General features: G+C 48.4%; 46 protein-coding genes and 1 riboswitch (2 of these 47 running past the window's edge). Of the genes, 25 read left to right on the forward strand and 21 right to left on the reverse strand.

Features of this window, described 5'->3' with window-relative positions; genetic code table 11:
* Together UNH61_RS09950 and UNH61_RS09955 are read left to right on the forward strand one after the other, a co-directional pair.
* Nucleotides 1–1,742: the 3' portion of a TonB-dependent receptor gene (locus UNH61_RS09950; RefSeq protein WP_326991945.1), read on the forward strand. The gene continues 1,057 nt to the left of window position 1, outside the view; the window shows 1,742 of its 2,799 coding nt (coding positions 1,058–2,799); the start codon falls outside the window, past its left edge; it ends in the stop codon at nucleotides 1,740–1,742.
* A gap of 17 nt (nucleotides 1,743–1,759) precedes the next feature.
* Entirely contained in the window at nucleotides 1,760–2,962 is a 1,203-nt protein-coding gene (locus tag UNH61_RS09955; protein ID WP_326991946.1) for a Ca2+-dependent phosphoinositide-specific phospholipase C, read from the forward strand.
* 59 nt (nucleotides 2,963–3,021) lie between these two features.
* On the opposite strand, the gene UNH61_RS09960 is transcribed toward UNH61_RS09955, so the two are convergent.
* The 8 genes from UNH61_RS09960 to UNH61_RS09995 all read right to left on the reverse strand — a co-directional run bounded on the left by UNH61_RS09960 (nucleotide 3,022) and on the right by UNH61_RS09995 (nucleotide 15,116).
* Nucleotides 3,022–4,944, reverse strand: coding sequence for a hypothetical protein (locus UNH61_RS09960; protein ID WP_326991947.1), 1,923 nt, complete (start codon nucleotides 4,942–4,944; stop codon nucleotides 3,022–3,024).
* A gap of 158 nt (nucleotides 4,945–5,102) precedes the next feature.
* A complete protein-coding gene (locus UNH61_RS09965) occupies nucleotides 5,103–6,266 on the reverse strand; it encodes an iron-containing alcohol dehydrogenase (RefSeq protein ID WP_326991948.1) in 1,164 nt (387 codons plus the stop codon).
* 129 nt (nucleotides 6,267–6,395) lie between these two features.
* Entirely contained in the window at nucleotides 6,396–9,269 is a 2,874-nt protein-coding gene (locus UNH61_RS09970; protein ID WP_326991949.1) for a DUF5107 domain-containing protein, read from the reverse strand.
* A 44-nt stretch (nucleotides 9,270–9,313) separates the two neighbouring features.
* Nucleotides 9,314–10,105 carry an AraC family transcriptional regulator gene (locus UNH61_RS09975; RefSeq protein ID WP_326991950.1) on the reverse strand — a complete coding sequence of 264 codons (792 nt, stop codon included), beginning with the start codon at nucleotides 10,103–10,105 and terminating at the stop codon, nucleotides 9,314–9,316.
* A 64-nt stretch (nucleotides 10,106–10,169) separates the two neighbouring features.
* Nucleotides 10,170–11,759 carry a hypothetical protein gene (locus UNH61_RS09980; protein WP_326991951.1) on the reverse strand — a complete coding sequence of 530 codons (1,590 nt, stop codon included), beginning with the start codon at nucleotides 11,757–11,759 and terminating at the stop codon, nucleotides 10,170–10,172.
* Nucleotides 11,752–12,825 (reverse strand): HlyD family secretion protein, encoded by a 1,074-nt coding sequence (locus UNH61_RS09985; RefSeq protein WP_326991952.1) that lies wholly within the window; start codon nucleotides 12,823–12,825, stop codon nucleotides 11,752–11,754. The genes UNH61_RS09980 and UNH61_RS09985 overlap by 8 nt, the downstream gene beginning before the upstream one ends.
* A 2-nt stretch (nucleotides 12,826–12,827) precedes the next feature.
* Complete coding sequence (locus tag UNH61_RS09990) at nucleotides 12,828–14,159, reverse strand: TolC family protein (RefSeq protein ID WP_326991953.1); 1,332 nt, start codon at nucleotides 14,157–14,159, stop codon at nucleotides 12,828–12,830.
* A 204-nt stretch (nucleotides 14,160–14,363) separates the two neighbouring features.
* Nucleotides 14,364–15,116 (reverse strand): SDR family oxidoreductase, encoded by a 753-nt coding sequence (locus tag UNH61_RS09995; RefSeq protein ID WP_326991954.1) that lies wholly within the window; start codon nucleotides 15,114–15,116, stop codon nucleotides 14,364–14,366.
* 124 nt (nucleotides 15,117–15,240) lie between these two features.
* Between UNH61_RS09995 and UNH61_RS10000 the strand changes: the two genes are divergently transcribed.
* The 6 genes from UNH61_RS10000 to UNH61_RS10025 all read left to right on the forward strand — a co-directional run bounded on the left by UNH61_RS10000 (nucleotide 15,241) and on the right by UNH61_RS10025 (nucleotide 23,559).
* Complete coding sequence (locus UNH61_RS10000; RefSeq protein WP_326991955.1) at nucleotides 15,241–15,531, forward strand: helix-hairpin-helix domain-containing protein; 291 nt, start codon at nucleotides 15,241–15,243, stop codon at nucleotides 15,529–15,531.
* Nucleotides 15,532–15,669: 138 nt separating this feature from the next.
* Nucleotides 15,670–15,942 (forward strand): DUF4242 domain-containing protein, encoded by a 273-nt coding sequence (locus UNH61_RS10005; protein ID WP_326991956.1) that lies wholly within the window; start codon nucleotides 15,670–15,672, stop codon nucleotides 15,940–15,942.
* 476 nt (nucleotides 15,943–16,418) lie between these two features.
* A complete protein-coding gene (locus UNH61_RS10010) occupies nucleotides 16,419–17,030 on the forward strand; it encodes a sigma-70 family RNA polymerase sigma factor (protein WP_326991957.1) in 612 nt (203 codons plus the stop codon).
* A 66-nt stretch (nucleotides 17,031–17,096) separates the two neighbouring features.
* Nucleotides 17,097–18,125 (forward strand): FecR domain-containing protein, encoded by a 1,029-nt coding sequence (locus UNH61_RS10015; protein ID WP_326991958.1) that lies wholly within the window; start codon nucleotides 17,097–17,099, stop codon nucleotides 18,123–18,125.
* 49 nt (nucleotides 18,126–18,174) lie between these two features.
* Nucleotides 18,175–21,723, forward strand: coding sequence for a TonB-dependent receptor (locus tag UNH61_RS10020; RefSeq protein ID WP_326991959.1), 3,549 nt, complete (start codon nucleotides 18,175–18,177; stop codon nucleotides 21,721–21,723).
* Nucleotides 21,724–21,750: 27 nt separating this feature from the next.
* Nucleotides 21,751–23,559, forward strand: coding sequence for a RagB/SusD family nutrient uptake outer membrane protein (locus UNH61_RS10025; protein WP_326991960.1), 1,809 nt, complete (start codon nucleotides 21,751–21,753; stop codon nucleotides 23,557–23,559).
* Here the strand turns inward: UNH61_RS10025 and UNH61_RS10030 are convergent.
* From UNH61_RS10030 to UNH61_RS10045, 4 genes are all read right to left on the reverse strand, one after another.
* Nucleotides 23,556–24,263: a phytanoyl-CoA dioxygenase family protein gene (locus UNH61_RS10030; RefSeq protein WP_326991961.1), complete on the reverse strand. Its 708-nt coding sequence runs from the start codon at nucleotides 24,261–24,263 to the stop codon at nucleotides 23,556–23,558. The genes UNH61_RS10025 and UNH61_RS10030 overlap by 4 nt on opposite strands.
* Nucleotides 24,264–24,267: 4 nt before the next feature.
* Complete coding sequence (locus UNH61_RS10035; protein WP_326991962.1) at nucleotides 24,268–25,530, reverse strand: hypothetical protein; 1,263 nt, start codon at nucleotides 25,528–25,530, stop codon at nucleotides 24,268–24,270.
* A gap of 23 nt (nucleotides 25,531–25,553) precedes the next feature.
* Entirely contained in the window at nucleotides 25,554–26,849 is a 1,296-nt protein-coding gene (locus UNH61_RS10040) for a hypothetical protein (RefSeq protein ID WP_326991963.1), read from the reverse strand.
* Nucleotides 26,850–26,934: 85 nt separating this feature from the next.
* Nucleotides 26,935–31,815 carry a PKD domain-containing protein gene (locus UNH61_RS10045; RefSeq protein WP_326991964.1) on the reverse strand — a complete coding sequence of 1,627 codons (4,881 nt, stop codon included), beginning with the start codon at nucleotides 31,813–31,815 and terminating at the stop codon, nucleotides 26,935–26,937.
* A 120-nt stretch (nucleotides 31,816–31,935) separates the two neighbouring features.
* Here UNH61_RS10045 and UNH61_RS10050 point away from each other — a divergent pair, with 120 nt between their 5' ends.
* Nucleotides 31,936–33,012: an NADH:flavin oxidoreductase/NADH oxidase gene (locus UNH61_RS10050; RefSeq protein WP_326991965.1), complete on the forward strand. Its 1,077-nt coding sequence runs from the start codon at nucleotides 31,936–31,938 to the stop codon at nucleotides 33,010–33,012.
* Between the two features lie 108 nt (nucleotides 33,013–33,120).
* On the opposite strand, the gene mgrA is transcribed toward UNH61_RS10050, so the two are convergent.
* Nucleotides 33,121–34,113 carry an L-glyceraldehyde 3-phosphate reductase gene (gene mgrA, locus UNH61_RS10055; protein ID WP_326991966.1) on the reverse strand — a complete coding sequence of 331 codons (993 nt, stop codon included), beginning with the start codon at nucleotides 34,111–34,113 and terminating at the stop codon, nucleotides 33,121–33,123.
* Nucleotides 34,114–34,272: 159 nt separating this feature from the next.
* Entirely contained in the window at nucleotides 34,273–35,193 is a 921-nt protein-coding gene (locus tag UNH61_RS10060; protein ID WP_326991967.1) for an acyl-CoA desaturase, read from the reverse strand.
* 189 nt (nucleotides 35,194–35,382) lie between these two features.
* On the opposite strand from UNH61_RS10060, the gene UNH61_RS10065 reads away from it, so the two are divergent.
* From UNH61_RS10065 to UNH61_RS10100, 8 genes are all read left to right on the forward strand, one after another.
* The gene (locus tag UNH61_RS10065; protein ID WP_326991968.1) at nucleotides 35,383–35,946 is read left to right on the forward strand and encodes a DUF308 domain-containing protein; all 564 of its coding nucleotides are present in this window, start codon (nucleotides 35,383–35,385) and stop codon (nucleotides 35,944–35,946) included.
* Nucleotides 35,947–35,999: 53 nt separating this feature from the next.
* On the forward strand, nucleotides 36,000–38,606 hold the full coding sequence (locus tag UNH61_RS10070) for a M1 family aminopeptidase (RefSeq protein ID WP_326991970.1): 2,607 nt from the start codon (nucleotides 36,000–36,002) through the stop codon (nucleotides 38,604–38,606).
* Between the two features lie 149 nt (nucleotides 38,607–38,755).
* Nucleotides 38,756–40,225 (forward strand): cobyric acid synthase, encoded by a 1,470-nt coding sequence (locus UNH61_RS10075; protein WP_326991971.1) that lies wholly within the window; start codon nucleotides 38,756–38,758, stop codon nucleotides 40,223–40,225.
* 12 nt (nucleotides 40,226–40,237) lie between these two features.
* Nucleotides 40,238–41,260 carry an aminotransferase class I/II-fold pyridoxal phosphate-dependent enzyme gene (locus tag UNH61_RS10080; protein ID WP_326991972.1) on the forward strand — a complete coding sequence of 341 codons (1,023 nt, stop codon included), beginning with the start codon at nucleotides 40,238–40,240 and terminating at the stop codon, nucleotides 41,258–41,260.
* Complete coding sequence (gene cbiB, locus UNH61_RS10085; protein WP_326991973.1) at nucleotides 41,245–42,195, forward strand: adenosylcobinamide-phosphate synthase CbiB; 951 nt, start codon at nucleotides 41,245–41,247, stop codon at nucleotides 42,193–42,195. Before UNH61_RS10080 ends, cbiB begins: the two co-directional genes overlap by 16 nt.
* A complete protein-coding gene (locus UNH61_RS10090; RefSeq protein WP_326991974.1) occupies nucleotides 42,177–43,001 on the forward strand; it encodes an SDR family NAD(P)-dependent oxidoreductase in 825 nt (274 codons plus the stop codon). The genes cbiB and UNH61_RS10090 overlap by 19 nt, the downstream gene beginning before the upstream one ends.
* Before the next feature lie 130 nt (nucleotides 43,002–43,131).
* Nucleotides 43,132–43,437 (forward strand): hypothetical protein, encoded by a 306-nt coding sequence (locus UNH61_RS10095; RefSeq protein ID WP_326991975.1) that lies wholly within the window; start codon nucleotides 43,132–43,134, stop codon nucleotides 43,435–43,437.
* 3 nt (nucleotides 43,438–43,440) lie between these two features.
* Entirely contained in the window at nucleotides 43,441–43,725 is a 285-nt protein-coding gene (locus UNH61_RS10100) for a hypothetical protein (protein WP_326991976.1), read from the forward strand.
* 18 nt (nucleotides 43,726–43,743) lie between these two features.
* Here the strand turns inward: UNH61_RS10100 and UNH61_RS10105 are convergent, their stop codons facing one another.
* Both UNH61_RS10105 and UNH61_RS10110 read right to left on the reverse strand, forming a co-directional pair.
* The gene (locus UNH61_RS10105; protein WP_326991977.1) at nucleotides 43,744–44,442 is read right to left on the reverse strand and encodes a uracil-DNA glycosylase family protein; all 699 of its coding nucleotides are present in this window, start codon (nucleotides 44,440–44,442) and stop codon (nucleotides 43,744–43,746) included.
* 8 nt (nucleotides 44,443–44,450) lie between these two features.
* Complete coding sequence (locus UNH61_RS10110; RefSeq protein WP_326991978.1) at nucleotides 44,451–46,574, reverse strand: ATP-binding protein; 2,124 nt, start codon at nucleotides 46,572–46,574, stop codon at nucleotides 44,451–44,453.
* 320 nt (nucleotides 46,575–46,894) lie between these two features.
* Here UNH61_RS10110 and UNH61_RS10115 point away from each other — a divergent pair, with 320 nt between their 5' ends.
* From UNH61_RS10115 to UNH61_RS10125, 3 genes are all read left to right on the forward strand, one after another.
* Nucleotides 46,895–48,139 (forward strand): YdcF family protein, encoded by a 1,245-nt coding sequence (locus UNH61_RS10115; RefSeq protein WP_326991979.1) that lies wholly within the window; start codon nucleotides 46,895–46,897, stop codon nucleotides 48,137–48,139.
* Between the two features lie 49 nt (nucleotides 48,140–48,188).
* Complete coding sequence (locus UNH61_RS10120) at nucleotides 48,189–49,121, forward strand: NAD-dependent epimerase/dehydratase family protein (protein ID WP_326991981.1); 933 nt, start codon at nucleotides 48,189–48,191, stop codon at nucleotides 49,119–49,121.
* Nucleotides 49,122–49,192: 71 nt separating this feature from the next.
* Nucleotides 49,193–49,306: riboswitch (SAM riboswitch) on the forward strand.
* 154 nt (nucleotides 49,307–49,460) lie between these two features.
* On the forward strand, nucleotides 49,461–50,639 hold the full coding sequence (locus UNH61_RS10125) for a PLP-dependent aspartate aminotransferase family protein (RefSeq protein ID WP_326991982.1): 1,179 nt from the start codon (nucleotides 49,461–49,463) through the stop codon (nucleotides 50,637–50,639).
* Here the strand turns inward: UNH61_RS10125 and UNH61_RS10130 are convergent.
* Nucleotides 50,590–51,801: a dicarboxylate/amino acid:cation symporter gene (locus tag UNH61_RS10130; protein WP_326991983.1), complete on the reverse strand. Its 1,212-nt coding sequence runs from the start codon at nucleotides 51,799–51,801 to the stop codon at nucleotides 50,590–50,592. The genes UNH61_RS10125 and UNH61_RS10130 overlap by 50 nt on opposite strands.
* 96 nt (nucleotides 51,802–51,897) lie before the next feature.
* Between UNH61_RS10130 and UNH61_RS10135 the strand changes: the two genes are divergently transcribed.
* The gene (locus UNH61_RS10135; RefSeq protein WP_326991984.1) at nucleotides 51,898–52,224 is read left to right on the forward strand and encodes a NirD/YgiW/YdeI family stress tolerance protein; all 327 of its coding nucleotides are present in this window, start codon (nucleotides 51,898–51,900) and stop codon (nucleotides 52,222–52,224) included.
* A 9-nt stretch (nucleotides 52,225–52,233) separates the two neighbouring features.
* Here the strand turns inward: UNH61_RS10135 and UNH61_RS10140 are convergent, their stop codons facing one another.
* Nucleotides 52,234–53,214 (reverse strand): sulfite exporter TauE/SafE family protein, encoded by a 981-nt coding sequence (locus UNH61_RS10140; protein WP_326991985.1) that lies wholly within the window; start codon nucleotides 53,212–53,214, stop codon nucleotides 52,234–52,236.
* 165 nt (nucleotides 53,215–53,379) lie between these two features.
* Between UNH61_RS10140 and UNH61_RS10145 the strand changes: the two genes are divergently transcribed.
* Nucleotides 53,380–54,666, forward strand: a complete 1,287-nt coding sequence (locus tag UNH61_RS10145; protein ID WP_326991986.1) for a hemolysin family protein — start codon at nucleotides 53,380–53,382, stop codon at nucleotides 54,664–54,666.
* 11 nt (nucleotides 54,667–54,677) lie between these two features.
* Nucleotides 54,678–55,544 carry a pirin family protein gene (locus UNH61_RS10150; protein ID WP_326991987.1) on the forward strand — a complete coding sequence of 289 codons (867 nt, stop codon included), beginning with the start codon at nucleotides 54,678–54,680 and terminating at the stop codon, nucleotides 55,542–55,544.
* 29 nt (nucleotides 55,545–55,573) lie between these two features.
* Here UNH61_RS10150 and UNH61_RS10155 read toward each other — a convergent pair whose 3' ends face one another.
* Together UNH61_RS10155 and UNH61_RS10160 are read right to left on the reverse strand one after the other, a co-directional pair.
* Entirely contained in the window at nucleotides 55,574–55,810 is a 237-nt protein-coding gene (locus UNH61_RS10155) for a hypothetical protein (RefSeq protein WP_326991988.1), read from the reverse strand.
* A gap of 146 nt (nucleotides 55,811–55,956) precedes the next feature.
* Entirely contained in the window at nucleotides 55,957–56,220 is a 264-nt protein-coding gene (locus UNH61_RS10160; RefSeq protein ID WP_326991990.1) for a hypothetical protein, read from the reverse strand.
* Between the two features lie 314 nt (nucleotides 56,221–56,534).
* On the opposite strand from UNH61_RS10160, the gene UNH61_RS10165 reads away from it, so the two are divergent.
* Entirely contained in the window at nucleotides 56,535–56,795 is a 261-nt protein-coding gene (locus tag UNH61_RS10165; protein WP_326991991.1) for a hypothetical protein, read from the forward strand.
* Nucleotides 56,796–56,944: 149 nt separating this feature from the next.
* Nucleotides 56,945–57,574: a hypothetical protein gene (locus UNH61_RS10170; protein WP_326991992.1), complete on the forward strand. Its 630-nt coding sequence runs from the start codon at nucleotides 56,945–56,947 to the stop codon at nucleotides 57,572–57,574.
* A gap of 24 nt (nucleotides 57,575–57,598) precedes the next feature.
* Here the strand turns inward: UNH61_RS10170 and UNH61_RS10175 are convergent, their stop codons facing one another.
* Nucleotides 57,599–57,671, reverse strand: the final stretch of a protein-coding gene (locus UNH61_RS10175; RefSeq protein WP_326991993.1) for a beta-N-acetylhexosaminidase. The gene runs 1,526 nt beyond the window's last position; 73 of the gene's 1,599 nt are visible here — the last part of the coding sequence; its start codon lies beyond the right edge, outside the window — the gene reads right to left on this strand; its stop codon occupies nucleotides 57,599–57,601.

Consider the following 57,671-nt stretch of genomic DNA (forward strand, 5'->3'; position numbering starts at 1 on the left):
TACGGGAAACCTATTTTTACTTCAACGCTAAAAATGCCACTATCACGTCCCGGGCTTCCAACTACCACACCAGCCTGTATTCCGGTGAACTGAGTGGACAGTCGGAATTGTCGTCCAGGCTGCACCTCGACTGGGCCGCCAGCATTGATAAGTCGAAGTTCCGCTTCAAAGATCCCGGCTACTATCCAATGGCTACTTTCCAGCAGGCGGCTACCTATGAAGGATTGGCATCTGATGGAAAGAAATACCTGGCGATGGATGCGCCGGATGGGAAAGGAGATGCGATAGATGCCGTATTGCCGCATTTGTCGCCCTCAACACCCATCAGTGCCGATGCCATGAAGCTTTCCCAGGTGATCATGCTGCGCAGTACGAATTGGGAAGAAAACAAACGCTTTGGTGTCAACCTGAAATATAATCCCAACAACAAACTGTCGCTGAAATTTGGTGGCAAGTTTATTCACAAGGATAAAGTTGTGCAATCGCCCTACAGCGTGTATGTTGGCGGTGTAACCGGTCCGGCGCCTACACTGGCCGGTTTGGGTACAGAGCCGTTTCCCTATAACGGCGGCTTCCTTACAGAAATCGGCTCGCCTTATAACAACGTGATCATCGATCAGATGCCGTTAAACCAGGTGAAAACGCTGCTAACGCCGGAAGGAATCAGCAAGAACCACTTGTATCCTTACCAGGTCGATTCGGCTACCAATGCCTCCGGCGCCACCAAATATTTTACAGGCGTTGAAAACGTGTATGCGTTGTATGCAATGGGCGAATACAAAGTATCCGATAAGCTGACATTAACGGGCGGCATCCGCAACGAATATAACCGCATCACTTTTAACGGGAGCAAGGTAACCACCGGGCCTGCAGGGAAACAAATAACCGCGCTTACGCAAGACAACAGCTATAACGCGTTTCTGCCCATGCTGCATGCAAAATACAATGTAACCCCCAACGATGTGATACGCGTCGCTTACACCCGCAGCTTTGCCCGCGCGGATTTTAATAACCTGAACCCCGGCACCACACAGGACGATGTGAACAAGGTGATCAGCAGAGGCAACGCCAATCTGAAACCCACTTTTGCCAATAATTTCGATCTGATGGCGGAACATTATTTCGGTGGTATCGGTCTTGTTAATGTGGGGGCATTCTATAAAAAGCTGACAGATCTGATCTACACCAATCAATGGTCCGAAAATATTGGCGGCGTACAATACGCCATGAGCGAGCCCGATAACCTGCAGGGCGCCTGGCTGGCGGGCATCGAAGCTGGTTTTGCAAAACGCTTTACCGGTTTACCCGGCTTCTGGAAAGGATTCGGTATCGATGCTAATTACACGTTCACGGATTCCCGGGTGAATATTCCCCGCTTTACGGATGGTCACGAAACGCTGGATAAAAGCGTTATCCCGAAGCAGGCCAAACACATCTTCAACGCGTCGCTGATGTACGAATACGGAAAATTCATGGCCCGGATTGCGGGTAACTACAAAGGCAAGTACCTGGATGTAATCCGCCAGGCTGCCGGCCCTGACCACTATCGCTGGTATGCACAGAACTTTACCGTCGATTTTTCTGCGTCGTATGCGATCACACCAAAGATCAGAACCTTCCTGGAACTGAATAATATCACCAACGCGCCGGTACGCTACTATCACGGCACTTTCGACCGTGTAGAGCAGGCGGAATGGTATTCGATCCGCGGCCAGATAGGCATCAGTGCTAAAATCTTCTAACTAAAAAACAATCAACAATGCAAACAATGATGAACAAGGCGTTCGCCACACTGTTGCTGGCAGGTACAACCGGCATTTGCTGCGCGCAATCCCCGGCCACTAAGCTGGATGATCTTAAAATTAATCAGGTACAGGTACTCGGTACACACAACAGCTACGCCCGTCCGGCGGATTCCACTGTGCTGGCCTATATAGATCCCATCTTCGACAATCTGGCGGGCAGCTACATAAAAGCGATGAAACCTGAACAGCTGGCGGCCTTTCAGGAATATCACCCCAATAAAATGAAAATGAGCGAAGGGCTCAAATACAATCACCCTCCCTTCAATGTGCAGCTGGATTCAGGTTTGCGTAGCCTGGAAATAGATGTATATAACGATCCTACCGGCAACCGTTTCAACGACCCTGCTGTGTACCGGGAGCTGCGGAAGAAAGGATATAATAACCTCACGCCATTTGACACCAAAGATCTCGACAAACCCGGCTTCAAAGTGTTGCACATGGCCGATATAGATTTTCGCACTCACTACACTACCTTCCGGGATGCCCTGCTGGCGCTGCGCACCTGGTCTGATGCACATCCCGATCATTTCCCGATTTTTATCATGATAGAAGCAAAAGATCAGGGGCTGCCTATCTTTCCAAATTCCGCGAAAGTACTGCCCTTCGATGAAAAAGCCTTCAATGACCTGGACCAGGACGTGGTGCAGTTGTTGGGCAGAAACAAACTGATCACACCCGATGATGTACGCGGCCGGTTTCCAACCCTGCGGGAAGCTGTATTGGCGCAACAATGGCCAACAGTGAAGGCTGCCAGGGGCAAATTCATTTTCCTGCTACTGCCTTCTACTGCCGGTATGAACCTCGTATCGGACTATGCGAAGAACAGGCCTAATCTTGAAGGCCGGGTAATGTTTATGCAATCGACACCGAAAGACAGCTACGCTGCATTTTTCCTGATGGACAATGCCATTGTTCGTCAGCGTGAAATACAGCAATTGGTGAAACAGGGTTTCCTGGTCAGAGCCCGCACGGATATTGAAACCTATGAAGCTAAAGTGAATGATCTTACCCGCGCCAAAGCAGCTTTTTCAAGCGGTGCACAAATCATTTCAACAGATTTCTTCCGCGAAGGAAACGGCTATGGTACCAGCTATGTGGTGAAATTACCGGGAGGAGGAGAGGCCAGATCCAATCCTGTTAACGGTAAAGAGAAATAAATTCAAAGGCGCCGGGTGAATCCCGGCGCCTTTGAATTTATCTGCTATTATTGAAGCGATCAGGGCTGATACCGCTCTGCAAAGTCGATCGCTGCCTCCAGGTTAATGCCGCTTTCCCAGGGCCTGCAACGCGTTCCCATAGGCTGATTATTTTCATAGTATTCCACCCACGCCCCGGTTTCATCTGGTACTTCCATCATTTGTTTGTAGATCTCCGCTTTCAGCGGATGATTGATGCGTGTGAGTGAATAAAGAAAAAGGCCGTAATCATATCCTACAATACGATCTTTCTGTACCGGACTGGATGGAAAATATCCTGTAGCCTGATACGTGGCTGCCACATCTTTTACAAACGCCGCCATCTGTTGCTGTGACAGGCTTTTCACGTTTATATAAAAAGGTACAAGGCTAACTGAAGGGATATAAAATTTTTCCGGCTTTGCAGGCGGCAGGCTTCTGGTAGCAAAGCAATGAGCACACAGGTACCTGTTGGCCGAAGTCCGCTGCGTCCAGCCGAAGTACTCGCATCCCGGTCCGCCGATTCCTTCACAAACACCATGACGGAAAGGCGGATAGGTTTCATTATTCATGCGAAGCGGGTTGTTGGTCAGTAGTTTCCCGTTGTCCAGGAAATTGGCGGCATAATGTGCTTTTGTTTCCTGTAAAATTTTATTGCCGGCAGCAATGGTGGCAGCGGGCCAGAGATGCTGCTGGTGTACCCAGTCTAACAACAACTCACCACCTGTAATAAACAGCAACGTAGCTTCGGCCGAACCATCCATCAGCGTAGTCCGGGGCAGGATGCCACCAGCTACATAGGTTTCATCTCCGTTGAACGGCAGCATATGCTTCACCAGGTTTTTTGTCTGGCACTGCCAGGCCCATTCCAGCATGGGCAGGATCTTCCGGAGGAAGGACGCATCCCTGGTTTTGTTGTAATAATCGAAAGCCTGGATGATAAGATATCCGGTTATTTCTACTTCGTCGTTCTCATGTATATGAAACGCATCCATGCCGATGCCCTGCGCATTATGCAGCACGCCCTTTTGCTGCCATATCCTGAAATAAAAATCAAGAATGGCTTTGGCTTCTTTGTAATAACCCAGCTTCAGCAAACACCTGGATACGCCATACTGATCACGTATGTAGCCCAGGTGGTAGTTATGCCCGGCCAATACCGCGCCTTCAACACTTTGCTGCGTTTTGATGATGATAGCCACATCATCAATTTCCTCTAAAAGCTTCTCCCGCAAGGGAACGTTAGCCGGGAACCTGTCGTTGAAAGGGATCCGGCCGGAACTAAAGTTCTGCCAGTACTTCCGGGATGCTTCCAGTAACGTGGCGGTTTCCTGTCTTAATACAGCTTTAGTATTATTGACACACTCCGGGTAAGAGGGGCCTCCGCAGATCATGAACGTAGTTTCTCCGGGTGTGCATTCCAATGAACTGTCGCTCAGCCTGGCATGCCCTTTTACCAGTAGCTGGTGACAGCTTTCCAGTATCATGGGGTATTTGCCATATACAAAGGTGCCCGGAGGTGTTTTTAGTAAGATGGCACTACCCGTCATATCATCTTTATAAGTATTACTATTCACAAAAGCGGGTGTGGCCACCGGCCTGCCGATACGGAAGCTCACCGGTTCCGTGCATTGTATCTTCCTGATAAAACAAGGCAGGCTGTCGGCAACAAAATCGGTGAGGGTAGCGATCTTTTTACCATCGCGGTACAATTCATGTTGCCAGATAGCCGTGCCTTTTTCCCGACGGGAAGTGACCGCCAGATGGCCATTCAGCTGCATGTCCAGCACAGATGGAGCACTGTACGGCGGACCAAAGGCCTGTATGATATCGGCCTTGTTTTCGTATATCGCCAGCCGGCCGTTGCCAATACAGGCAATGGGCTGGGATTGTGCTATTACATGAGTGGTTTGTAGGATGCCTGCTATCGCCAGCAGGCTCAGAAAACGATACGGTAGCTTCATGCTTGCAGAGTGTTAACCATCCTCTGTTTACGGTGCCACAACTTTCGGGATCAGGCACAGCAGGCTGGTGTAGGTGTGATGTGGAATTTAGTTGTAACCAAAATACAGTTTGGTATGGTTAAATGCAAGCTGTTTTATTTATATCTCCGTAAAAACTATCAGTTATAGCTTAACTCTACTATCTCTTTTACTTTATCCGGTGTTACGATACCGTTTTCTCCCAGTTTGGTCCAGCCTCTTTGCTGGAAGCGGTCTACAATAATAGCGGCTGTTTTGGCAAAGTCGGGTGTGTAGGAAGAAAGCTTCCTGTTCATGCCCATCTGATCGAGGAATGCTTCCGTTTTCCGGATGGCTTCCCGTGCTATGGTATCTGTATCGCTGCCACTGATGTTCCAGACACGGCGGCCGTATTGTACCAGCTTATCTTTCTTGGCATCAAACAACACCTTGTACAGATTAGGACCAATGATGGCCAGGGTGCGCGCATGGTCAATGCCATAGAGGGCTGTCAGCTCATGACCGATCATATGGGTAGCCCAATCGGTGGGTACGCCTTTTTGTATCAGGCCATTCAGGGCCATGGTACAGCTCCACATGAAATTGGATGCCAGTGCATAATCGTCCGGATGTTCCACCACTTCAGGGCCTACTTCAATCAGTGTTTGCAGGATACTTTCCGCAAACCTGTCCTGCAGGTAAGCAGCTGTCGGATAAGTAAGGTACTGCTCCATGACATGCGTAAAAGCGTCTACCACACCGTTTTCCAGCTGACGCTTAGGCAGAGAAGTGATCACCGTAGGATCACATATCGAGAAAGCCGGGAACAGGGCAGGGCCTCCGAAGGCCAGTTTCTCCTGCGTAGCGGCTATGGTCACCACAGCGCCCGAATTCATTTCGCTGCCGGTAGCAGGAATGGTTAGTACTGTACCAAAAGGCACTGCATTTTCCCTGATCGACATCCTTTTAAGCAGGATCTCTTTAGGATCGCCCTCGAATTTTACAGCTGCCGAGATGAACTTGGCGCCGTCAATTACAGAACCACCACCAACAGCCAGGATAAAATCCAGTTGCTGTTGCCGTATTATGTCCACCGCTTTCATCAGTGTTTCGTAATGGGGATTGGGCTCAATCCCACCAAACTCAACAATATTAAATCCTTCCAGTGCTGCTTTCACCTGGTCGTAAACACCGTTTTTAAATATACTGCCACCGCCATAAACCAGTATGATCCGGGCTGTGCGGGGAACCAGCTCTTTTAGCCGGGCCATCTGTCCTTTACCAAACACCAGCCTCGTAGGGTTATATAAATCAAAGTTTACCATATATACAAAGATAATTAAGAATAGGGAATGTGGAATGAAGAATGAAAGCGGAGATAGTAAACGCGGAGATCAAATTTGCGTTTACTATCTCCGCTTTCATTCTTCATTCCACATTCCCTATTCTTAATTCTAACGCAAGTTTTCTACCTGCTGTCTCAGCTCCTGCAACGATCCGTTTTCTTTAGCGTCGGCATACCGCTGCAATGCGTCTTCCAGTTGTTCCTGTTCCTTTGCATTATAGGGTGCTCCGGCGCCCAGATTTAAAGGCCACTGCCGGGCTTCGTTTATTTTCTGCAAAGCAGGAGCGTAGCGCTTTTTGTCCAAAGCGTCCAGTGCCAGCAGTAGTTTTACTTTCCTGTAAAGATGATGCCCTTCCTGGGCGCCTTCGTACGGAAGTACATTAACATCGGCCAGTACTTTCTCTGCTGCTGTGTTGCGTTTGTTCAGTACGAGGCAGCGGGCATAGAGCATGGTGGTGATGTAACGTTTCGGTGATCGCTGGTGGTAAGGAGTAATTGTTTTCAACGCATCGGCATAGGCGTTTTCTGTTATCAGCTGCTCCGTGAGCATTTTGCCATAACGCCATTCCCCGGGAGCCAGTGTAGCGCTGCGGGCAATGTCAGCATGACGTTTAGCCGTTTCATTATTTTCGTATAAGCGTGAACGTAAGGCATAGAGCGGCGCGAAGCTAACTGATTCCGGAATGCCCTGTAGTAGTTCCCGGGCTTGTGTACTGTCGTTCCGGAAGAGGTATATCAACGCCAGGTAATAGCGGGGTTTCCAGTTGTTGCCGGCCTCCATTGCCCATTTCATCACAGGAGCGCTCTCTTCGCGGAAAGGAAATACCAGTGCCGGATTGCTGCTGTCCGCAGCCGTTAGCAAGGCGCTGTTGCCTGCCTCCCGACGGTGCAGGTAGGCTTTCCAGTAGGCGATTTCGGATTGTGCCGGCGCCAGATCCAGCAATGTCTGCGCTTCTTTCAGCAAGCCTGTATTGTAGTACCAGATCGCCATTTCGAGGTAGGTTTCCTGGGGCAGTTCGTTCCGGATTTGCGACTGAAATGCTTTGCGGTGGCTATCATCCGGCTGCAGCAGGTATTGCTCGAAACGGGCGAAGTGATTGAGCGGGTCCAGTGCCAGGATGCTGTCGTACGCAGCAGCAGCTTCCTGGCGCCGGCCCTGCTGTCGCCCTGCTATGCCCTGAATCAGCAGCCCGTTGATATTACCACGATTGTTGGCGCAGCTTTTCACGGCGTAGTAACCCGCTTTTGCAGGATCGTTCTTCAGCAGGTACAGCCGTGCCAGTTCTGTATTGGCGGCATCCCGGAACGGTGTGGTAAGGGTGGCCACTTCCAGCCCGTCCAGCGCATCGTAGTACCTGCCGAGCCTGGCGGCTGCCAGGCCGTAGTAATAGTTGGCCCCGGCATCGTAGGTGTCAATGGAGAGGGCGTGCTTTGCACAGGCGAAAGCCGAATCATACGCCATCTTACGGTAATGTATAAACGCCATTTCAACAAGGGCGGGTACGAAATGCGGATCAATGGCCAATGCTGCGCGCAGCCTCGCTTCCCCCGCGGCATAATTCCTGAACCGGAGCAGGTCGCGTCCCATCATGTAATGTCCGTATGCGCTGTGCTGATCAAATTCCTCAGGCCCTGTCAGCGGCCGGGAGAGATGTTTTTCCGTATCGGCGGTATCGAGAGCGGTGGTGGCGCCTGCCAGCACTACGGTAGCTGCCTGGGCGCCTTCCGGCAGAGGTACGGTGTAATGTGCAGCCTGTAACGGTAACAGCCGTACGTTGTTGCCGTATAAAAGACGCCCGCTGGCATCATATACCTTTAAACTATCGTTTAGCCGTTCCAGTGGGGAAACGGCTATATTGAGCTGCCGGCCTTCCTGGCGGGCGTATACCACGCCATGCAAACTAACATCTGTAAAACCGCCTGTTTCGCGAAAGGGGAACCAGTATTCTTCCCAGGTGTCGCTGGCATATGGCTGAAAGCCAACCTGACGGAAAGGAGTGAGGCTGCTGTTTTCCATGTTCTGATTAAACAGGCGCCCACTCTGGATTTCACAATACTGGCCGGCTTTATCGGTCAGCAGCCGTTCCCATATTTTGCCCTGATCCGATAAGGCCCAGAGAAATACTTTTTTCCCGAGCTTGTCTTCCCGGTTGGCATAATGTACCATACCAAAATCTTCGCCACGCCAGTAGGCGCCAAAGTAGTTACTGTGCGTGCCCAGTACATGATAGGATTTATCGGCGCCAAAATTGTTTGCTGCGTATACGGAAAGGTTCCGGTCGTGCTCCCGGGGCCATGTTCCCGGCTTGCCATCATGACCGATATAATTAGTACCGGGATACAGCAACTCCAGATCCGGCCCGGTTTTGATACCGAGGTTCGCCCAGGAATAATAAGGCTGTACCAGCGGCGTACCGTTATGCCAGAAGGAACGGGTAAGGAAATAGCCTTTGTCGGCCGGCAAACGGATCTCCACAGTCCATTTGGTTCTTGTCAGCAAATCCAGCGTGCTGATGAAACAACTCACGCTGTTGTCGGCATTCCTGCGCGTCAGGTAATCCACCGGTGTAGCGCAGTTGGGCGTGTGCCCTATAATACCGTAGTTCGATTCAATACCGCCGCTGGTCCATGGGCCACGCATCGCGATATCCCTGAATTTCACCACATCGTTATCATAAAGAAAGGGCTTGCCAGTCTTCTTATCAATGGCGGTCCATATTTTACCTCCTATCTCCGGTAATATCAGCACTTTGATATAATCATTTTCCAGTTCCACTACCTTCCATTCCCGCTGCTCCGGCTGATCCGTGAAGCCGTCGAAACGGAAATAGGGATAGATGCGCTGTGCCGGTACAGGATCCGGATCAGAAAAAGGATAGGTCTTGTAGTTTTTCTGATATTCCCTGACAGACGCTGCGTGCTGCGCGGCTGATAGCAACGGAAGCAGCAGCAGGCATAATAGGCGGTACATGGCTTTTTTCATGCTTAGGAAGATACGCTAAAGAGATCATTAATCCATGCGCCGGCCTAATGCGCCTGCCGGTATTTGAAATCCGAAGGCCTGAAATTAGTGAACTGATAAAAAGCATTACTGAAGGCGGAAATACTCTGGTAGCCAACAAAGTAGGCGATTTCACTCATGGAATAACGGCTTTCCAGCATCATTTCAAAGGCCTTTACCATTCGCAGCAGTTTGAGGTATTGGAGAAATGAAATACCTAAGGTCGACTGAAACAGTCGTGAGAGTGAACGTTCGCTCAGGCCGAACCGGCTGCTTACGCTTTGCAGGGAATGGCCTTCTGAAATATTAACATCTATATATTTCATAATCTCCCGCATACGCTTATTCTCTGTGGAGGGTAAAGCCGTTGGAAGTACCCGCTGACTGATTTCAGGAAGAAGGTTTTTGATATTGGAAAGAAAGGCGTAACCACTGTCTTGATAAGTAATATGTCGTTCCCATTTTTCCGAATATTTAATCATCTGTAATAACAGATCGGAGATGGGATAAATGCCCAATTGTTGATAGAAAGGGTCTTTATCATCGTCGTAGGTATAGAAAAAAATAGATCTTAATACCGTACCCGAATGCCCTACCGTCAGCACATGTTCCAACCCGGCAGGCACCCAGAAATAATGACGCGCGGGAATCACGTACGTTTTGCTCTTTACTTTGAGATAGGCAAGCCCTCCTTCCACATAAGATAACTGTCCTTTCTTATGCCGGTGAACAGGGATGTGCTTCTCCGATTTTTCATGCATTACATATACTGAACGGGGCTTCCGGTCGATGTCCGGCAGCGAAGCTATTAAACTCATATATGGCCTGAATGATCAAATTTTATGCAATTTAACAACAACTGCCAAGCTGGCCAAAATCCATTCAGAATGGGGCAGGCAGGCCTTTTTTCAGGTATAACACTGTTTTATTGAGATAGGGGAACAGGAAGATCAGTAATAACGTTAAAACCAGCATGGCACTGATCATTTCAAAGTAATCCATCGCAAACCGTATCTGGTCCTGCGCGTTCACCGATTTCAGCAGCAGCCGGCTGGAGATTTTAGCTGCTTTATCAGGTTGGGCGCCATGACTCAGTAAAACATGCGTCTGCTGCAGGATGCGGGCTTTGGCGGCGGGGTTCAGCCTGGTGAGCGACTCCTGAAAGGTAGCATAGTGGCTGCTTTTGCTAAACAGTTCAAAATAATTGATCAGCGCAATACTCGAACAGAAGCCTGTGAAGCGCACCAGCAGGCATATGCCGGCAGCGGAACTGCTGATCTGTGGCTGCACGGAAGCCACCACAAACACAATAGTCGGCGTCATCAACATGCCGATACCCAGTCCGTGTAACAGTAACGGGAGTACGAAAACATTTTCGTTGGCTGCATTGCTGAATAACGTATACATCCAGATATGATAGATGAGCAGCATACCGAAGCCGATGGCCCAGATCCGGCGCATGGGATGTTTCTGCAATACCATGGCGCAGGAAATGATGATACTGCATACCATCCCGGCTATATTGAACAGCATGAGATGGGAAATATGAATAGGGTCTAAACCAAGTACAGTAGAGAAGTAAGCATTCGCGATGTTGGAAGTAAACCTGCATATATACAGAATGAAAAGCAGTAACAGGCCCACTTTGAAGTTCCTGGATACAAATACACGCAACTGAAAGTAAGGCCGTTTCATGCTGAATTGCCTGACAATAAAAATGATCAGCAGCAGACCCGCTATCAGAACGGCATAAAGCAAGCGAGTATCTTCCAGCCAATAATATTGCTGCCCGTATACCATCATAAAACCAAAGAGGCAAAGTATCACCGCATAGATCACAAAGCTGGCCCAATCCAGCTGGTAGAGCGGGAATTTAGCATTGAGCCGGATGTTGTTCATCATCACTCCCAACAGCACCAGACTGGGAATATAAGAGAACATGGCGCATTTGTACAGGGTATTGAAGTTAAAGTTGTCGATCACATCTGCCGTAACAAAATTATTAAAAGGGATAATGCAGATCAGCATTCCGAAAAAAACAGCATAGCCGATTTCCCTTGCCCGCTCGCTTCTCAGCCGGTTGAATATCAGCGCCAGGGAGAGGTTTACGGTGCACGTAAAAGCCATTCCCTGAATGAATCTGCAAATCAGTAACACTAATAAATGCGTCGTCGTAAAACAAATAAAAGAAGTAATCAGCTGTATGAACGTAATCAGGAAGAAATATTCCTTCGTGGCCAGGTAACGGAAGAAACGCTGTTCCAGCGAGAAGAAACTAACATAGCCGGCATAAAAGATCACTACGGAAAACTGAACATCGGCCGGTTCAATACCACTGTAACCCGCTGCTGCTGCTATGTTGGCGAGTGGTAAGAAAAACAGCACCAGGCTGGGTAACAGCACAATGAACAGCACCAGTTTTATCAGCCACTCCGGTACCCAGGGCTTGAATAAAGGAATGAGCTTACCCATGCGGATATTGATTTTTGCGGATGCTGACATTCACGTTCATACCTGCTTTCAGCGGTGCAGTGATCGCTTTGGCGTCAGTAAGCCTGATGCGTACAGGAATACGCTGTACTATTTTTACGTAGTTGCCGGTGGTGTTATCCGGAGGCAGGAGGGAAAAACTGGAGCCGGTGGCCGGCGATAATGAAATGATACAACCTTTAAAGCGGGTGCCGGGATAGGCATCTGCTTCAATGTCGGCCGTGTCGCCTACTTTCATATTGCGTACCTGCGTTTCTTTATAATTCGCTACTACCCATTTATCCGTTTCGCTGTTAACGATGTAAGCAAGTGTTTCGCCAGCGTTGATCATTTGCCCTGTTTCTATAGTCCTGCGCCCCATCCGGCCGTTGTAAGGCGCCAGTATGACGGTATAGGAGGCGTCCAGTCTGTGACGATCGAGCAGGGCCGATAAGCGCCTGCTTTCTGCATTGATAACGCCGCGCTGCGTAGCCGCCTCGCCGACTTTCGCCAGCGAGGCCTGATACGCATCCAGGGCTGCCTGGTACTCTGAATTGGCAATATCGTATGCTGATTTTATATGCTCCAGTTGCTGTTTGGTGGCAGATCCGGTTTCAAAAAGGCGCTGGTAGCGGTCGTAATCCAGCTGCTGCTTTTCCAGCTTAGCTTTGGCCACTGCTATCTGCGAGTTATTGACCTGCGCCGTTTTTTTGAGGGTTTGTATGTTGCTCTCGAGTACCACCACCTGGGCCGATGAATGGTTCAATGCAGCGGCAGTCTGCTCTTCCTGTATTTTGTATTCACGGTTATCTATCAGCAGTAAGGTATCTCCCTTATGTACTTCCTGGTTTTCTTCAAAACGTATATCGGTGATAAAACCGCCTGCACGGGAAATAACGGGATTGATGTATTCCTGTACCTGTGCATCGTTGGTGAGTTCGGCCTTATAGATGACTAGCAGCGAGCGGACTCCCCATACCAGCAGCACCAGTACAATAATGCCTGCCATCCAGGCGGTTATTTTTGTGACCATACGGTCGGTAACAATGTATTTTTTCGACTGGTTCATGCTTAGAGATCTCCTATGATATACTGTAGTTTATAATATTGTAACCTGGCTGCTACCAGCGAGGCGGAGAGTTCAAATTTTGTTTGCAGCAGCTGTACATCCGCATCCAGCAGATCGGTTATTAAAGCCGTTTGATTAGCATACGTATTGGTAACGATCCTGTAATTCTCTGTGGCCTGCGCCACGTTTTCTCTTGCAACGGTAATACGCTGAAGGTCTTCCTCGTAGCGGATCCTGGCTTCGTTTATCTGTTGCCGTAAGTCTTCTTCCAGGTGCTGTTGTTCCAGTGTTTGCTGCGATAATTCTATGCGTGCGGCGGCTACCTTATTTTTGTTATGATAGAAACCCGATACCGGGAATGCTGCTTTGATGCCTATGATGCCGAAGCCATATGGTGCTGCGGCGTAAGGATAAAGCATGGTTTGAGGATAAGCGTAATTGTATTCCGCATATAAACCCGCTTTGGGAGCCAGATTACCTTTTATATCCTGTACTTTAATTTTACTGAGTGTAGTTTGCTGTGCTGATATTTTATATTGATGAGAATGCTGTAGCGCTGCATTAACGTAGGTTTCAGCCGGTTCCAGCGGAAGAGTATCGGTTGATTCACCTGGCAGTACCCGGAAATTAGTGGCTTCGCCTATCAGTATATTCAGTTTCTGTGAGGCAATGGTGATATCATTTTCCAGTTGTACCAGCAGCATTTTCTGACGGGAAAGTTTGAGCTCAGCCCGCAGTACATCGCTGTTTAGTACCACTCCGTTCTTTTGGAAATCCCTGATCTGTGCCAGCTGCTTTTCCTGCTCGGCAATGTTCTTCACAACGAGATCACGAAACTGCAGGTGCTGCTGGATATCAAGATAGTAGGTGGTGGCCCGCAGGTGTATATCAGCAGCAGAAAGATGCAGCTGCTCGGAGATAAGCTGGTGGCGGGTGTTTTCGGCGGAGATCTTAAGATTGGTTTTGTTACCGTTGTAGAGATTAAAATAAGCTTCGCTGCCTATTTTATAACGCGTGTGTATAATGTTGTGCTGTGTGGGCGGCTCCAGCAAGCCGTTTTCATACATCGGCAAATTGGAAGCCCTTTCCAGATTCCCTTTTACAGATAGCTCCGGCAGCACCGCTGCTTTGGCATCATTGATCTCTTTTTCACTGGCGGCTACTTTAAGTGCCTGTATTTTAATGACCTTACTGTATGCATCTGCTTTAGCCCATATTTCAGACAGGGATAACGGAACAGCAGTAACAGTATCTGGTTTGTTTTGAGCGTTTAAACTATTTACAATTAGTATGAAGATACCAATCACACCAGGCACTTTCAAGCGATACAACATTATTTATTTTGTGCGCAAAGGTAGATGTACTCCGTATTGGAAGTTTTCCTTAAATAGCCAATTATTTGATGATTCCAGCCAAAAGAAAGAATTGAGAATAGGGAATGTGGAATGAAGAATGAAAGCGGTGATAGTAGCGAATATGATCTTCGCGTTTACTATCTCCGCTTTCATTCTTCATTCCACATTCCCTATTCCTAATTCTTAAAACGGGTATTTCCTCATCCCCCCATCCACTACTGCCACTGTTCCTGTAACGTAACTGGCCCGCGGAGATACAAGAAACACGGCCATGTTGGCCATATCTTCCGGTGTACCGAAATCGCCCAACGCAATTTCCTGGTCTGCAAATTTTTTGCGCTCATCGCCCGGGAAAAAGCGGCGGATATTATTCGTGTCTATCAAACCCGGCTGCAGGCTGTTTACCCTGATGCCGTATTTACCCAACTGTACGGAGAGCTGTTTGGCCCATACTGCCGTTGCTGCTTTGGCTACTGCTGAGGCGTTGATGGACCCCAACTCATAGGTGCTCGTAATATTCAGAATAGCGCCCTGTTTGCGTTCCATCATATGAGGCAGCAGCGCCTGCGTTAACTGACGGTGCCGGTTGAAATCGAGCGTGAGGGAATCATTCCAGGCTTCGTCTGCTCCGGTTATATCCAGCGGTTGGCTGCGGCCCGTATTGTTGACGAGAATATCCACATGGCCCAGCGCATTCAACGCGGCTGCTGCAATATGCTGAGCGGCATCTGCGGCCATGAAATCCTGTACAAATGTAATGGGCGTCGTTCTTCCGGCCGCAGTTACTTCTTCTTTAAGACTATTCAGCAGATCGTTGTTCCTGGCCGTAGCAAAAACTGTCACACCTTCCAATGCAAGTTGTTTCACAATAGCGCGACCAATTCCCTGACTGGCGCCTGTTACCACCGCTGTTTTTCCTTTTAAATAGAGATCCATGATTTTTCTGAAGTTTTAAATCCGATGTAAAAGTAAAGCGGGTACTGCATATAGTATTGAACACACAAATTTGTAAGTCGTGGTGAAGCAGCTGCATGATAATTAGGTAAATTGCATCAGCAATATGAAATACGATACCAACAAACAAAAAGCGCTGAAGCAGCTGCAAACCATTCCAGGCATAGGAAAGGCGGGTTCACTGGATCTGTGGAATATAGGAATCAGGGAAGTAGCTGATCTCAGAGGGCGTAACCCGGCTACATTATACGATAAGCTGAATACCGTTACAGGTATGCAACACGACATATGCATGTTGTACACCTTCCGTTGCGCCGTGTACTTTGCAACGGAAAAAGAGCATGAGCCGCAGAAACTAAACTGGTGGTATTGGAAAGATAAAACCTACGGTGAATAAGGATAGCCTGAAAATACCCTGTCATCCACTACTGTCTTGATTTCTATTCAGGATTATTTCTGTAAATTTATCCTGTTAAATACCCCCAATTAAGCTGAAACATCCCTGTAGTTTAATAACTAATTAAAATCGTCTTATATGCCTAAGTATGTTATTGAACGTGAAATTCCTGATGCAGGTAAATTATCTCCTGAACAGCTAAAAAGTATCTCCCAAACTTCCTGTGGTGTATTACGCAACCTCGGTCCGCAGATACAGTGGATCCACAGCTATGTGACCGGCAATAAGATCTATTGCGTGTACATCGCGCCGGATGCCGACATGGTCCTTGAACATGCCAGGCAGGGCGGATTTCCGGCTAATGTCGTGAGCGAAGTGGTGACCGTCATCGACCCCACTACAGCAGAGTAATTTCCATTGTAAACAGCGCCACATGAGGTTGTAGTACTACAGCCCGCCTCCCTGTGCCTGATAAGCCGGCGAATTTGTTAATAACCGGTTAAGGGTGTCGTATTTCCTGCATTTACAGACAATAATCCGTCGTTCACGAGATTGATAATTTAGATGTTGATAGCATATATACCTTTGTATCAGGTTTTTCATAAGAAATGGTTAAAATATTGGAAGGGGAGGTAGTCTTGCCACCCCTTTTTTATTTTAGGTAGATGAATACTTTTAGTGTTTTATTACTAAATTCATACTAATCCCTATATGACTGCTGATAAAGTAAATAGCATCATTTCGCCGATCATTGTACTGCATCTTGTAGGATTGCTGGCGTTGCTGGCTTATCCTGGTGAAACTCACTGACGTATTTATCTTTTTAAAAATTATTTGCAAGTCTCAAAATATTTAACCAGCTTTAATATAATATCAACCAGAATAATATGAACTCAGGGAAAGCCTTCAAATCAGGGCTGCAGGTAGTGGCTTCCCACGCTTCGCTATGGGAGCGCTTCTTACAGGGCGATCGCCACGCTTTTGCCCGGATCTACGATACCCATATCGACGACCTGTATCACTACGGTATGCATTTTTGCCAGGATGCGGAACGGGTAAAAGATTGTTTGCAGGATCTCTTTCAGGATCTCTGGCTTGCCCGCGAGCATCTCACACCGCAGATTCGGAATATTCGTTACTACCTGATCAGCAGCCTTCGGCGCCGGTTACTCCGCGCGTTGCGCAAAGACCGCCGCTATCATCATCAGGATTCCTGGGAAGCTTTTGAGTTCGAATTCACGCTGCCCCTCGAAAACCACCTGATCCAACACGAAACCGCCGCCGAACAACAGGCATTGCTCCGCCAGGCCATTGCTAACCTTTCCCGGCGCCAGCGGGAAGCTATCTACCTGCGCTTCTTTCAAAACCTTAACTACTCAGAGGTGGCCGAGGTAATGTCTATGCAGGTAGACTCCGTTTATAATACCATCTCCAAAGCAATTGCTATCCTCCGGAAAAGTGTTCCTTTGCCACTGCTGCTGCTTTTTCTCGGGAAATAAAAAAAAGTTCAGAAAAAATGATGAGATTTTTAATGTTAACCGCTCTTTACTAAAAAGCACGTTCTTTTGGCTGCCGATAAATATTTGTCATACACCGCCCGTGATTTTGCAATGGACGAAAGTTTCCAGGACTGGGTGCTGCACCCGGGTCAACGCAATGTGTTCTGGGAAACCTGGGTGCAACAACATCCGGAGAAAAATGATATCGTGCATACAGCCCGGCAACTGGTGGAGAGTATCCGGTTCCGCAATTATTCCATATCGGCGCAGGACAAGGAACAGCTGTGGGATGCCGTCTGGAATGGATTGAATGACGAAGGAACGCCTTTGGTGCAAACCCGTTCCCAATGGAGTAATGCATGGAAATACGCAGCTGCCATACTACTAGGCATCATCCTGGCCAGCGCCTGGTGGTGGAAAAATACGGATGCACCTGCTACCGTGCTCAGTGCCCACACCCGGCTTGGAGAAACCCGGAATTTGTTGCTGCCGGATAGCTCCCAGGTAACGCTGAACGCCAATTCACGACTGCTGTACACCACCGGCAGCAAAGGTAAAAGGGAAGTGTGGCTCGATGGGCAGGCCTTCTTCCATGTAAGGCATACTGCTGCTAATCAAAAGTTTATCGTGCATACTTACGACAATCTGAATGTGGAAGTGCTGGGTACGCAATTCGATGTGAACAGCAACGGCAGGGAAATCGTAGTGGTATTGCAACAGGGAAGTATACTGCTCAACATCAACGGCGACAAAAGTACGCAGGCTGCTTCACTCTACCTGCAACCCGGGGAAATGGTCCGCTATAACAAACAAACCGGCGACTATACCAAGAAAAGTGTGGATGCGGTGCATTACACCTCCTGGCATACCGGACGGCTGATCATGGATGATTTCACACTCGCCGATGCTGCTGCTTTCATGCAACAGGTCTTCGGCAAAAAACTGATCGTCAACGACGAACAACTGCTAAAATACAAAGTATCAGGCTCGATGCCCGTTATCTATAACGCCGATACTATGACGGCACAATTGGCAAAGGTCTTCCGTATGCAATTCAACCAAAAGGGCGATGACATCTGGTTCCAGAGAAAATGATCGCCGGTTATTTTTATAGTCTAATTCCTAATCGTTAAAACCTGTTCAAATGAAAAGAGGTTTACGTGTCTTGCTGATGCAAGCATTGGCCCTGTATTTCCTGTCCCAGACTGTATCGGCACAAACGCCGGCGGCCCTTGCAGATCAGGCCGCTCCACCCGCAGGCGACAGTACTGAACCCCAGCCCGATGAGTCAGACCTGAAAGCTGTGCTGCACCGGATCGAAGAACGATTCAGCATTTCTATCGCCTATAAAAGCAACATCGTAAAAAATAAGAAAGTACAACTGGCAGTTGCCAGCTGTCAGTCGGCTGAAGAAGCCATCGGTAAAGCTTTGGCGCCATTTAACCTGCATTTCGAAAAAGTAAGGGACCGTTTCTATATGGTCACCGAAAAGGCAACACCGGTTGTTACTCCCGCCGAATCCGGTCCCGTTCAGCAACACCCGGTTAAAGGAATCGTAAAGGATGAAAAAGGGAATCCGCTCGCCGGCGTCACCGTGCGTGTTGCCGGAACAGCCATAGGAACCGTTACCAACCCCGATGGTACTTACGCTATCAGTGCACCGGGAAAAAATACAGATGAACTGGAGATTACGTATATCGGATTTGAAACACAACGTGTAGGCGTTGGCGGTAGACAGCTGGTGAACGTCACGCTCAAAGAAGGTGCCGCTGCATTGAGCGAGATAGTGGTGACCGGTTATACCACGCAACGGAAAAAGGATCTTACCGGATCTGTTGCCGTGGTGAATATCGATAACATGATCAAACAACCTACTGCACAGGTAACGGAACAGCTGCAGGGACAAGCCTCCGGGGTGACCGTCATCGGTTCCGGCCAGCCCGGCCAGGCGCCCCAGATCCGCATCCGCGGGGTTAATACCTTCGGCGCAAACTCACCGCTGTACGTGGTAGACGGTGTGCCTACTACCGATATCGCCGATCTGAATCCCAATGATGTTGCCAGTCTTCAGGTACTGAAAGATGCCGGCGCCGCCTCTATCTACGGCTCCCGCGCATCCAACGGCGTGATCATCATCACCACCCGCCGTGGCGCCGGTAAGGTGAAAGTAAGCTATGATGGCTACTACGGCCGTCAATATCCCCGGAAGGGAAATGTCTGGAATACCCTCAATCCACAGGAACAGGCCAATCTCCGCTGGCTGGCATATAAGAACTCCGGCGCCGATCCGGGTACCACCCAATACGGACATGGCGCCAATCCTGTAATACCTGATTACCTCCTGCCTGCGGGCGCTAAGGAAGGAGATCCTGCCGTGGATCCATCTAAATACTATGTAAATCCTAACTATACCGATCTGAATGATTACAACAGATTCTACCAGATCGTGAAAGCTAATAAAGCAGGTACCGACTGGTATCACGCTATCTTCAGCCCTGCACCTATTACCAGCCATAATATTGCCGTAAGCGGTGGCGGAGATAAGGGAAATTATCTTTTCTCTCTTAATTATTTCAATCAGCAGGGAACGCTGATGAACACCTATCTTAAACGATACACCATCCGTTCCAATACCCAGTACAATATCACGGATCATATCAGGGTGGGGGAAAACATGGCCTTTTCGATGTCTGAAAATCCGGCCGTGGAAATTAATACTTCCGATGCGGCAATCGGCCATGCCATGCGGGAACAAAGCATTATTCCCGTATACGATATCAAAGGTAATTTCGGCGGCTCGGCCGGCAACGCCCTGGGAGATGCCCTGAGCCCGGTGGCCATACAATACCGTACCCGTAATAACAAAGGATTGAATACCCGGTTATTTGGAAACGTTTACGGAGAAGTAGACTTCCTGAAATACCTGACCTTCCGCACCAGCTTCGGCGGCGAAGTGGTATCGGGCTGGTCGCACTCCTTTACCTATCCGCAATATGAGAATAAAGAAAATGCGACTACAAACTCTTATACAGAAGGCTCTAACAACGGTCATAACTGGACCTGGACCAATACGATTACCTATCATCAGAATTTTAACCGGGTACACGACCTGAAGATAGTAGCCGGTACAGAAGCGTACGACCGCCGCGCCCGCACAGTAGGAGGTACTACGAAAGATTACTTTACTTTCGATCCTAATTTTCCCGACCTCAGCACAGGCACTGGTGTGCAAACAAATTACAGTACCCGTGAAATGGAAAGCCTGTTTTCTATTTTAGGCAGGGTAGATTATGCTTATAAAGATAAATACCTGGTGAGTGCCACCTTACGCCGCGATGGCTCGTCGAAGTTCCTGAATAATCACTATGGTACCTTCCCCGCCTTTACTGCGGGCTGGCGCATTTCGCAGGAAGAATTCATGAAAAAGGTAGCATGGATCACTGACCTGAAGCTGCGCGGCGGCTGGGGGATTATGGGAAACCAGCTGAATCTTTCGGTTAACAACGGCTATTATCTCTACGGCGGTAACCGTAACTCCAGCTACTACGATCTCGCTGGTGTCAGCAACGGTCTCACTCCTGGTTTTGCAGGAACGCAGATCGGCAACCCGGCTGCAAAATGGGAAAGCGATGTCAATGCCAACATAGGTGTCGACGCGTCGTTCTTCAATGGTAAACTCGATGTATCCGCCGATTACTATCGCAAAGACATCAAAGATCTGCTGTATAACCCGGAATTGCCAGGTCTCGCCGGAACGGCAGCCCAGCCTTTTGTAAATGTGGCGCAGATGAAGAATGAAGGCGTTGATTTTTCTGCTGCCTGGCACCAGAATATTACAAAAGACCTTACCCTGAATATCTCCGGTACCTTCACCACTTATAAAAACAAGATCGTTAAGATCGCTGATGGCGTGGATTATTTCGATACGGATGGCCGCCGATTCGATGGCAGCAGCATTATCCGCAATGCAGTGGGGCACCCTGTATCTTCCTTCTTCGGTTATAAGATCATCGGATTCTGGAACGAGCAGAAGGAGTTGGATGATGCTAACGCACAGGCCCAGAAAGCAACCGGAAGGCCGGATGCTACCTACCAGGAAGGACAGGGCCTCGGCCGTTTCCGCTACCAGGATGTGAACGGCGACGGTATTATCACGCCCGACGACCGTACTTTCCTCGGCAACCCTAATCCCGATTTCTCTTATGGCATCAACATTGGCGCTACCTACAAAGGATTCGATTTCAGCATCTTTCTCTTCGGCGTACACGGTAATCAGATCTGGAATAACGTGCGCTGGTGGCGCGATTTCTATCCTTCCTTTGAAAGCGCAAAAAGTAAAACCGCTTTGTACGACTCATGGCGCCCGGATCATAAAAATGCAAAAGCCCCGATACAGGAAGTCAACGGCTCTACCAGTACTCAGAACGTGCCCAATTCCTATATGGTGGAAAATGGCGCTTACCTGCGTGCCAAGAACGTACAACTGGGCTACACGCTGCCTTCCGGCCTGCTGACACGTTATCATATCACTAAACTGCGCGTTTATCTGCAGGCGGCTAACCTGTTTACTATCACAAAATATTCAGGTATAGATCCGGAAATAGGAGGCTCCAATATCACTGATTTCGGTGTCGATGAAGGCGCTTATCCTAATCAGCGGCAGTTTCTCGTTGGGGTAAATCTGGGCTTCTGATAATTGTTTACGTTAAAAAACCGGTTTATGAAATCGTTCAAATATATCATACAAACTACCGCCGTTGCGGCCATTTTACTGGCAGGTTGCAGCAAAAGTTTCCTGGAAAAGTCGCCGCAGGCATCTCTCGATGAACAGGCATTGACTAATAAGAAAGGGGTAGGAGTGATGCTGGTAGGCATTTACGGTGCACTCGACGGACAGGATTTTAAAAATGCGGATATGGTCAATCTCGCCGGTGGAAGCGGCTATGCTGTTTCCCCGGATAACTGGATCTATGGCAGCGTATGCGGCGGCGATGCCCACAAGGGCAGCGATCCCGGCGATGCCCCTGCTGTACTGCAAATCGTCACGTTCCTGGGGAATGCCACCAACGGCTTCTTCAATGATAAATGGCGCGTGAACTACGAGGGCATCCGCCGCTGTAATTTCGTCCTCCACCTGCTTACCAAAGTAACAGATATGACGGAAGATGAGAAGAAAGAAGCTGCTGCAGAAGCACGTTTCCTGCGGGGGCACTTTTATTCTGACCTTAAGAAGATGTTTGATAATGTGTCGTGGGTAGATGAGAATTCTACCAGCTATACGCAGCTAAACGTTGATGATTTCAAGGTGCCCAACAATAAAGACGTTTGGCCAATGATTGAAGCCGACTTTAAATTTGCTGCCGATAACCTCAACGAAATACAGGATGTGATCGGGCGCACTAATTCGTGGGCCGCTAAAGCTTACCTCGCAAAAACTTATCTCTATGAGAAAAAATATGCCCAGGCTGCACCCATCTTCGATGATGTGATTACCAATGGCGTAACCGCCAAAGGAACCAAATTTGACCTGGTAACTAAGTTCCATGATAATTATGATGCATTTACCAAGAATAACAGTGAAGCAGTTTTCTCTATCCAATACAGCGCCAACGATGGCTCCGGCGGAACGGGTAATGCCAATCAGGGCGATATGCTGAACTATCCCTACAACGGACCTTTCAGCTGTTGTGGCTTCTACCAGCCTTCACAGGACCTGGTGAACTCTTTCCGCACCGATGATAATGGTCTTCCTTATCTGGATGACTTCAATCAGCATCCGGTGAAAAATGATATGGGTATTCCTGATACCGTATCATTCACGCCGGATGCCGGGCCGCTCGATCCGCGCCTCGACTGGACCGTAGGCCGCAGAACCATTCCGTATCTCGATTGGGGGAATCATCCCGGCGTGACCTGGATCCGTAACCAGCAATCTGCAGGTCCATATTCACCTATCAAAAATGTGTACATGCAGGCCACTCAGGATAAATACTACGATGGAAACGGCTGGGCGCCTGGAAATGCGATCAACTACGTATTGATCCGCTTTGCAGATGTACTGCTCATGGCCGCTGAATGCCACGCGCAAACGGGCGACCTGAACAAAGCGGAAGAGTATGTGAACCGCGTAAGGGCAAGGGCTGCCAACCCCGCTGGCTGGGTGAAAACCTACCTCGATCCGGCACATCCCATGAACGGCTATACGAATACGCCTGCTGCTAACTATGTGATCAGCACCTGGCCGGTAGGTACCTTCGCTACAAAAGGCCAGGCCTGGGCAATGAAGGCGATTCAGTTCGAACGTAAGCTGGAACTGGCGATGGAAGGGCATCGCTTCTTCGACCTGGTGCGTTGGGGCATTGCGCAAACAGAAATAAACCGCTACCTCACTTACGAGCAAACCATTACCACCGATATCGCCGGCGCCAGCTTCGCGGCAAAGAATGTCAGGTTCCCCATTCCGCAGCGGCAGATCGATCTTAGTGTGAAAAACGGAACGTCGGTGCTAAAACAAAATACAGGCTATTAAAGGCCGCCTTCCGCCCAGTTCAGACCGCCTGCCAGCGGGCGGTTGCTGAACTCAATATGAATGACCCGCCGGTTATGGCCGTTCATAGTGCGCCCGGATGCATGCATCAGCAACGGGCGCATTATCATAATACCACCTTTCGGCACTTCACAGACTACTTCAGGTGTTTCAGCCGGATCGATACTATCCGGCCGGTAGATCCCTTTCCGATGTGAACCTGCCAGCACTTTCAGTGCTCCATTATTACCATCTGTGTCATCAAGATGAATGCGGATGGTATAAATATTTTCCAGTATCTCCTGCGGTGGATGCACGGAGTACTGGCCCTGCTTTTCCGTCCACCCGTCGTAACCGTCCACCGGCAACTGTTTGTCTACTGATATCGTCAGATCCTGGTGCCAGGCTACCAGCCAGTTCGACTGTCCCGGTTTATCGAAGTAGATCGACTTCACCGGAAAATAATCTGCTCCGGCTACCTCGTGTACTATATCCGTGAAACGTTCACTGAATACCAGCTCGCGTATAGCCGGCACCTCCTGTAGGAAACGCCTTATCGCAAATAAATCAGCCGTTTTTCTAAACAATGGCCCCGACTGATCCGTGTGGTTAATTACATCTATCATTCCGCTGATAGCGGTATCGTTGAATACATCCGGTATAATGGTGAAACCATCTGTTTCTAATCCTGCATATGTACGCTTCATTCACTTACCTGTTAAATGGATACTCATTAATCCAGTGAAATCCTCTGCTGATCAGCAGATACTCTTTTGGATCCTTCTTCTTTAAAGTGATCTTTACGCTATCTGCGCCTACCTGACCACTGAGTAAAAGTAAGCCATCTTCCGGAATATGATAATGTAGGGAGACACTATCCGCGCTGGTACTCCAAATAGAAAAAGTATGCCGCACACTATCTGTATGCTCGTATAATCCCGCCAGTTGCCCGCTGGAGTCTTTTCCGATTACCATGTGGTCTCTTTCAATAAACATTTTTTTCCATTGTTGCATCATCAGCAACGGATCGGGCAATTTACCGGCCGCTGTAGAAAAAGATACCGGCTCATAGGTGCCGAACAATACCGACGGAACCTGCCGGCCACGTACCACACTAACTGCACTGTAAATGCCTAATCCCATAATAAGTGCTACCATTGGTGTTTTTATATAGAGATATATACGCCGCCGTTTTTTATCCTGCCAGTCCGGATGCCAGCTGTTGCCGGCAGGCACCGGTTTATTCAGCACGAAGAAATTAGTTAGCCTTCGTATATCCGGAAGCGTTATAAACAGCGCTATCAGGAAAAGATGACTGGAAAACAGTTTTACCGGAATGTCGTAAAAGAAGTTCATCGCCACCACATTACCCATTACCGCCATAGTTGCAAGAGCGCCCAGTAATCTGCTGCGATAGAAGAGCAATAAGCATCCGGCGCCTGCTTCAGCAAGACCGGTAAAGATATTGTAACCAGTCGATTGTCCCATGTAGGTCCATGCCAGTCCCATGGGCGACATTTCTCCCACCAGTTCGTCCAGCCTGAACAGCTCATGATCCGGAAACTGTACCTTAATCACCTTCGCCATTCCATAGGTGATCATATTCAATGCCAGCGCATATCGGAGCACTGCCAGCAACCAGTATTGCTCTTTGTCATAGCCGTCGCGTTTACGATCGATGATACCCCATATAGTGCTTGCAATAAGCGCTGTTACCGCAAAAACAAATAGCTGCAGGTAGTTGTACGTCGTATCCCCGCTGCCGTTAGGCCAGTACTCAATCTTAAAATCGTGTCTGATCAGCAGGCGGCCGGCTAAGGTAATAGCCGGATCCCATAACCATTTCAGTGAAATAACATCTGCTACGTTCAGGAAACTGGGAATGCAATATATGAGGAAATAACAGGCAAAAAACCTGAAGAGAAGCTTTCTGGCCAGCGACCAGTGGGTTGTATTTTCAGTACTCAAATTCATAAACTAACGGTATGGTATATACGTTATCTGTTAAACGGGTATTCGTTGATCCAGCGGAAATTTCCCTGTATCAGCAGGTAGCTGCTCATATCTTTTTTTCTCAAGGCTATTTGTGTGCTATCATTGTACAGCACCAGCTGATCTTTGCCCGGAAGCTTGTAATGCAACGCGATGCTGTCGCCGGAATTGCTCTTGTAAGTGAGCAATTGCCCGATGCTATCTACCTTTACTGTAAACCACATACGCGGGTGATCTTTTCGTTTTACGAGCATCACATCACCCTTGTCTATATAAATTTTTTCCCAGGAGCTGGAAACTTTAATCGTGTCTGCAAGTCGTGCTGAATCAGCGGCCGTTTTCCTGAGCAGGAGGCTCATATTCGGAAGGGAATCATTTGCCGGCGCATTGCTGGCCACCACTTCATAAATGCCATAAAGGAAAGGCGTACGTTGCTTCTTTATATAATTGGCATGCATACCAATGCCACGCTCAATAGGCTGGCTCACGATCACTATTACTAACAGGGCTTGCAGTACAACAAGACTAATCCGCAGCCATTTCCTCCTGAATGTGGGGACCCACCTGGGCGGAGGACCGGCTGCCTTGTCGAGCAGGAATACCCGGAGAAAGCGTGGGAGATCCGGTGCGGCAATATAAAAAGCAGTAGCGAACAGGTGACTCGAAAACAACTTCACCGGGATGTCGTAAAAGAAATTCATAGCCATTATATTCGCCATTACTACCATCGCCAGAAGTGCGCCTGGCAGCAGGGTACGCCGGAACAACAACAAGATACCCGCAATGAATTCTGCTAAGCCGGTAAACAGGTTGTAGCCGGAAGAATAGCCCATATAGGTCCATGCCAGCCCCATCGGTGACATATCACCGATATGTTGATCGAGCCGGTATAACGATGGGAAAGGAAACTGTGCGGGTACAATTTTATACATGCCGTAACTCATCAGCGTCATTGCCAGCGTATACCGGAAAAGCAGCGTGACCCAGTAAAGCAGCCGGTTGTAGTTGTTGCGCTTCCTGTCGGCCACCGACCAGATGAGGAAAATCAGCAACGCCGTCACTGCCATGCAACATACCTGCAGGTAGTTATACGTTGTATCTCCACTGCCATTAGGCCATATCTTAATGGTGAAAGACGGATCTATTAATAGTTTTCCTGCCCACGTGATGGGTGTATTCCAAAGATCCGAAAAGCCCAGATTGCCAAAGGTATATAGCAACAGGTAAGCGGTAAAATACCGGAAGAGGGCCTTTACGGGCACAGACCAGTGATTGTTCACAGTAGTAACAGCGTCGTTCATCAGGATTGTATATCTCTACGAATTAACAAAATTCCGTGGATTAATATCCCGTTGCCCACTGCTTTTATGAAGGTAGATAAGAATATCACCTGATTAATGTGATGCTGCCTTTGAACTCAAATTTTTCTCCGCTTTCGCATACGGCCCGCATGCTGTATATGTAGCTGCCCATCAATGACTCTCCTCCGGCGCTAAGCCCATTCCAGCCTGCGGTTTGTACATTTATCGGGAAGTGTGCATTCTCAAATACCAATGAACCCCAACGATCGTAAATACGCAGCCATTCAATTTCCTTTATCCCTTTTCCTTTCGGATATACCCACTGGTTATTTCCGGTTGGGCCGGGAGTAAAGGCAGTAGGCATATATACAGCCGATTGATTGCATAACAGGTGTATGCTCAGGCTATCAGACGCTTTACAGCCATAGGTATTTTCAACCGTTATTACGTAACGGGTGCTGAGATTGGGAACTACTTCAGTGGTAGGACAGGTGGCGCAACTGAGATCTGTTGCGGGGCTCCACAGCCAACTCACTACATCGCTGCTGTAGGTGCCGTTAAGGTATACGGGCGTGCCGGCCATGGTGGTTCTGTCGGGGCCCGCTTTTACCTGGGGAAGCGCGTTTATCTGTACCTTCACGGCTGCTTTGTCGGAGAAGCATCCCTCATTATCGTAGCCGGTGACATTGTATACATATTGTCCGGGCTGCGAAGGAGATGCGGTAGGTGTGGCACTGTTGGGCATATCGATGTTGGTGCCCGTCCATGTATAACTATCAGCGCCGGATACACTGAGTGGGAGCTTGCCGCCCAGGCATAGCATCGTGTCTGCCGAAGCATGTATCTTAAAAGGCTGCACCACCCTGATGGGTACTTCGCCCGTGTTGGTACAGCCATTACTGTCGGTCACTTTCACCTGGTAAACAGTATTTATTTGGGGAGATGCCACCGGGTTGGCTACCGCCGGATTATTGAGGCCGGTTGCGGGAGTCCATTCATATATACTGCCGCCCTCAGCATGCAAAGACATACTATTGTTAAGGCAGATAAATGTGGCCGGAGCACTCGCATTAACGTTCGGCGCCGGAAATACATTAATGGTGTGCAACTGCTGATCACTGCAACCATCGCTGCTGGTTACCGTGAGTGTTACATTGGCCATGCCTGGCTGCGTGTATGTCAGCGGGAGCGGCTGTGGTAACTGACTGCTCATACCATTGCCGAAATTCCAGTTCCAGCTAACATTACTGACTACCGTAACGGCTCCGCTGAACTTCACCGGTACATCCTGGCACACTTTATCCGGCCCGCTGATAGTTGCTAACGGTTTCGGATATACGTGTACTACTGTATCCGCTTTTTGCTGGCAGCCATATTTGGTGCTGACGTTGATGGTAAATGTATATTCCCCCGCTTTGTTGAGATAAAATGAGGGCGTGGTGGTATTGATTTGCTGCGGTTTGAGGCTGGCATCATAGCCCCAGGCGAATGTTGGCTGGATACCCAGACTGTCTACCGAGAAACTGTTGAATGCAGGCATTAACGTAAGCAGGCCCTCGTTGCATATCTTTCCCGGATTGGGGTGCAACCGGATGTTCAGGTTATCAATCACTATCGGATGATCCAGGAATGCATTGCCCCGGCAGCCGGCATCATCTCTGAGCAGCAACCTGGGATTGTAGACGCCTGGTGCTGGATATTGATGCGTTGTTTGCAGTGCAGTGGTTTCTTGCACGGTACCATCTGCAAAATCCCAGCTGAAGGTGGAGGCATTTTCAGGTGTAACAGTAAATGTGATTTCTTTTCCCAGGCAGCCACCGTCGGCGCTGGCCTTGATGGAGGCATACGGCCCGGTTACAACCACTGTCTGCGTATCTGCATCTGTTGCTCCGGTGACGCTGGCCACTTTCAGTATTACCTTATAATGCCCGGCCAGCGTGTAGGTATGAACCGGATTCGCCTGGTTGGAGCTGCCGCCATCGCCAAAATCCCACAAATAACTGGTGGCATTCACCGAGTTGTTGGTGAACCGGAAGATCATTGGTGCGCAGGTACCTCCATTCACGAACGATGAAGTATAGGTGAATGATGCATTTACGGTGGATACCTTGATGGGTTTTGTTATGGAACCTGTACAGCCATTATTGTCGGTAACATGCAAACTTACCTCGTAAACGCCTTTGTCCGGATAGTAATGATAGGTGTTACCCAGGGTCTGTATCGTGCTGCCATCGCCAAATGCCCACTGCGCATTGGTGATCTTTCCGCCTGTTTCTGTAGTCGTATTGCTGAAATGCACCGTGCTGCCCGGTTTTACAAAATAGCTGTCGGCATTGAAATCGGCATTAGGCCCGTTTATCTGCAGGTACTTTCCGGAGGAAGTACTGGTACATCCGTCGTTGTCAGTAACCGTCACTGATGGTAATATATCGGTGCCAGCCTGCTGGTAGATATGCCTGAAAGGACTGCTGGTAAAGGTTTGCGGTGGTGTGTTATCGCCGAAGTTCCATACCCATTTCTGAATGCCGGAACTATAGCTCAGATCAGTGTTATCCGTGAATACCACTTCTGTGCCCCTGCATGGTACCTGAGTGGGCATATTAAAGCCTGCTACCGGTCCTTTAACGTTCACTTCAATAGTATTGCTGGTATCATAACATCCCAGGCTGTTTTGTGCCAGCAGCCGGAGCGTATGTTTACCAGGAGCAAGACTGTAAGTATAATTGTTCTGAGTGAGCGACGCGGAAGGTACATCGTTGCCGTCTGCCTGCCAGTGATAGGGCTGCGCTCCCAGGATCGACGTGTTAATTTGTTGAACAGACGCCGTTGTGTGGTCGCTGGAACAGAAACTGGTCTTATCTGCTGTTATCACCACCGCTGAACGGCCAATAATGGTGACCGCTTTAATCAGATAAGTGTTGCAATGATTATCCGAAGTGGTAAGCTTCACCCTATAAGTGCCCGATTGGGCATAGGTATGCGTTAGCGCATCGCTATGGGTAGTGTAGGTGGTATCTTTGCCGTCTCCCCAATCCCATTGCAGGCTGCTGGCGCCTATTGAATATTCCGATACCTGGAGCGTCATCCGGTTGTCGCAGGTGGGCGCGGCATCAAACCGCGGAAAAGGAATGATTGCCGTGATAAATGCTTTCTTGGTAATAGTAGAGAAGCAGCTCCCGTTATGTACCGTAAGTGTAACATCATAAGTGCCCGGTGCACTGTAGCTATAAGAAACAGTGTTACCCTGCCCTGTACTGCCATCACCGAAATTCCAGTACCAGGAAGTTCCGACATCCGACTTGTCGAAAAATATGACGGGCGTATTGCCGCAGACCTGTGGTGCTTCCGGTGAGGTAAAATCAGGCGTTGGCTTTTTATAGATAATCACCTGCTTTTGGTAGGCAGTGGTACCGCTACAGCCATTGTTAGTCACATAAGTCAGTTTAACGGTGTAGATGCCCGGTGATGTAAAGGTATGCAACGGCGCAGCCACTGTAGAAGTGCCTCCATCGCCAAAATCCCATTGATAGCTTTGGATTTTATCGTTGTTGTTGACGGATGCGGTAAAGCTGGTCGACAGATGTTCGCAACCATTATCTTCCCCGGTGTAAATTGTTACCGCCGTGTTATGGATGCCGACAGGAATTAGCTGCTGAACAGTACATCCCTGCTGATTACTCGCTGTTAATTTTACATTGTAATCTTTTTCGGCTTTGAAAATATGCGATGGGTTCTGCACAGCAGCGGTAGTGCCGTCGTCAAAGTCCCATTGCCAGGTATCGGCATTCGTGCTGTTGGCAACAAAGTTGACGGTTGCGGGTGGTACACAGAATGGCAATATACTTATGCCCGGATTCACAGTAGGGGAAGGCACTACAACAGTCGCCTTTTGCGCGGAGTCCGGACAGGTGCCGTACATGGCTTTCAGTTTTACGGTAAGCGGACCGGTTGCGGTAGCGTTATAAGTGGTATGGTCAATATATCCCTGAACAGGCAGGCCATTTACCTCCCAGGTAGTACTTTGCGGTACTGCCGGCGCAAACGTGGCGCTGAACGTGGCAGTTGTTCCGGCACATATCTGTGGCGGAACAACAAGGGTAGTCGCAAAATTGGCAATATTAATATCGTCGACTGTTTTGCTATCGATACAGCCCAGGTCGTTCGTAGCGGTTAGTTTTATGCTATGTGTGCCTTTCGTAGTAAATGTATGGCTGCCCGGATCTTTGGAGATACTGGAAGTACCGTCGTCAAATTCCCATTTGTAGGATACTGTGCCTGATTCAACAGTGGTATTGGTAAATATCACATTCGCAGGCGCTGCACAAAATATCTTGCTGGCCAGAGCAAAATTAGCCTGTAATCCGGGGTTGGCAGTTACAGCATTGTTCAAGACTTTGAAATTCGTACATCCGTGATTGTCAGTAACTGTGAGTACCGGACTGTAAGTGCCGGGTTGGGTATATATATGCGAGGTATTGCTGCTGCCATTCAGCGCTACATTGCCATCTCCGAAATCCCAGCTGAACCGCTGCAGTGTTCCGCTGGTCGACTGCGACTTATTCGTAAAAACCACCGTAAATGGTACACAGCCTGCCGGAGGAGAGAGGGCCAGATCAACCACTGGTTTCGACCATACTGTAATATATCCCGTTTTTACAGCCACCTGGTTACTGCCATCTGCATAGGTTGCGGTGAGTGTCACTGTATAACTTCCCGGGCTCACATAAGTAGCTTCAGGATTCTGTTTGTTTGAAGTGATACCGTTGCCGAAATCCCATTGCCAGGCTACCGGGCTGCCGGTACTTTTATCTGTAAAGGAAGTAATCAGCGATTCACAATCGCTGACAGACGAAGCTGTGAAATCAGCTCTCTGTTGTGCAGTAACTCCCTGTATACACAGCATTCCAACAAAGCAACACCAGATAAAGGAGTTAACAGATTTGCGGGACGTCAATGACAGGTCCATAGGGTAAGGTGCGATACGGTACTTAAAAATAACGTATTTCAGACATACTATTGATGCCTGTGTATTATGTTTTCATATACAATTAATGGTTAAATTTAATAAACTAAAAAGCAGCTGATTATGTCGGAGTTATTTAGCCCCTTTTCTTTGAGGGAGGTTGTTTTGCGGAACCGTATTGCGGTATCGCCTATGTGCGAATATTCTTCGGTGGATGGTTTTGCCAGCGACTGGCACCTGGTACACCTGGGAAGCCGCGCCGTGGGTGGGGCCGGACTCGTTCTCACCGAAGCAGCAGCGGTATCACCCGAAGGCCGTATCTCGGCCCACGATCTTGGCATCTGGAAAGATGAACATATACCAAAGTTGAAACAGATCACCGGTTTTATCTCAGAACAGGGAGCTGTGCCGGGTATTCAGCTGGCGCATGCCGGGCGCAAAGCTAGTACAGTAAGGCCCTGGGAGGGAAGCCGGGCGCTGACTGCTGAGGAAGGAGCCTGGCAGGCCGTGGCGCCCAGCGCCATTCCATTTAATGATGTCTATCCCAAACCGGAAGCACTAACGGATACGGGCATACGTAAAATAACGGACGACTTCCGCAATGCTGTCATCCGCTCCCGGGAAGCAGGTTTTCGTGTGATTGAACTGCACGGGGCACATGGTTATTTATTGCACAGCTTCCTGTCGCCACTGAGTAATCAACGTACTGATGAATATGGAGGTACATTCGAAAACAGGATCCGGCTTTTATTGGAAGTAATCGCTGCCGTGCGCGAGGTGTGGCCGGAGCAATATCCGTTGCTACTTCGTATATCCGCTACCGATTGGGCGGAAGGAGGGTGGAATATTGATGAGTCAGTAAAGCTGGCCGCAATTGTAAAAGACAGGGGAGTAGATCTCGTCGATTGTTCTTCTGGAGGTCTCGCTGCACACCAGCAAATCAAAGTGGGACCCTTATATCAGACGCCATTCGCAGAAAGGATACGTAAAGAAGCACATATCCCTACTGGTGCCGTGGGGATGATCACGACGCCCGAAGAAGCTTCTGCTGTCATCGCCAATGGCCGGGCCGATCTGGTATTCCTGGCGAGGGAATTCCTCAGAGATCCTTATTTCCCCCTGCGGGCCGCCTACGAGCTCAAAACAGAGGTAAAATGGCCGGTACAGTATGAAAGAGCGAAGAGAAGAATTACGAATTGAGAATATAGAATGAAGAATGATGAGCGAAGACCCACACGAAATGTTATGATAACAAAAGTCGTGTGGGTCTTCGCTCATCATTCTTCATTCTATATTCTCGATTCGTAATTATCTAAGGATCTTCTCCACCGCTTCCAGCTCTTCTTTGTCAAAATGAGTATTCTTGAGAGCATCCAGGTTGTTATCCAGCTGGGTTACTGAACTGGCGCCGATCAGCACGGTGGTGATACGTTTATCTTTCAATATCCAGGCCAGTGCCATCTGGGCCAGTGATTGCCCCCGTTTAAGTGCCAGCTCATTGAGCTTTTTCACCTTTTCTATCTTCTCCGGTGTTACATCTGATTCCTGCAGGAAGCCACTTGGTTTGCTGGCCCTGGAGCCTGCGGGAATACCGTTCAGGTAGCGATCTGTGAGCAGCCCCTGCGCCAGTGGTGAGAAGGGAATACAACCTACGCCGTTGGTTTCTAATACATCCAGCAGCCCGTTCTCTACCCAGCGCTCAAACATGCTGTATTTAGGCTGATGAATCAGGCAGGGTGTGCCCAGCGATTTCAGCACTTCAACCGCCTTTTGCGTTTGCTCGGCAGTATAGTTAGATAAGCCAACATATAATGCCTTACCCTGCTGCACAATGCTATGTAAGGCCCCCATGGTTTCTTCAATCGGTGTAGCCGGATCCGGCCGGTGAGAATAGAATATATCCACGTATTCCAGCTGCATACGCTGCAGGCTCTGTTCAAGACTGGAAATAAGATATTTTCTGGAACCCCAGTCGCCATACGGCCCGGGCCACATGGTATATCCTGCCTTCGACGATATGATCAGCTCATCTCTGAGATGACCCGTAAAATCCTGCTTCAGAATCCTGCCAAAATTCGTTTCCGCACTTCCCGGTACCGGCCCGTAGTTATTAGCCAGATCGAAATGTGTAATACCTTTATCGAACGCTCTTCTTACAATGCTGCGTCCATTCTCATAACTGTCAATGGAACCGAAGTTATGCCACAAACCTAATGATACAGCAGGCAACCGGAGACCACTCCTGCCACATCTGTTGTAGATCATACTATCGTACCTGTCTGTTGCGGGTGTATAAAACATGAAGTGCAAAGTTTAGGGGAACAAGATAGGGTATAGAATTAAGAATAGAGAATATAGAATTAAGAAACAGCGCGAAGACCTTAGTGATTGATAAAGTAATATCATTAATCGCTAAGGTCTTCGCGCTGTTTCTTAATTCTATATTCTCTATTCTTAATTTTACACGGCTTCCTCTATCGGCAACGGCATCGCCTGTTCTTTCGTCATTTGCTTCAGCTTGTTGCTGTTCTTTACCTTGGCAGGAACAGGTCTGATTTCCCAAACGATACCCAGCAGCCCAAGTGTTCTGATCACATAGTAGGTGATATCGAATTCCCACCAGTAAAAGCCCTGTCGTGCTGCGCTCTGATAATAGTGGTGGTTATTATGCCAGCCTTCTCCCAGCGTGACTAAAGCCAGGATAGCACTGTTGCGGGACTCATCTCCCGTATAATACCTTTTATTACCAATTTTATGCATCAGTGAGTTGATCGTAAATGTACCGTGATACAGTATTACTGTGCTCAGGAAAAAGCCGATCAGGAGGGTCGACAAGCCGGCTGTCCAATCAAACCAGCCTGTACCGTTTACTTTGTTACCTACAAAATATACGGCTATTGCCAGCACAACGGCAGGTACCATATGCCACTTATTCAGCCACATCAATTCCTTCGCCTTGTGGTCCTTGATCAGGTCGAAACGGGTAGGCTTGTATTCTGGTCCCATAATCCAGCCGATATGGGCATACCAGAAGCCATAAATGTTGGCGGAATGCGGATCTTCAGGCGTATCGCTGTGCTTGTGGTGGATACGGTGATTGGCCGACCACCATAACGCTCCCTTCTGCAGACTGCTCTGTGCGCCACCGGCGAGGATAAACTGGAAGAATCGCGACGTTTTAAACGCACGATGCGAGAAATATCTGTGATAGCCCGCTGTCACAAAGAACATCCGGATTACATACAAAACACCGCATAATATCCAGTCAAATGCTGTTGTACCGGTGAAAAATGCCAGTAGGGGCACCGCGTGTATGCCCAGAAAATCTACCTGGTGCCACCAGTTTGGTGGCTTTCTGTCTTGCTTGATCGCCTTATTCATTCCACAAAGATAATTTCCGTCAATTGTATAATCTATGATTTAAATCATTTGGGTCATTAAATCATTTGACCCACAAAGTTAAGGGCTTTTCCCCGGTTTTTTACCCGGCAAAGCGGATTGAACATTTTAGCCCGGGCGCTGTTAGAGAAAAACATAGCACCAATCATTATTCACACTAAAGTAATTATTATGTCAGAAATCATTTCAGCTATCCGCAACACCATTAAAAACTGGTGGTTGTATCTGTTAAATGGTATTATTTTCCTGATTGCGGGCTTCATTGTTTTTGCCAACCCATTCAGCAGCTACATCCTGCTGAGCATCTTCTTCGCGGTAACTTTCTTTGTTACCGGTATCTTCGAAGTAGCCTTTGCTATCAGTAACCGGAAAGCTCATTCAGGCTGGGGATGGTCGCTCGCTTCCGGCCTGATCGACCTCGTAATTGGTCTGATATTGATGCTGCATCCTGCGCTCAGTATGGCGGTTATTCCGCTGTTCCTTGGTTTCTGGTTTATGTTCAAAGGTATCGGGCTTATCGGCTTTTCTATCCAGCTGCAGGCCGATAAAATCCCCAATTGGGGCTGGCTGCTTGCAGGGGGTATTAGCCTGATCGTTGTATCCGTTTGTATACTGGATAATCCCGCTCTTGGGGTAGCCACTATCCTTAGCCTGATGGGCGCTGCTTTCCTGGTAACAGGTGTATTCAGTATCGTGTTTGCATTCAGGTTGAGACGATTGAAGAAAAGTCTTTAGCTGCTAAAAGCTGCCAGCTATTGTTTACATTTGATTAAATCTAATCTTCATCGATGAAACTCAACAAAATCTATGCTATCGCTACCCTGTTTTGCTGCGTAGGTATTCAGCAGAGCTTTGCACAAACCACGTCTACCTACAATCAGCATATTGCATTTGCCCCCTTATTTTATCCTGCTCCGGGGAATGAATACCGCAGTGCAGGCGGACAGCCAGGTCCCAGGTACTGGCAAAATGCCGCTGATTATAAATTGAATGTAACCCTCGATACCGTTCAACATCGTGTAAGCGGTACCGTAGTCATTACCTACAAGAATAACAGTCCGGATCAACTTCCTTTTGTATGGTTGCAGCTGGATCAGAATGTGTACCGGGAAGATTCCCGGGGTGCCGCTACGGTAGCGCAAACCGGCGAACGCTTCGCCAACCGCAGCTACACAAAAGGTGTTGAGCTTAAAAGCGTGCAGGTAACCGGTAACGGAAAAACTGCCGCAGCCAATTACCTGGTGAATGATACCCGTATGCAGATAAAACTGAACGAGGCCTTGAAACCTGGTGCTTCCATGCAGATCAGTATCGACTATTCGTACGTGGTACCGGAATACGGTACGGATCGTAATGGTCGCCTGCGTACGGCTAACGGATGGATATACGAAATTGCACAGTGGTATCCCCGCATGGCGGTGTATGACGACATCCTCGGATGGAATAATATTCCGTACATGGGGGCATCGGAATTTTACCTGGAATATGGCAACTTCGACTATTCCATAACGCTGCCAGCCAATATGATTGTTGGTGGCTCCGGAGAAGTCGTTAATGAAGCGCAGGTACTTTCTCCCAAAGAAATCGGCCGGCTGACCAAAGCCCGTAACAGCGATCAGACGGTGTTAGTACGCGATAGCGCAGATCTGTTATCCAATACCGCCAAAGGCTCCCGCACCTGGCATTTTGTATGCAAAAATGCACGTGATGTGGCCTGGGCTGCTTCGGCCGCTTTTATCTGGGATGCCGCCCGCATGAACCTGCCCGGAGGTAAAAAAGCACTGGCGCAATCCATGTATCCCCTCGAGGTAGCCGGATCAAAAAACTGGGGCCGGTCTACCGAATTTGTAAAAGGCTGTATTGAACACTACTCTCAACAATGGTATGGCTATACCTATCCCGTGGCTACCAATATTGCAGGTATTGTAGGTGGAATGGAATATCCCGGTATTGTTTTCTGTGGCTGGAAATCCTACGGGGGGGGCCTCTGGAATGTAACCGATCATGAATTCGGACATAACTGGTTTCCCATGATCGTTGGGTCTAATGAACGTAAATACGCCTGGATGGACGAAGGCTTTAATACGTTCATCAATGGCATCTCCACTGCTGCTTTTAATAAAGGTGAATTCCATGCGCCGGCCACTGTACAACGCATGGCGCCAATGATGTTCTCCGCCAGGGCAGAGGCGATCATGAACACGCCCGATGTAATAGATCTCAATTACAATGGGGTTGCAGCTTACTACAAACCCGCTATGGGCCTCAAATTGCTGAGAGATGAAATCCTCGGTCATGAACGCTTTGACTATGCATTCAGGGAATACATCAAACGCTGGGCATTCAAACATCCCACGCCATGGGATTTCTTCCGCTCCATCGAAAATGCCGCAGGTGAAGATCTCGCCTGGTTCTGGCGCGGCTGGTTCTTCAATAACTGGATGCTCGATCAGGCAGTGAAAAGTGTCAGCTACGTAAGAAAAGATCCCGCACAGGGAGCACTCATTACCATCGATAACCTGGAACAGCTGCCCATGCCAGTGGTAGTAAGTATCAAAGATGTAAACGGTAAGGCAGACACTGTTCGCCTGCCCGTTGAAGTATGGCAGCGTGGCTCCTCCTGGACGTTTCATTACCCTTCCAAAGTTGCACTCGCCAGTGTGGTTATCGATCCTGCCGGCAACTTCCCGGATATTAAACCGCTGAATAACAGCTGGTACGCAGAACGCGGAAAACCAGTGCCAGCAGGACTGGATGCTGCTACCGTTATGGGAAACTACCTGAAGGCAATCGGAGGAGCAGATAAAGTGGCGGGTATAAAAGATATACAAATTTTCGAAACCGGCGATATCCAGGGTACCCAGCTGGAAGTAACCACCAAAGCGAAATTTCCCTCCAGGCAACTGTACTCCGTGTACGTTCCCATCGCTAACCTGGTAGGACTTAAACTGCTCATAAATGGCAACGATGTGCAATCGTTCCGCGGTGGTAATCCGGTACCGCTTTCCGCTTCAGAAAAAGCCATACTGAAAGATAAGAACGCCCTGTTCCCCGAACTGCAGTTCGCACATTCCGATAGTGCCAAAATAGAATTGCAGCCGGTTACTGATGTGATCAACGATGCCCCGGTTTATGTAGTAAACGTTGCTACTGTGAGCGGTGCATTGATGCGCTTTTATTACGATGCTAAAACCGGCCTGAAGTTGCGTACAGTACTGCTTTCCGGCGATGAAGCCAAAGCCCCGGAAACAACAACGGAATACTTCGACTATCAGCCTGCGGATGGAATACTTCTGCCGTTCAAAACAATTTCCAATTTAGGAGGTTTCAGTACCACGCTGAAAATAAAGAGTGTGCTCATCAACCAGGGCCTCAACGACGAGGCATTCAGGTAGCATTAAGAATAGAGAAAGAAGAATTAAGAAAATACAGCGGAGATAGTAAACGCGAATATTACATTCGCTGCTATCTCCGCTGTATTTTCTTAATTCTTCTTTCTCTATTCTTAATGCTTATCTTCGCCCTTGCTTAAATCCATAGACCAATGAAAAAACTCCGGCCGGTAATGTTCGTGGGCACTGCTTCTGATGTAGGGAAGAGCGTCATCACAGCCGGGTTTTGCCGCATCTTCAGTCAGGATGGCTATATGCCGGCGCCGTTCAAGGCGCAGAATATGTCGCTCAACAGTTATGCTACACCGGAAGGCCTGGAAATAGGCCGTGCACAAGCCGTACAGGCCGAAGCTGCCGGAATACCCTGCCATACCGATATGAACCCGGTATTGCTGAAACCCGTCAGCGATCAACATGCGCAGCTCGTATTACATGGCAAACCTGCCGGCAATCAATCAGCCTGGGAATACTTCATGGCGGATGATAAACATGCGCTGTTTGAAGAAGTAAAAGAGGCCTTCAACCGGCTGCAGCAAAAATACAGCCCCGTAGTGATGGAAGGTGCTGGCAGCATCTCTGAGCTGAATCTTCGTCGCAGGGATATTACCAACATGCGCATCGCTTTGCATGCACAGGCAGCGGTGTACCTCATCGCCGATATCGACCGGGGTGGTATTTTTGGCAGCGTATACGGCACGCTGGCCCTGCTTCCGCCGGAAGAAAAAGCGTTGGTCAAAGGGATTATCATCAATAAATTCCGTGGCGATATCCGGCTTTTCCGGGAAGGACAACTGTTGCTGGAAGAGCTTACAGGCGTACGGGTAATAGGGGTACTGCCCTATTACCATGATATATGGATTGAAGAAGAAGATACCCTGTCACTATCGTTGAAGCATAAACGAATTAAGCAGGGTAGTATCAATATCGCTGTGGTGCTGCTAAGGCATATGTCTAATTTCACCGACTTTAACGTGCTGGAAAGAGACAGCAGGGTGACGGTATGCTATACAGATAATCCCGCAGAACTGGCTACAGCAGATATTATCATCATTCCCGGCAGCAAGAATACTATCGCCGACCTCACGGCTATACGAAATAACGGCATGGCGCGTGCAATAACGGAAGCGAATAAACGAAATAAAGTGGTGATAGGCATATGTGGCGGATACCAGATGATGGGTGAAACGATCGAAGATCCTTTCGGAGTGGAAGGAACACCGGGAGCAGTGCCCGGCCTGGGCATCCTGCCTGTTTCCACGGTACTGACCCGCGATAAGATTACCCGTCAGCGCCGTTTCCGTTATCGGGATACAGAAAGTGTTTGTGAAGGATATGAGATACATATGGGAGACACCACCGCGGCAGTTCCATCACCGCTCAACCAGCTGGAGGATGGCAGTCCTGATGGCTATTTCCTCAACAACCGGTGTTGGGGCACCTACCTGCACGGAATCCTGGATAATGATACCGTGATCCGTGATCTGCTGCTGCAGTGCGGTAAACAGGCGCCTGCCGCGGGTTTCGATTACCGTGCATTCAGAGAGGAACAATATAACAAACTGGCAACACATATCCGTGAACATCTCGATGTTCCGGCTGTTTATAAGGCACTGGAATTATAATACAACAGCACTATGATACAAGGACATGGCGACGATGGCTACCTCTACAGCCGGCCTCTACAGGCCGATTTCAGCTCCAATGTATGGTACGGAGGCCTGCAGCAGGGGCTGACGGAACATCTCCGCAACAGCATCGAAACAATCGGGCATTACCCGGATGCCGGTGCGGAGAAATTGCAGGCCATGCTGGAAAAACAGGCTGCCCTGCCCGCCGGCAGTATACTGGTCACGAATGGAGCTACGGAAGCCATCTATCTCATAGCGCAGGAATTTCATGCTGCCACCGCTACCATCATCACACCAACTTTCGCTGAATATGCTGATGCCTGCGGTCTGTACCGGCATCAGGTACAATATCTGCCCTGGGATAAACTCACGCCGGATACAACTTTCAGTACAGATATGGTGTTTCTCTGCAATCCGAATAATCCTACCGGTCATGCTATCGACGAGCACGCATTGCAGCAGCTGATAACACGCAATAAACATACTGTATTCGTTATCGACGAAGCATATATTCACTTTACCCGCGATGCAGCTTCCATGCTGCCTCACCTGCACCGCCTGCCTAACGTGCTGGTGCTGCGATCGCTTACGAAGAACTGCTGTATACCCGGACTGCGACTCGGTTATATTGCCGGCCGCAAACAGCTGCTGGATCGTATACGTGCATTCAGAATGCCCTGGTCTGTGAACAGCCTGGCGCTGGAGGCTGGTTATTATATCCTGGAACATCCGGAGCAATTTGCTTTCTCTATAGATACTTTGCTGCAGGGAACATTCCGTTTATGGGAAAGTATCCGCAAAATGCCGGAATACAAAGTCTGGCCAACACATACGCATTACTTCCTCTTCGAAACGCTTACCGGTACTGCCGCCACGCTGAAAGCCTGGCTGGTGGAGCAACACGGTATCCTTATCAGGGATGCATCCAACTTTTACGGACTTGAACAGGGGCATTGCCGTGTTGCCTGTCGTAGTGCCGCCGACAATAAACTACTGATCACTGCTCTCCGCCAATGGACCCTCTTTTAGCATTCGTACTCCCGTTACTGTTAGGTTATATTGCCGACCTGCTGCTGGGCGATCCCCCTGCATGGCCGCACCCGGTGAGGTGGTTTGGCGCCATGATTACTTACGGCTCCCGGAGGTTGAATAAAGGCAGCGCCAGGATATGGAAAGGGGCGCTGTTGAGTATAGTGTTATGTACGGCTGTCTTTGCTTTCTTCTTTTTCATACAGCAAAAATTGCAGCAATGGCCATTGGCATGGTACCTTTTCACCGCGGCGTTTGTATTTTCTGGGTTAGCCAACACCAGTTTGCTGAGGGAAGGCAGGGCGGTATTCAGGGCATTGCAACAGGAAGGCCTGGAGGCCGGCCGGCGGTGTCTGTCGCGGATTGTAGGCCGCGATACCGGTGCGCTCACTGCAAACCAGGTCCGGATTGCAGTGATGGAGTCCATGTCAGAAAATCTGAGCGATGGGGTAGTGGCGCCATTGTTCTTCTATGCACTGTTGGGCCTGCCCGGCATGATGCTATATAAGATGATCAATACCCTGGATTCGATGATTGGTTATAAGAACGAACGTTACCTGTATTTCGGCCGCTTTGCTGCCCGCCTGGATGATGTGGCCAATTTCATCCCCGCACGCATAACAGCATTGCTGATGGTGCTGTTATACGGCAGCAGCAGGGGAGGGCACTACATGCTTCGCTATGGAAAGGCGCATAGCAGTCCTAACGCCGGGTTCCCGGAGGCCGCGCTGGCAGGTATTCTTGACTGTCGCTTCGGAGGCCCAAATACCTACGGCGGTAAGTTGGTAAAGAAACCCTATATAGGAGAGAATGAACGGGACATTGAACATAACGAATTCAATAAAGTCTTTTATCTCAATCATGCCGTTACCTTTGTCATGGTAATTTGCGTGGGTGCTATTAAATCGTATTTACTATGGAGGATGAAACATTAAGGGTGAGTATATTGAGTTGCGGATGGCTGGGAAAGCCGCTGGCACTGCACCTGCAGGCCGCCGGTTATACCGTGAAAGGTGCGCGTACAAGCCAGAAAGGGGTAGATGAATTAACAGCGCTCGGACTGGAGGCATATACGGTAGTGTTGGAAGAAGAAGTACTTACCGGGCCGGATGCCTTTTGGGATGCTGATATACTGATAGTAAATATTCCACCGAGGATAGATAGGGGGGAAGATGTTCATATCGCCGAAATTGCCCTGCTGAGAAGCTTTTTAGAGACCACTTCTATACAAAAAGTATTGTTCGTAAGTTCTACTTCCGTTTACGCCAATGTGAACGGCCTGGTGACCGAAGAGAATGAAGAAGCCCCCGATTCGCCAAACGGGCTGGCACTCCGCGCTGCGGAAAAGCTGTTGCTCGGAGCCGAAACATTCGAAACCACGGTACTGCGCTTCGGCGGATTAATAGGCTACGATCGCCTGCCGGATGAACGCCGCCTCCGGGAGGGAGGCAAACGCGCAAATATTCTGCCCATGAACGTTATTCACCGCGACGATTGCATCGGTGTTATCACCGAGATCCTCGACCGCGGTATCTGGGGTGAAGTATTCAACGCCTGTGCTACCGGGCATCCGCTGCGTATCAATTACTACAAAGCCGCCGCCCGCTCTCTGGGAATTGAGCTGCCCCGCCGCACCGTTGAAGAAGAACTTCCGTATAAGATTGTAGGAACCAGTAAACTCCGGCATATGCTGGAATATACCTTCAGGTACGATGATCCGCTGAAGGTTTTTGATAAATAATGATAGTTTGCATTACCCCTCATCAAACAAAAAATTGTTTACATATATTAAAAATGCTATATTGTACCACCTCTGCTATGCCAACTGAGGTCAGAAAGAACCTTATTTTCAACTAAATGCTCTAAAAGCCGTGAATCTGCTGCTTTTTAGCCTGTTTGCAGTGGCAACCGGGCTGACAATCCTCCTGTACCGCAACCGGAGCCGCAAAACTGCCCGGATGTTTGTTCCCATCAGGTCGGCGAGTATCATAAAAATACTCAGCTATAAATCCGCCGGAATTCTTGCTACTATTCGTTTTAAAGATGAGCTGTCGCCCCAGATCGGCGACCGGCTGCTGGAAGAAGGTGCGCTCTACGAGATCACCGGGGTAGTGGTTCCCGATATCGCAAAGGAACGCCCAGCGGATACATGGGATTGCCGAATTGTAAAAATCTGAGCAATGGAGTACCTCAAAGTATCCTGGCTTCATCCATTTGAAGATGAACCCGTATGCCTCTATACAGAGATTAATCCGCAGCGTTTTGAAAAACGGAAAATAGAAATATATCCTGATGGCAGCTTCGGTATCGCTTCCAGCCACTTCCGCTTTGGAGGTACTGCTTTGCTGGATGTATTAATGCCGGATATGGAAGATATCATCAACGACAGCCAGCTCGTACCCGAGTTCATATCACAGGCTGAATTTGAACTGGTATGGAACCAGTACTACTATTTTCTGTCGTGACAGGAGAGGAAGATGTTGTCACCTGCCGGCATGGGATTCAAATGCCGTCAGGTACTTATTGATATATTCGTCTTTGGTTTTGGTCTTGTATTGCATCACAAACCGCGGATGTTCCAATGGAATGATCTCTTTGAAAAATTTCTCTTTCTCATTCAATGCCTGCAGGAAAGCAGCATTTTTACCAGTGCCCATGCAGTAACATACTTCCCGGCTGATATTCCACTCCAGTTGCTCTTTTAGTTTGCTGACAATAAAAGGATAGGCTGCTTTGGTCAGTGCAGTACTGTCGTAATAATTATAGTTGATTTCCTTGCCGCCTGGCTGCTGCGAGGTGAAGCCCAGGGGGCATACCGCACTGATATAAAACTGCTGATAAAATGGTTTCACGCCGCCATAGGCATCAATAACATCGTATACAAAAACAGAAGAAGGTTCATGGGTTTTAAGGCCTTTGATCTCAATACCACATTTTTCCCACATTCTTTTGGTATCTGTAAAAGGAACACCGGTAGCACCCGAACCCAGTCGACCAGGATTAATGCCCATGATGAGTTGCCGCGGTTTCCTGTCGTTATAAAATTTTCTATAAAACTGCGTCATGATATCCATGATGCCGGGGCCTTCCCGGAATGGATTCATTACACGGATACCAGCAGGCAATTTACCGGGAAACTGAAGATTACTATTAAAATCGATGATCTGGTCCGCTATATTCATGCTACAAGTTATGCCATTTGATGATGCCTGTTGATTTTTTCCAGGATATCCTCTTCGCGGTATGGCTTCATAATGTAGTCATTTAATCCTGAACGCAAATACAGCGCAATGTCATCTTCCAATACATTTCCGGTAATGGCAATAATGGTAACGGATGCTTTTTTCTTATCAGGTAATGCACGGATCATGTTAGTTAGCATCAGGCCATCAATACCAGGTAAGTCGATATCAGTTAGCACAAACTCGAACGATTCGCGCTGATATACTTCCAGCGCCTCTTCTGCTGATGATACTATCAGGTAGGAGGCCTGCATCCGGTCGAGCATCAGGGCAAGCAGTTTTTGATTGAGGATACTGTCCTCTACCACCAAGAGTCTTATACCGGGTGGTATAACGGGGTTGTTAGATGTAGTTGTATTCACTGGAACAATGATTTTTTTGGTCACAGGCGATGGGGGCATCGACTTGTACCTGATTTCAAAATAGAACGTCGTGCCTTTCCCGACGAGGCTTTCCACATGGATCTTTCCGCCGTGCAGGTCTATTATCTTTTTGGTGATATATAAGCCCAGTCCACTGCCCTTGTGATAGTGACTGTTTCCCTGCGAGAATGCGTCGAATACCAAAGGTAGGTCTTTATGCGGAATCCCCACACCGGTATCTTTTACACTTACCTGTAGCTGGTTTTCCTCCTTTATATGTGCCGTTACGGTAATCCCCCCGGTTTCTGTAAACTTGATAGCATTGGCCACCAGGTTAATAAGTACCTGTTTCAGCCGGAAAGAATCGCCCAGCAGGATCAGGCTGCTGGGGAAGTAAATGTTTGTTTCCAGCTTCAGCGATTTCCCCCCGGCCTGCACAGAAAGTGTTTGGCAAACTTCTTCTATAGTGGCCCGTGGCGAAAATTTTTCCTCCTTCAATGCTGGTTCTGCAGTTTCCATTCTCGTATAGTCAAGAACGTTATTCACTACCTGCAACAGCATATCGGCCGAATGCCTGATGGCTGCTACCATTTCCGGTTTCCTTTCCTGTTCCAGCAACCGGGCGTATCCTAATACCGACTGTACCGGTGTTCGGATCTCGTGACTGATAGTAGCTGCAAAATCACTCTTCTGCCGGGCAAAGTTTTCTGCCTGTTGTTTCGCTCGCAGTAAAGCCAGGTCATTCCGGTACAGGCGAATGATGCCGTAAATAATAATGGCCGCCAGTAATAATATCAACGGGATCTCCCAGTTACTGTGCCGGTCCATCCGGTAAAGTGAATGATTGATATCTTCCCCCAGCTGCAGCCGTTTTTTATCAGTTTCATGCAACATGTGCTGTTTGAGCGCTGACATCATATGTAACAACTCGGCAAATAACCGTTCGTTCGACATCACCAATGCATACTCTTTTCGCTTCAGGTTATTGTGGCTTTCTGCTGCATCCCGCATGAATTTATTGTAGTTGGCCTGGATCTTTTGCAACTGTACCTGCGTCATCGCCTTGTTTTCCGCACCGGTATTATGCTCCGTAATTTTTACCTGTTTCTGGATCTGCTTCTCCTGCGATTTATTGCTGATGGCGTCTCTCAGACGGCCAAAAAAACGTTTCCGCTTCACCGTGGTATCGGCCACCACCGTGGTATCGGCCTGCCGGGTGGGCTGCTGTAATTTAATGCCGGGGAATGGCTGCGGCACAAGCGATTCGGCAGGAGCCTGTGCACTGTCAAGTACCTGGGATAACTGCATCAATGAATCTACATACAACCGCATCTGCAGGAACAGCTGCGATTTACGGTCTTTGTCTGCCATCAGCTCCTTCAGTTGGTTCTCATCCTTATTCGTAGTCATGGCACTGTCGAGGTGCGCTGTAATCTCCGTTAACTGCGACTTGTAGTTGTTCAGATGGTTTCGGTCGAACGTCAGCGTATATATACGGAAATTATTATCCGCCGAATAGAGCAGCTGTATGGCCTGATCAATATGACCTGCATCCACTTTTGTAGCAATCAGGTTCCTGACACCGATCCCCAGTTGCGCCGACTCTTTTTTTCTTAGTGAAATTATCATGAAAAAGGTCATCAGCACAATGGCTATTATTATCAGCACGGCATAGCGCACAAAAGTCTTTCTTTCCTGTGTAGTATACATAAAATCGGATGTTGGCAGTTGCCGGGAAGAATCCGCAACGAAAATAATTCAATTTACTTTCCTTCACTACTGATAATCAATTTAAAAGAATACATATGAGTATTACAGTTCAATTGATTTTGATATACATATAAAAAAATAACTTATTATAAAAAATTAACTGCTACAAACTTGTCTATCGCTTCTGCAAAGTTGCAGCAAGCAAGGGGCTTTTTTACCGGGAATTTTCCGGGGATCACAAATGTTTAGAATTTCTTATTCTGTCCTGTTCTGTGTCTTCGGTTATCCTTTCGTATTTTGGAGCCATAATTTATGCTATCATGCAGTATTTGAAAACCAGTTTTATAACCAGCCTGTTCCTGCTTTTCTGGGGGCTGGTTGTATTCGGTCAGCCAGCACCGCCCGACCCTTATTACAAATTTCCGGCCAGTAATAATTTATTACAAGACAGGATCTTCTATTATTTCACCCTGGTAGAACGTTTCCCTGCCTTATCCCGGCTATTGGAGAAAGAAGTTTCCCTGCAGGAGCTGACGAAGGAATTCCGGGAAAATGCTCTGCATGCCGATACCGCTGTTAACGCGGCCAATGGACTTCGTTTTACAGATAAGATGATCAACGGGGTGGATCAGATCTTCCGCGACCTTTGGCAGCAACACCGCCGCGAAATGCAGGTATTCACGGATGAAATGAAAGCCAGCGGCTTATTCCAGCTATATGCTTCCAAACCAGGGGATACCCTGTTGTCTCTTGCCTGGAAAGATGCTGCCAATGGCGTGAACTATATTATTAATGCTTACACAAACGGAACGGGGATGCGTTATCCCGTCATCGATTCGGCCTTAACTTCCATACACTCGCCCGCCTACCGGGAAAAGATCCGCGGCCTGGTGAAGAGTACAGCCAATAATAGCAAAGGACTGTTCTTTCAGGCGTCACTGCAGGTAGCGCTTCAATTGCTGGAGCTGAATCACCGGAATGAAGCGGTGCGCTATGAGCCGCTTTCAGCCACCAACGCAGCCGCCTATAGCCAGGTAAAGAAAACAGACTGGGATAAGTATCCCTATCCCGCCATGCTGATACTGGGGGCCAGTCCGGTGAGCATGGAACATATCAGTGAAACAGGTAAAAGCCGTTGCCGTACCGGTGCGGAACTGTATCACAAAGGGCTTGCTCCGTTTATTATCGTTTCCGGTGGCCATGTTCGCCCGCCCGGTACTGCTTATTCAGAAGCCATTGAAATGCGGAAATACCTCGTGGAAGAACTGAAGATCCCCGCATCTGCAGTGATTGCGGACCCTTACGCCCGCCATACCACCACCAACATACGGAATGCTGTTCGCATGCTTTTCAGAAGCGGATTTCCTATGAATAAAAGAATGATGTGCGTGTCCGATGCGATGCATCTGGTATACGTAAACAGCCCCGTATTCGCCCAGCGTTGTATGACGGAGCTGGGATATGTGCCCGCCGCAGATATCCGTCAGGGTGACCTTTATTTCCTTACCTTCATGCCGGATCTGCGCTCCCTGCAGGTAGATGTATTTGATCCGCTGGATCCGTGATGCACAATATCTTTTCCTGAAAACCGTCTATAACTGAAAATATATTTTTATGGCAGAACTGTTGTACACTATCCTTGGCGCCGGAGGCGTGATCGCTGACGAACTGGCTAAAGAACTGATCCGGAATAATAAGAAGGTCAGACTCGTAAGCCGCGCTCCGAAATCTATTGCGGGGATCACCGACCTGGTGGCCGCCGATCTTACTGATTATACACAAACAAAAAATGCAGTTGCCGGTAGTGGGATCGTATTCCTGACAGCCGGTCTGAAATATGATATCCGCATCTGGTCGGATGGCTGGCCAAAGATCATGACCAATGTGATCAACGCCTGTAAGGAAGCCGGCGCCAGATTGATTTTCTTCGATAACGTATATTCGTATGGGTTAGTGAAGGGGCTTATGAAGGAGGATGCGCCTTACCATCCTGCCAGCAGGAAAGGAACAGTAAGAGCTGCCATTGCTACGCAACTGATGGACGAAGTGAAGGCGGGGCGCATTACCGCGACTATCGCCCGCTCGGCCGACTTCTACGGCCCCGGCGCTGATAAAACCGGTTTTCTGAATCTCCTCATCGTGGATAGATTCAGAAAAAATTCCAGCGCCATGTGGATAGGGAGAGATGACCTGCCGCATAGTTACACCTTTACCCCGGACGCCGCGAAGGGCCTCTATCTGCTGTCGCAGGACGACAGCGCCTGGAACCAGATCTGGCACCTGCCAACAGCACACCCTGCACCCGATGGAAAAACATACGTGAATATGATTGCCACAAAGATGGGGGTGAAGCCCAAATACACGAAACTGGGCGGCTTTATGCTTACCCTGGCGGGCCTTTTCGACACCAACATCCGGGAAATAAAGGAAATGCTGTACCAGAATAACTACCCCTATATATTCGACTCTTCTAAATTCGAACAGCACTTCCATGTTAAACCTACTTCTTATGAAGAAGGTATCCGGTTAATGCTGGGGGATAAATAGTCTACTGATTTTGTAGGAAATAAATTTGGTAGTTTAAAATTCTGCCTTATCTTTGCATCAGTTCTTTAGATAGCTTATCAAGAAAGGAGGAGGGAAATGGCCCGACGATACCTTAGCAACCATCACTGCGCAGGCAGTGAAAGGTGCTGCATCCATCCGGTTTACAAAACCAGGAAAGATAAGTCAGATTACAGGTTTACATAAAATTATTATCATAATAATCAGGAAACTCATCTGACATTCAGGTGAGTTTTTTTTATGCCCGCCACTCCCCACGATAAGCTCGTCTGTTGAACATGTTTATTCAATTTTTCATCAAACTAAAAATCAAACAACAAGATGAGCAACATTACAGAACTGATTCACTCCATTCCCGTAGATCCGCAAACCGGCGCCATTGCAGTGCCTATCTATCAGACATCTACTTTCGTACAAACTGCACCCGGCGTTAATCAGGGATATGACTACGCGCGTTCCAATAATCCTACAAGGGAAACCGCCGAAAAAATCATCGCTCAGCTGGAAGGCGGTGCCGCGGCCTCCGCATTTGCCAGTGGCCTCGCCGCCATCGACGCAGTCATTAAACTGCTTAAATCCGGAGATGAGATTGTGGCGGTTGATGATATTTACGGCGGCGCATTCCGGCTATTTCATAAAGTATACGAGAAGTTCGGGATTAAGGTAACTTATGTAGATACTTCCGATACCCAGGCAGTATTCAATGCCATTACTCCGGCTACCCGCCTGATTTGGCTGGAAACGCCCACTAATCCAACACTGAAGATCTCTGATATAGAAGCGATCGGGCGTATCGCAAAGGCGCATAATTGCCTGTTTTGTGTAGATAATACTTTCGCTACTCCCATCTTACAAAAGCCGCTCCAGCTGGGAGCCGACCTGGTGGTACACAGCGCTACCAAGTACCTCGCCGGCCACAGCGATCTGATTGCAGGGGTGGTGATATCTAAAACCATTCAACTGGGAGAGGAGATAAAGTTTTATCAGAACGCCTGCGGGGCTATCCTGTCGCCGTTCGACAGCTTCCTCCTCATCCGCGGTATAGAAACACTGCCGTTGCGAATCCGGCAACATGGCGTCAATGCAAAAGCCATCGCGGAATTCCTGGAGCAACACCCCGCAGTGGAAAAAGTTTTTTATCCCGGCCTCGCTTCGCATCGTGGTCATGAGTTGGCAAAGAAGCAGAGCAAAGGCTTCGGTGGTATTATTTCCTTTACACTGAAAGACGACACCGCAGAAGCTGCCACTGCTTTTGTAACATCAACGAAATATTTTAAGCTGGCGGAAAGCCTGGGCGGGATCAAAAGCCTGCTTTGTCATCCGGCGGCCATGACGCATAAATCCATTCCTGCGGAAAAGAGAAGGGCAGCGGGTGTGAGCGATAGCCTCGTCAGGCTGTCGGTAGGACTGGAAGACACCGAAGATCTGCTGGCAGATCTGGAACAGGCATTCACGAAGCTGCCGGTGCACGCCGGCGAAGGAAGCGCGTTGTCAGCATAGCAGCTACATTATCGCCTGTTGCATTCAGGATAGTAGCCAACGGGTCTACAAGGGTACCGATGATCATCAACGGAGGAAGTGCTTCTACCGGGAACCCATACACGCTCATCACCAGCAGTTCGCCGATATAGCCGCCGTTGGGAATACCTCCCTCCACAATGCTGGCGATAACGGTAACGCCCAATGCCATAAAAATGACGGATGGACTGTCGAATCCTTTGCCGAACATCGCAAATACCACCGCCATTTTTATGATAGATGAAATGCTGGACCCGTCTTTATGCAACGTGGCGCCAAGTGGTACCACCACATCTCCGATATCTTCCGGAACGCCCATCTTGCGCACTGCTTCAAGGTTTGCCGGGATAGTGGCAATACTGCTGCCGGTACCCACCGCCGTAAGCGTTGGAATGATATTATTCTTCCAGAAAATTTTTATAGCCGGCAGCCCGCCGGCAATAAATGCATAAAAAGTAAACCCGATAATAAAATAAACAGTTCCGAATCCATAATAGATACCCAGGGAATGCGCGTAGGTACCGAACAGCTTCGGGCCTACGGTGCCCACCTGGTAAGCAAAGTAAGCCCCCAATCCGATCGGGCCGGCTTTCATGATCACCGTAAGTATATCTTTCGACACTTCATTGCCCGACCGTAAAAATTTGCGGAAGGCGGCTCCCCGCTCGCCGGTACGCATGGCTGCAAAGCCGGTCAGACAGGAGAAAATGATGAATGGCAGCATATTCTTACGGGAAAACAGCGTGTAGAATTCATCTGCCGTCAACAGCCTGACCAGCTGCTCGCCCCAGTTGGCGGGCTTTTCCAGGTTTACGTCGTGGTTCAGTATTACCTGTTGGTGAATGGGAAAAATCCAGACTGCCACAATGGTCAGGAAGGCAGAAATCAGAATGGTGCTGAGGAATACGAGCGACATAATACCCAGCGTTTGTCCCAGTTTATTGCCGGCTTCAATATGCGCAATCGCATCTGCCACTGCAAAAAATACCAGCGGTATAATGGCAGTGAACAGCAGGTTCAGGAAGATATCGCCAACCGGTTTTATAGCAATGATACGCTCTCCGTAGACAAGCCCGGCAATACTGCCAGCGATGATACCAGTCAGCAGCAGGAACATGCTGCGGTAGGTTTTAATGAATCCCATACCCGGAATTTATAATTAAGATAGCCAAATGTAGTGCATCGTGAACAATCGGACTGGATTATTGTTTAAGCAAAGTAGCGCTAATAACCTTACATCATGAAAAGCTGGTTGATTTGTTTGCTGCTTACTTTCTTTGTTTACCAGGAGAGAACCTATACCATCGTAGAGGTAATGCGTAACGCGAGGCAGTTGCGCGACGACAGTACATCAGTAAAGATCATCGGATATGTGACTAAAAAACTGAACGGAAATAATTACCAGTTTGAAGACAGAACCGCAGAAATCCAGGTAGACATTGAGCCCGCTTATTTGCCGAAGAAGCCCTTCAGCGACAAAGATGCCGTGATCATCAAGGCACAGGTACTGTATGAAATGAATAAACCTATCACCCTGAAAGTAAGCGGACCTGTTATCAACGACTAACGGAGAAGGCTATATTACTTTCAGCAGGAAAGCATAGATGCTCTTCATACTTACCAGGATCACAATTACGGCTACAGCCACCATAATGGTTTTTGCAGAGATTTTGTTGGAAACTTTTGCAGCTATGGGAGATGCAATCGCGCTGCCTATCACGAGGCCCAGTACTGCATCCCAGTGTACGTGGCTGAGTACGGTGACAAAAGTAAGAGAGCTGAGCATAGCTATGAAAAAGCGGGTAGCCTTTACCGTGCCCAGGGAAAAACGCGGATGCCGGCCACCGGCAATCAGCGACGATAATACGATAGAGCCCCAGCCACCACCGCCAATTGCGTCTATAAAGCCGCCACCAAAGCCCAGCAGGCCGATTCTCGTGATCTTTTTATCAGGGGCATTATTTTGTTTTCTGACCCGGATGGCGCGCATCAGGATAATGCTGCCCAGGATCAGGGTATATAAGGATACTACCGGTTTCGTATACTGCGAATAATGTTCGAGCGACGACAACAGGTAAGCGCCCGTTACCGCGCCGATAATACCCGGTAAGATCAGCATTTTAAACAGCTTCTTATTCACGTTGCCCATGCGCTGGTGCATCCAGCCCGCAATGCCGCAGCTCAGAATTTCAGATATATGTACCGCCGTACTGGCAGAAGCCGGCGGAATACCCATCGACAGGGAAAAAGTAGTGGAGGTGATGCCGTAAGACATCCCAATGGCGCCATCGATCATGGCGAAAACAAACCCGGCTGCCAGGAAATAATAAAAAGTCGGGGGAATATCTACTACGTATGTACGAAACGACGGGGATTGCCACCAGGCAATACCCAGGCCAATAGCCAATAACAATATGCCCGCCGATCCGTAAATCCAGCGTTGCTTTTTATAAGCAACCGTTTCATTGGGAATGCCGTTTTCCTGTGGCAGTTCAGCCACTGTTGCTGTTTCTGTCAAGGCTGCAGGTACAGCCAGGGTAGTAAGTTCTTTCTCCATTTTTGATGAGCCAGCCTAAATTCACCACAAAATACATAAACTCTATGAAATAAGTAGACTATTTTAAAAAAAAGAAGACGGCCATGAAACAATGAATACGCGTTTATCTCTCGTATAAAAAATGTTTTACCTATATTTGGGGTTGCGAACCAATTTACCAACTACATGCTTTGGCAACTATTCTGGACAATTATCTTAGTGCTACTAAACGGTTTCTTTGTTGCGGCAGAATTTGCCATCGTAAAGGTACGTTCCTCTCAGATTAACAGTAAAGGTACTGCGGGTAAACGTGCAGTGTTCGCAGCCAAAAATGTGCTGGGCAACCTCGATGGTTATCTGGCAGCTACACAGCTGGGCATCACGTTGGCTTCCCTGGGCCTGGGATGGGTGGGCGAATCAGTAATGACGGAAATAGTGCTCCTGGTCATGAATAAACTGGGCATTTCCATCTCTTTAGCTGCTACACATATTATTGCAGTAACAGTGGCATTTACACTGATCACCATCATGCATATCGTTTTCGGAGAGCTGGCCCCTAAATCAGTGGCAATCCGCAAACCTCTGCCTACTACCTTGCTGGTGGCCATTCCCCTGCGGATAACGTTTTATATCTTCCGGCCCTTTATCTGGATGCTCAATGGCCTTGCCAACAGTATCCTGCGCCTGATTGGTATACAGCCTGCCGGTGAGGCGGAAATCCACTCCGAAGAAGAACTTAAACTGATCATTTCTGAAAGCCAGGAAGGAGGTGCCATCGAAGAAACAGAGCGGGAGCTCATACAAAATGTATTCGAATTCGATGATAGCCGTGTGAAAAAAATCCTGAGCCACCGGAAAGATATCTCCGCGCTCGACATCAATCTGCCACTGGAACAACTGGTAGATCAGGTGATCAAAGATGGCTACTCCCGCTACCCGGTTTACAGTGGATCGCTGGATGAGCTCAAAGGCGTCATCTACGCAAAAGATCTGGTGAAAGGCATACACGAAAAAACGCTGAACAGCATTACAGATATCCTGAAGCCAGTGTTTTATGTACCAGATAGTATGAAGATCAAAGACCTGCTCCGTACTTTCCAGCTGAAACGCCTGCAAATGGCCGTGGTAACAAACGAATTTGGTGACACAGAAGGTATTGTTACCATGGAAGACATCCTCGAGGAACTCGTAGGTGATATTCAGGACGAGCACGACCAGGAAGCGCCAATCGTAGAACAAAAAGACGGTAACTTTATTGTAAATGCCCATGAGTATATCGCGGACATTAACGAACTGTTGCCAGTGCCGCTGCCGGAAAGTGAGCACTACGAAACACTCTCCGGTCTGATTAACTATTCTCATGGAACTATTCCGCGGGAAGGAGAGGTGATTCCGATCGAAAACTACGAGGTGCTGATATTGAAAATGTTCCGTAGCTCCGTGGAAAAAGCAAGATTAAAACTGATCCGTTAAAATATTATTTTATGGAGAAGAAAATATTACACGTTCTCGAAGGACGCGAGAAACACATCACAGATACCGAAGTAGTGCGGCAGTCGCTGCCTGCCATGCGGTTCCGTTTTGCCAGCCCTTTTATAGTGGTGCATCACATGCCGGCCAGGTATTTTGCGCCCGGCTCTCCGGAATCGCGGCTGCATCCTCACCCGCATCGTGGATTTGCGCCGGTTACCTTTATGCTGCAGGGCCAGGGCTATCATCGCGATAATGCCGGCAATGCTATGACGGTAACAGCCGGCGACGTGCAATGGATGTTTGCCGGTAAAGGCATTCTGCATAGTGAAGGCCCCTCTGAAGCATTTCTGAAAGAAGGAGGAAACTATGAACTGCTGCAACTCTGGTTCAATGTACCCGCTGCCCATAAAGGAGAGGCTCCCTGGTATCAGTACATAAAAGGCGCCGACATGCCCGTTGTGGCGGAAGGCGATGGCGTGCATCTGACGCTTATTGGCGGAGAATATGCAGGCAAAACCGGTCCGCTGAAAAACTTCACGCCCATCACGGCTATCTGGGGAAATATAGCCGCAGGCAAAGCCGTAACGTTAACGGCTATACCCACTTACTGGACCCTTTTATATGTCATCGATGGGCAGTTGAACGTAAACGGCACAACCGTGAGCGGATATAATCTCGTTCTTTTCGACAAGGAAGACGGACAAACCGACATTCACATCACAGCCGCCGAAAATACCCGCCTGTTGTACCTGAGCGCCGAGCCGATCAATGAGTCGGTTGCTGCAAAAGACAATTTTGTAATGAATACAGCGGAAGAAGTGGAACAGGCAATACAGGATTATAAGAACGGCGTCTTCGGCTCCCATGAAGGCTGGTAAATGAGGTAAACCGGGCTTAGATGATCTCTTTACTGTTCTACATATATGGAGACATATCTTCCATCTTTTGTATAGTGCCATGCACAGCCAACACTGGAATCCCAATACACGATCAGCGTTAGAAATGCCGTTTTGCAGTGCACCTGTCCGGAAACAACACTTGCAGATGCCACTTTCGTTGAGTACTCTTTTTCAATTAACGTAATTGCCCTGTCCGTCAGAACATCATCAGGTGGTCGTGGATGTGTAGGTTGATCGACACTCATAGTAGTATTTATTAAGTTAGCAATCTCTTCTGCGCCTCAGTAACGCCGTCAAAGACAGGAATGGAAGTGATACCCACCATCGGCAGGCACGGTAAACAATACCGGAAACTGGCATGATCATCATCAATAAACAGCCATGTCATACATTACTTTTCTGCAGGAAGGCGCACCTCATAATTTATGTTGTCTATGCTGGTCGAGTCATCCACGATTAAAACGCGTAACGGTCCAAACTGGGTGCAACGCGTTAGAAGCGAATCATAGTATTTTTTTGCGCGATTCTCATTTGAAAAGAGCCGGGACACGTTGGTGGTATCCATTTTAGGAATGTGGACTGTTGGATCCAGCGAGATTTCTGTATGCGGGTAAACCTGGGTTAAGGTGTAGGTAATTACAAATACTTTCTTCATGGCTTTGTGAGGTTTTAGGAAGAAAGCAACGCGAAAAAGAGGCGCGGTGCTCGACTAGTCCGTTCCAGACCGCCAGGTATGAACACGAACATAGAAGAGCCCGCGCACTAAGGTGGCGGGCCTCACTTCTTCGTCCTGTGTTCATATTGACTGGCGGTCTGGAACAGGATTAAAAGCGATGCCTCAATTATTTTGGGGAGGCAAAGATAGGCTAATATAGTACTTTTTTGAAAAAGATGCTTTAAAGAAGCCATCTTTTAAGGAGCCATCTTTAAAGAGATATTATATTAACCGTCTTTTTGTACTTTTCGGACATGGCGGATAATAAACATATAATTTCAGATGATGAGTATTTCAAAAGGCTTGGACAAAGAATCGAGAAATGGCGGATTGATGCAGATTTTACTTCTGCCGAATCATTCGCAATTGAAAATCAGATTAATCGCAGTCAATATTTGAAGTACGAAAAAGGCAAAAATATGGAACTACTCACTATTCGAAAGATTGCCGCTGCACACAACAAAAAGGTAGAAGAGTTGTTAAAAGGACTGGAAGACACGAATTTCAAACCATAATTTATTTCCATCTCAAATTAATATGGCCTGGCTAATGCCAGGCTTTTTCAATCTCTGACATCATTATATCAGGCGCAGCTTTTTCGCCGGCACCGCTTTTGAGGCGTGTTTGGTATATATGATTGATTGTTCACCAAATAGCAAATGACATGCACATCAGATCTATTGGGAGCCTCCTGCTTTTTATGGTTGTTTTCACTGCTTGTCATCACTCTTCCAAAGAAGAGCAGCAGAAAGACGCGGCAGGTCCACAAACGTCCTCCACCAACGGTAACCAGGAGAATACATCCACTATTGACACGGTCTACGGTGATTACCGCCTCGGTGCTACCACAAGGGGAAATGCCAGCATGCGTAACCTCCTGATTATTACCGGTACTAAATCAGATACCACAAAGTCAGATACAACCCTTGAAAAAGATGTAAAGGGACGACTGAAAGGCATGATGGTAGGGGATCTCAACGGGAATGGCCTGCCGGAAATATATCTGTTTATGTTATCGGAAGGTAGCGGAGAATATGGGAAGATATATGCTTATGAAGTTAACAGGGAAGGAGATAAGGTAATCAGGATCAGCACCAATGCCATAGATACGATGGAAAGAGACGCTTACCGGGGACGCGATACCTTTTATATCCGCGATCAGCACCTGGTCCGGGCATTTCCGGTTTATAAAGAAGGAGCTCCCGACGCACTTACTACTGAAAAAAGAGGTATTATAATATACAACCTCAGAACAGCGGGTGATACACTGACTTTGGAAGCAGCTGGCAACTAGCTGTTAGCTGCCAGCTGCCATCAGCTAGTTGCTGCTCCCTGGCGCAATGCCTTCTTTATCCCAGCGGGTATAGAAGAATTGCAGTGCTTCTTTGAAA

It is taken from the genome of Chitinophaga sp. 180180018-3, assembly GCF_037893185.1.
GTDB lineage: Bacteria > Bacteroidota > Bacteroidia > Chitinophagales > Chitinophagaceae > Chitinophaga.

Coding starts and splice junctions, on each gene's coding strand:
- UNH61_RS10105 (WP_326991977.1), bottom strand. CDS start 44,442: ATGAATATAGCGGACCAGATCATCGATTTTAATAGTAATCTTCAGTTT.
- UNH61_RS09985 (WP_326991952.1), bottom strand. CDS start 12,825: ATGAACCAGTCGAAAAAATACATTGTTACCGACCGTATGGTCACAAAA.
- UNH61_RS10110 (WP_326991978.1), bottom strand. CDS start 46,574: ATGTATACTACACAGGAAAGAAAGACTTTTGTGCGCTATGCCGTGCTG.
- UNH61_RS10145 (WP_326991986.1), top strand. CDS start 53,380: ATGCTTTGGCAACTATTCTGGACAATTATCTTAGTGCTACTAAACGGT.
- UNH61_RS10100 (WP_326991976.1), top strand. CDS start 43,441: ATGGAGTACCTCAAAGTATCCTGGCTTCATCCATTTGAAGATGAACCC.
- UNH61_RS09990 (WP_326991953.1), bottom strand. CDS start 14,159: ATGTTGTATCGCTTGAAAGTGCCTGGTGTGATTGGTATCTTCATACTA.
- UNH61_RS10130 (WP_326991983.1), bottom strand. CDS start 51,801: ATGGGATTCATTAAAACCTACCGCAGCATGTTCCTGCTGCTGACTGGT.
- UNH61_RS09970 (WP_326991949.1), bottom strand. CDS start 9,269: ATGAAAAAAGCCATGTACCGCCTATTATGCCTGCTGCTGCTTCCGTTG.
- UNH61_RS09980 (WP_326991951.1), bottom strand. CDS start 11,759: ATGGGTAAGCTCATTCCTTTATTCAAGCCCTGGGTACCGGAGTGGCTG.
- UNH61_RS10070 (WP_326991970.1), top strand. CDS start 36,000: ATGAAACTCAACAAAATCTATGCTATCGCTACCCTGTTTTGCTGCGTA.
- UNH61_RS10010 (WP_326991957.1), top strand. CDS start 16,419: ATGAACTCAGGGAAAGCCTTCAAATCAGGGCTGCAGGTAGTGGCTTCC.
- UNH61_RS10150 (WP_326991987.1), top strand. CDS start 54,678: ATGGAGAAGAAAATATTACACGTTCTCGAAGGACGCGAGAAACACATC.
- mgrA (WP_326991966.1), bottom strand. CDS start 34,113: ATGTTTTATACACCCGCAACAGACAGGTACGATAGTATGATCTACAAC.
- UNH61_RS10120 (WP_326991981.1), top strand. CDS start 48,189: ATGGCAGAACTGTTGTACACTATCCTTGGCGCCGGAGGCGTGATCGCT.
- UNH61_RS10165 (WP_326991991.1), top strand. CDS start 56,535: ATGGCGGATAATAAACATATAATTTCAGATGATGAGTATTTCAAAAGG.
- UNH61_RS09960 (WP_326991947.1), bottom strand. CDS start 4,944: ATGAAGCTACCGTATCGTTTTCTGAGCCTGCTGGCGATAGCAGGCATC.
- cbiB (WP_326991973.1), top strand. CDS start 41,245: ATGGACCCTCTTTTAGCATTCGTACTCCCGTTACTGTTAGGTTATATT.
- UNH61_RS10155 (WP_326991988.1), bottom strand. CDS start 55,810: ATGAGTGTCGATCAACCTACACATCCACGACCACCTGATGATGTTCTG.
- UNH61_RS10065 (WP_326991968.1), top strand. CDS start 35,383: ATGTCAGAAATCATTTCAGCTATCCGCAACACCATTAAAAACTGGTGG.
- UNH61_RS10160 (WP_326991990.1), bottom strand. CDS start 56,220: ATGAAGAAAGTATTTGTAATTACCTACACCTTAACCCAGGTTTACCCG.
- UNH61_RS10045 (WP_326991964.1), bottom strand. CDS start 31,815: ATGGACCTGTCATTGACGTCCCGCAAATCTGTTAACTCCTTTATCTGG.
- UNH61_RS10000 (WP_326991955.1), top strand. CDS start 15,241: ATGAAATACGATACCAACAAACAAAAAGCGCTGAAGCAGCTGCAAACC.
- UNH61_RS10170 (WP_326991992.1), top strand. CDS start 56,945: ATGCACATCAGATCTATTGGGAGCCTCCTGCTTTTTATGGTTGTTTTC.
- UNH61_RS10080 (WP_326991972.1), top strand. CDS start 40,238: ATGATACAAGGACATGGCGACGATGGCTACCTCTACAGCCGGCCTCTA.
- UNH61_RS09975 (WP_326991950.1), bottom strand. CDS start 10,105: ATGAGTTTAATAGCTTCGCTGCCGGACATCGACCGGAAGCCCCGTTCA.
- UNH61_RS09995 (WP_326991954.1), bottom strand. CDS start 15,116: ATGGATCTCTATTTAAAAGGAAAAACAGCGGTGGTAACAGGCGCCAGT.
- UNH61_RS10025 (WP_326991960.1), top strand. CDS start 21,751: ATGAAATCGTTCAAATATATCATACAAACTACCGCCGTTGCGGCCATT.
- UNH61_RS10115 (WP_326991979.1), top strand. CDS start 46,895: ATGCAGTATTTGAAAACCAGTTTTATAACCAGCCTGTTCCTGCTTTTC.
- UNH61_RS10090 (WP_326991974.1), top strand. CDS start 42,177: ATGGAGGATGAAACATTAAGGGTGAGTATATTGAGTTGCGGATGGCTG.
- UNH61_RS10075 (WP_326991971.1), top strand. CDS start 38,756: ATGAAAAAACTCCGGCCGGTAATGTTCGTGGGCACTGCTTCTGATGTA.
- UNH61_RS10140 (WP_326991985.1), bottom strand. CDS start 53,214: ATGGAGAAAGAACTTACTACCCTGGCTGTACCTGCAGCCTTGACAGAA.
- UNH61_RS10020 (WP_326991959.1), top strand. CDS start 18,175: ATGAAAAGAGGTTTACGTGTCTTGCTGATGCAAGCATTGGCCCTGTAT.
- UNH61_RS10060 (WP_326991967.1), bottom strand. CDS start 35,193: ATGAATAAGGCGATCAAGCAAGACAGAAAGCCACCAAACTGGTGGCAC.
- UNH61_RS09965 (WP_326991948.1), bottom strand. CDS start 6,266: ATGGTAAACTTTGATTTATATAACCCTACGAGGCTGGTGTTTGGTAAA.
- UNH61_RS10125 (WP_326991982.1), top strand. CDS start 49,461: ATGAGCAACATTACAGAACTGATTCACTCCATTCCCGTAGATCCGCAA.
- UNH61_RS10035 (WP_326991962.1), bottom strand. CDS start 25,530: ATGAATTTGAGTACTGAAAATACAACCCACTGGTCGCTGGCCAGAAAG.
- UNH61_RS10135 (WP_326991984.1), top strand. CDS start 51,898: ATGAAAAGCTGGTTGATTTGTTTGCTGCTTACTTTCTTTGTTTACCAG.
- UNH61_RS10030 (WP_326991961.1), bottom strand. CDS start 24,263: ATGAAGCGTACATATGCAGGATTAGAAACAGATGGTTTCACCATTATA.
- UNH61_RS09955 (WP_326991946.1), top strand. CDS start 1,760: ATGCAAACAATGATGAACAAGGCGTTCGCCACACTGTTGCTGGCAGGT.
- UNH61_RS10050 (WP_326991965.1), top strand. CDS start 31,936: ATGTCGGAGTTATTTAGCCCCTTTTCTTTGAGGGAGGTTGTTTTGCGG.
- UNH61_RS10040 (WP_326991963.1), bottom strand. CDS start 26,849: ATGAACGACGCTGTTACTACTGTGAACAATCACTGGTCTGTGCCCGTA.
- UNH61_RS10005 (WP_326991956.1), top strand. CDS start 15,670: ATGCCTAAGTATGTTATTGAACGTGAAATTCCTGATGCAGGTAAATTA.